Below are 52,493 nucleotides of genomic sequence, written 5' to 3' on the forward strand. Positions count from 1 at the left end.
ATCAAGGACAAGTTTTTCAACAAAATATGCTGAGAGCGGTCATTACCTCAGCCACACCAAACGGTGCATTGTCCGCATCGCCGACCTTCGTGACCGTTGCCGTTTGACGCGCCCCGACCCCGTTCGATAGGGGTAGATCGAGGCTGGCGGCAACCGGTGAAGGGGCCCTTGATGATCTTCCACATAACCGTTCTGCTCGCCTTCCAGCTGTTGGGCGAGGTCATCAGCCGCACCCTGCTGCCCGCCCTTCCGGGGCCGGTTCTGGGCTTGGTCCTGTTGCTGAGTGCCATGCTGGCCCTGCCCCGTCTGGCAGAGGCGATCCGCCCGACTGCGAATGGTTTGCTGAGCCATCTGTCGCTGCTCTTCGTGCCGGCGGGTGTGGGCGTCGTCGGTCATCTCGATCTGATCGCCGATCACGGCGTGGCGCTGATTGCGGCGCTGGTCCTGTCCACCGTTCTGGCCATTGCCGTTGGGGCCCTGGTCTTCGTCTGCGTGGCCCGCGTGCTGGGGCAAGCGGATGACTGACGTCTGGCAATTGTGGACCTACCTGTCCGAAGGCCCGCTGGTCTGGCTGACACTGACCCTGATGGCCTATTTGGCGGCAGATCGCCTGTCACTGATGGCCAACCGCGCACCGCTGGCAAACCCGGTGTTGCTGGCGGTGATCATGCTGGCCGTCACGCTTTGGGCAACGGCAACGCCCTACGAGACCTATTTCGAAGGCGCGCAGTTCGTGCACTTCCTGCTTGGCCCCGCCACCGTCGCGCTGGCGGTTCCCCTGCACGCCAATCTGGGCCGGGTGCGCAGGGCGCTGATCCCGATGATGGCGGCGCTGCTGGCGGGATCGGCCACGGCGATCACGGTTGCGCTCGGGGTGGGATACGCTCTGGGGCTGGAATTGGAGCCGCTCCTGTCCCTCGCCCCCAAATCCGCCACCGCGCCCGTCGCCATGGGCGTGTCGGAACGGATCGGCGGCGCCCCCGCGCTGACCGCTGTCATGGTTCTGCTGACCGGGGTCATCGGCGCCATCGTGGCAACGCCCCTGCTGAACCTCCTGCGCATCCGCGATTGGCGGGCGCGCGGCTTTGCCGTCGGGGTCGCCGCCCATGGCATCGGCACCGCCCGCGCCTTTCAGGTGAATGAGACCGCAGGCGCCTTTTCCGGCATCGGCATGGGGCTGAACGCGATCCTGACGGCGGTGCTCGCCCCCCTTGCCGCCAGCCTCTTTTGACCGATTGGCCACAATAATCGGTTTGAATCCGCTTGCGAATCAGTCCGCTGGTTGAGACAGCCCCCCTCGAATGCTATCTTGGCCATATCCCGGCGCCGGGGATCTTCGGCGTATTTTGAAGGAGGACCACGTCCTGACTGGACCTGTTCAAGCAGCCACCACCGGGGCTGCACCGGTGGCGCAGATGACGCGCCCGACCAAAGACCTGACGAGCGACACCCTGCTTGCCGAGGTTCTTGCATCCCTTGACGACGACAAAGCGGAAGAGATCGTCCAGATCGACCTGCGCGGAAAGACCCAGATGGCCGATCATATGGTCATCGCCTCCGGTCGCTCCTCGCGCCAGGTGGCGGCAATCTCCGAGAAACTTGTCGCGCGGCTGAAAGAAACCTTCGGGCTGACCGCCCGGATGGAAGGCAAGGACACCGGCGATTGGGTGCTGATCGACACGGGCGATGTGATCGTCCATGTCTTCCGCCCCGAAGTGCGGGAGTTCTACCAGCTTGAAAAGATGTGGCTGCCCGCCGGCAGCGTCTGATCTTTCATGCGGGTGACCTTATGCGTTGTGGGCCGGCTTCGGGCCGGGCCAGAGGCTGATCTCGTCTCCGACTACCTCACACGGTTCGACCGCACGGGCCGGGCGCTTGGCCTTGGCCCTGCGCGCGTGGTGGAGGTCGAGGACAGGAAGGGCGGCGGCAAACCGGCAGAGGCCGAGCTGCTGCGCAAGGCGATCCCCATGGGCGCGGTTGTCTGCGCATTGGATGAACGCGGGCGGGTGATGTCCTCGCCCGATTTCGCGGCGGCACTGGCCCGGCGCCGAGACCAGGGCGCGCAGGAGATGGCCTTCCTGATCGGAGGTGCCGACGGGCTGGACCCCGCGCTTGTGGATCAGGCCGACATGGTGCTGAGCTTCGGCCAGATGGTCTGGCCCCACATGCTCGCCCGCGTGATGCTCACCGAACAACTCTACCGCGCCGCGTCGATCCTGGCGGGCAGTCCCTATCATCGGGTGTAAGCCGGTCCGGGACCAAGCGGCGCATCAACGGGCCGGATGCCATCGCAGGGGACCTGCACGCCTCGATCGCCTGTGGGGCGACCACCGCCGCCGACTACGTCATCGCCGTCGACCAGAGCACTATATTGCATTACCAGTCAATCCGAACCCGCTCATGCGGGCTGATCAGAATCAACCAACAGCGGCAAGCATTGCAGTAGTGGACCGGATCATTGCCTGAGATAATTGATGAAGTCATAAAATACTCTACCGACGAATTCGCTGCGTTCGACCTTAAGGACAGGCCGTTTCTTTCCGAGCAGGGCAACACTGTAACGCGTGGCTTCATCGCTGATTTCAGAATTGTTCCCCCGGGATGGGACCTCAACCTCAGAGATGTCGACTACCTCGACAAGAAAACCCGCAGATGGGTGAGAAGAAGGCAGCACGACATCTATTCGAGCAGTGATGAGTACTTTTGTCAGGTTTTTTCCGACACAACGAGAAGCTCAGAGACGCATCTTGAAATCGGCGGGTATGGGTTCACGGTGTTTGTTGGACCCAAGATGGATGCGCCTTGGAGGTCCATTCAGTGGGCAGATGTCCTCGGCACCGACTGCTTCCATGGTGGCGTTCTCGGCGAGAAAGAACTTCCCGGTCGGTAGACGCTGAGCTTCGGCGCTATGGTCTGGCCCCATATGGTCGCCCGTGTAGCGCTATCCGTGCAACTCTACCGCGCCGCGTCGATCCTGGCGGGCAGTCCCTATCATCGGGTGTAAGCCGCTCGTTCGGCAGCGCTTGATATCAGCCACACCCACAAAAAATTCTGGTCGAAACATCAGGCCCATCCAAATCGCATTGCCCAAGGGGCGGCCCGGGCGATGACGCGTGCCACATGGTCTGATCGCAGTGAAACCGGGGCGCATGACTCACACGCCCCGGCTCTTGTCACCAGACGCCCGATCTCAGCGCAGGAGGATTTCCACGCGCCGGTTCTCCGCCGCATTGGGCGATGACGGGTTGATCAGGCGGGTTTCGCCGTAGCCCACGGGCGTCAGCAAGGCGCGGTTGATGCCGTGGACATTGACCAGTTCCTCGATCACCGCCTGGGCCCGCCGGTTCGACAGGTCCAGATTGTAGCTCGCGGCCCCGGAGGCATCGGTATGGCCCTGCACCTCGAAGGGACGTCCGGCGAGACCCGCGTCGAAGATCGCCTGGGCGAGACGTGCCACAAGGGCGCGGGCCTGCGGCGTGAGCGTTGCCGAGTCGAACTCGAAGTTGATCGGCAGGTTGGTCATGCCAGCGGTTTCCAACTGCCCCTGGATCACCTCGGCCGTCGCGTCGATATCGACCTGCTGCACCAGTTCCGCGGGGATGGCCCGCCAGTACTGGCCGCTCACATCCTGACACATGTCCATGAAGGCCGCCCCGTTCAGGGTTGCGCCGTTGACCTGGTTGCCCTCAAGGCACTCGCCCGCGTTTTCACGGAACATCGTGGTCAGGCGGAAATAGCCGTCGCCCGCCGGAATGGCCCGCCAGTACTGGCCGCTCACATCCTGACAGGAGTCCATGAAGGCGGCACCGCTCATGGCTGCCCCATTGATCTGGTTGCCTTCCAGGCATTCATTGAACCCCTCGCGGAAGGCGGTGGTCAGACGGTAGTAGCCACCATCTGCGGGCACGGCGCGCCACAGCTGGCCGGTGACGTTCTGGCACCGATCCATGAAGGCCGGACCGCTCGCGGCCTGGTTTCCTTCAAGACATTCGGAGAAGCCTTCCCGGAACATCGTGGTCAGGCGGAAATACCCTTCGGGCAAGGCCATGAAGGGCGGCGCCACATTGACCGGCTCCCAGGTTTCCAGTTCCAGCACGCCAAGGCAGGTTGCGCCGTCATAGGTACCGACCCAGACGTCCAGACGGCCATTAAGAGCGTCAGAGGAAGCGAGGTTCAGAAGCGGCTGCAGGTTCCCGCGGCTGTCATCGTCGAAGTACCACTGGGTCGTGGGGGTGTTGACCAGCAATGTCGTATCGCACTGGCTTTCAACCTCGATCTCCAACCGCTGATAGCCTTCCATGCCGGAGAGGTAGAACGAATAGTGCGGCACCGCGTAGGCATAGCCCAGGCCCCCGGACGGGCACGTGGCCAGGGGCGTCGGCCCGCCCGCATTCACGTTGTAACGCTGCGGCGTGTAGAGCTGCTGGCCGGTCAGCGAGACCTCCTGGCCGGTATAGGCATAGCTCGGGCAATTCGCCTGCGGTTGGGGTTGCGGCTGTGGCTGCGGAGCGGGGGCTTGCGCCAGCCAGGTCTCCATGTTTAGCGTCGCGTTGCAATAGGACCCGTCATAGGTGCCGACCCAGACATCCACCCGACCGTTGAGATTGGCCGCACCGCGGATCTCGATCCGCGGGTCGAGGTTGCCGTTTGAATCGTCATCGAACAGCCAGCTTGCATTGGCGGTGTTGATCAGCAGCACCGCATCGCACTGGCTGACGACATCGGCCACCAGATAGTACTGATCCATCCCCGAGAGGTAGAATGAGAAATCCGGCGCGGTCGTGACGTAGCCGGAATTGCTGAAGCCGCAGTTCTGCAGCGGGTTCTGACCGCCGGCGACGACGGAATAGCTCTGTGGGCTGTAGAGTTGCTGACCGGTCAGCGTATGGCTCGCCCCGGTCTGGTTGAACGTCGGACAGGCCGTGGCTGCCGCCGACATCGCAAATAGGCCGAACAAGGCCGTGGCTAAGAATTTCAAGGTAATTCCTCCAAACATTCTTATTGTGCGGCTTGCCGCTTGGCCAAGACTTGCCGGTAAAGGCTTCCAGATCAAGCATTCTTGAGGTTCGAAGATGCAATCTGTTGCCCAAGAAGCCAAAACCGGAACGAGACGGCCGTTCCTGCAGACTTTTGTTCGACAAGGAGTCAATTGACGTCCCGCCGGGAGCAGGGCGCGCAGGACATAGAGATTCTGGGCGGAGACGGGCTGGATCCCGCGCTTGTGGATCAGGCCGACATGGTGCTGAGCTTCGGCCAGATGGTCTGGCCCCACATGCTCGCCCGCGCAATGCTCACCGAACAACTCTACCGCGCCGCGTCGATCCTGGCGGGCAGTCCCTATCATAGGGTGTGAGGCGCTTCGGAGGTAGTGATCCTCCGAAGCTCGTGTCACTCACGCTGCGATTTCACCATTCAACAGCTTCCTGATCCGCTCCGGCACTTGGCGCGATGACATTGCCCTTGGGTAAGGCAATTCTTCCATCTCAGGCATCTCGCCGTATAGGGATTCGAACTCCCCATAATTGTCGAAAACCCGACGCGAGACATTGTCGATAAACGTCTCTGCTTGTGCTCCGTTCGCAAGGATGATCTCGTGTTCCTCGGTCTCGATATGATAGACGATATAACTCTCGCCCATCTCGGACATCGGAACGCGGGTGATCGTCGTTCCGTTCACCAGTGCCCCGGCATGGCAAAGTACCCCGTCGATCAACACGGCGTGATCGGCGGTGACCTTAAGATCTGTATGCGGCACGCCGTTCCCGAGCGCCCCCTCCCGCACACACACCGGCATCAGACGTTCCGCCGGATCAAACATTGGCAAAACGGTCTGCAGCAAAACGAACTTCACTGCGACCGTGCGGCCATCGGACGTCACGATGTCATCCCCGATCGCAAGCATTTCCACCGCACGCTCGCCGGTGGGTGTCGCAATCGCAGTACCCGCAAGGAAACAAAGATGAGCCGGTGCTTCAGAATTGAATTCGCTCGTCGTAACGGTGGTGGCGACTGGCGCCGACAACGGAGTCACGCCATCACCAAATATGAAAAGATTGCCCGAAGAGATGAAGATCGGAAATGTATTGCCCTGCCAGGTCAGCGTGTAACCCGTGAACGTCTGTGACATGCTTCCGGCATCCCCCAAGGTACCGAAATAGTCGACATCATGGTCCATCAGACCGTCGTCATCGACATCGATAATCCCGCCACTTCCAGGATTTTGATCGAAGAGCACGTTGATGTTAAAGCTTAGCGAACTGCCTGCATCGCCAAAGGCACCATTGTTGACGGTCACATCCGATGGGTCGAGATAATATCGGTCCAAGTTTTGGTAGAAAGTTGGCATCTATCGAAGTCCTTTCGCGACGTCGGGCGCAAGCCAGATGGGCCCTGACCGCAATATGACCTACAACACACAGTCAGCAGCCATGCCGGATTTTCTATCGAGTACGGTAACTTAAACGGGATTGGGTCGATATTTCTCGTGTGAAATACCGTCCGCCATCAGTGTACCTCCCCCTGCGGGAAATCAAGTACTATGCTGATGCCTAAGGCCGTTTGCGTTACAAAAATGTCGACGCGGCGGACACAGCAAGCGGCGGACCCACGTTGCATTTTGGGCGTAAGCAAGAAAGCTGTGCACGCCCTCCCCCCTTTCACCCTCAACTCGTCGAGTTCATTTCTCTTCCGAGAATTTACTTTTCGGCCCACGTATCCACATTCAGGCTTGCGCCCTTCGCGATCTCCTCTGTGCGGAACGCCCTGATTCAACCTGAGGCCGCGCTCATGGGATACGAAAAAACCGCGCCGGAAGAACGGGCGCGGTTTATCTAGGATGCTGCCTTAAAAGGCCGCAAGACGGATCACCTATTCGCGTACCAGCTTTTCATAGCCTTCCGCGATCTCGCGGGCGATGGCGCCGACCTCGAAATTGTAGTCGCCGATCTGGCCGACGGGCGTGACCTCTGCTGCCGTACCGGTCAGCCAGCATTGCTGGAAGCCCTCCAGTTCCTCGGGCATGATGTGGCGTTCATGCACCTTGATCTGGCGATCCTTCAGCATGCCCACCACGGTCTGGCGGGTCAGGCCATTGAGGAAGCAATCGGGCAGCGGGGTGTGCACTTCGCCATCCTTGACGAAGAAGATGTTGGCCCCGGTCGCCTCGGCGATATAGCCGCGATAGTCGAACATCATGGCGTCGGAACAGCCCTTTGCCTCTGCCGCGTGCTTGGACAGGGTGCAGATCATGTAAAGACCGGCGGCCTTGGCATGGCTTGGGATCGTCTCGGGCGAGGGGCGCTTCCACTTGGAAATGTCGAGCTTGGCGCCCTTCATCTTCGCGTCGCCGTAATAGGCCCCCCATTCCCAGGCGGCGATGGCCAGCCGGACCGGGTTCTTGGCGGACGCGACGCCCATATCCTCACCCGCACCACGCCACGCAACAGCACGCACATAGGCATCGGTCAGGCCATTGGCGGTCAGCACTTCCTGTTTGGCGGCCTCGATTTCATCGACCGTGAAGGGGATCTGGAAATCCAGCTGACCGGCCGAGAAGTGCAGACGTTCCGAATGCAGGCGGCTTTTGAAGATCTTGCCGTTATAGGCGCGCTCGCCCTCGAACACGGACGAGGCGTAGTGCATCGCATGGGTCAGAATATGCACATTCGCATCCCGCCAGGGGATGAGTTTGCCATCCATCCAGATGGTTCCGTCGCGATCGTCGTAAGCAGCGCCCATTGTGTTCACCTTCGGCAGGGGTCTTGGCATTTTCGATTTGTTGCGCAAAATACGTCCGAACCGGACATAATATTACGCAAAACCGGTCATTCGGTAACAATTGATTCTTGGAAAGTCAACAAGGCTGACATAAAGTCGGGTGAAAGGCGACAGGACCCCGGGGGGAACGCATTTCATGGCCGAACGCGGTGCGGCACAATCTTCTGCAAGCAGCGGGGAAAGCCTGCTTTTCCTGACCGACGAACAGCTTCGGCGCGGGATCGAGGCGATGTTCTTCGCCTATCGCGGATTTACCGCCGACCCGGATCGCATTCTTGAAAACTACGCTTACGGGCGCGCCCATCACCGGGCGATCCACTTCATCAACCGCAGCCCCGGCACCACGGTGAACAACCTTCTGGCCATTCTGGGCGTGACCAAGCAATCGCTGAACCGGGTCTTGCGCACGCTGGTCGAGGACGGCCTTGTCGAAAGCCGCGTCGGCACCCGCGACAAACGCGAACGTCACCTGTACCTGACCGATCAGGGCATTGCTCTGGAACGCGAATTGTCCGAAGCGCAACGCACCCGGATGCGGGCTGCCTATCGTGCAGCCGGACCCGATGCGGTGGCGGGTTTCCGCACAGTGCTGGAACAGATGATGGACCCGGAACTTCGCCATCATTACTTTTCCAACACCGAGGGAGGCGCATGACAGATCCGGCAGCCCATCTTCTGATCGTCGACGATGATGAGCGCATTCGCGGTCTTCTCCAGAAATTCCTGATTCGCAACGGCTTCATCGTCAGTGCCGCCCGCGATGCGGCCCATGCGCGCCGGCTGCTGGAGGGGTTGGAATTCGACCTGATCGTTCTGGATGTGATGATGCCCGGTGAAGACGGGATCAGCCTGACCAAGGCGCTGCGCGAAAAGCTGACAACCCCGATCATGCTGCTGACGGCAAGGGGCGAGGCCAGCGACCGGATCACCGGACTGGAAGCCGGGGCCGATGATTACCTGCCGAAACCGTTCGAGCCGCGCGAATTGCTGCTGCGGATCAACGCCATCCTGCGGCGTGTTCCAAGCGTGTCCGAGACGCAATCGGCCCCCAAGATGCTGCATCTGGGGCCGATCCGGTACGACCTTGAACGGGGTGAGATGTGGCATGGACAAACCCCCATCCGCCTGACCGCAACGGAATCGGCGCTGATGCGGATCTTTTCTGCCTGTCCCAACGAACCTGTCAGCCGCACACAGCTGGTCGAGGATCTGGGCCGCGACAAGGGCGTGGGCAGCACCACCAGCCAGGAACGCGCGGTCGACGTGCAGATCACCCGCCTGCGCCGCAAGATAGAGACCGACCCGAAGCAGCCCCGATACCTGCAGACCGTGCGCGGTGCGGGCTACATGCTGGCCCCCGACTGAGGACATCCCATGACCCTGCTTTTTACGAATGACGCGGGCCTGCGCCACCAGATGCCGCATGGCCACCCCGAACAGATCGCCCGGCTTGAACATGTGATCCGCGCGCTGTCCGCGCCCGAATTTGCCGCGCTGGACCGGCGAGAGGCCCCCATTGCATCGGAGGCCGACCTGCTGCTGGCCCATCCTGAAAGCCAAGTGACCGCGATCCGCGAAGCTGCACCGGAGGACGGGCTGATCGCGCTGGACCCCGATACCTCCATGTCCCCCGGCACGTGGGAGGCCGCGTTGCGCGGTGTGGGCGGCTGCCTTGCCGCCGTCGATGCGGTGCTGGCAGGCGAGGCGAAGAACGCCTTCGTCGCGACACGGCCCCCCGGCCACCACGCGGAAAAGACCCGTGCCATGGGCTTTTGCCTGTTCGGCAATGTCGCCATCGCCGCGAAACATGCGCTGGACCGGCACGGGTTGTCGCGCGTCGCCATCGTCGATTTCGATGTGCACCACGGCAACGGCACGCAGGATCTGCTGTGGGATGAGCCGCGCACGCTCTTCATCTCGTCCCATCAAATGCCGCTTTATCCCGGCAGCGGGGCCGCCCATGAACGGGGCGCGCACGGCAATATCATCAACGCGCCGCTGTCGCCCGGTACGGACGGGGCAACCATGCGCTCGGTTTATTCCTCGCGGCTGCTGCAACGGGTGCGGGAGTATGAGCCGGAATTGATCCTGATCTCGGCCGGGTTTGACGCCCATGAGGACGACCCCCTGGCGAACCTCAACTGGACGACGGAGGATTTCGCATGGCTCACGCGGGAACTGTGCAAGGTGGCCGAGGAGACCTGCGGCGGGCGTGTCGTGTCCTCGCTGGAAGGGGGCTACAACCTTGATGCACTGGCAGACTCCGTCGCCGCCCATGTGACCGAATTGATGGATGCATAAGGTGGGCACCGGGCTTGTCACCCATCCCGATTGCCTCGCGCATGTGACGCCCGCCCATGTCCACGAACAACCCGCTCGACTGGCGCTTGTGCTGCAGGCGCTGGAGAGCTTGCCGGTCTTTCGCTACGCCGCCCCGCTGGCCAGCGACGACACGCTTCTGACGCTGCACACGCCCGCCTATCTCGATCATATCCGCGCGTCTGTGCCGGATGAGGGGTTCACGATGCTGGACCCGGACACGGACGAGGAAACCTTCCTATGCCCCAGCTCTCTGCCTGCGCTTTTTCGCGCTGTGGGCGGTGTGCAGAAGGCGATCAACTTGGTTCTGTCGGGGGAACTGACCAACGCCTTTGCGGCGGTGCGTCCGCCCGGCCACCATGCGGAACAGGAACTGCCCATGGGCTTTTGTTTCTTCGGCAACGTGGCTTTGGGCGCGAAATATGCCTTGGATCACCACGGGCTTTCCCGCGTCGCCATCGTCGATTTCGACGTGCATCACGGCAATGGCACGCAGGCGCTGTTGTGGGATGAGCCGCGTGCGCTGGTGATCACCTCACAGCAGATGCCGCTCTGGCCCGATACCGGAGACGTGTCAGAGACCGGCGGGCATGACAACGTGGTGAACGTGCCCCTGGCTCCCGGCACCGGCGGCAAGGCGATGCGCGAGGCGTATGAAGAACGCGTTTTCCCAAGGCTTGACGCGTTCCGGCCGGAGCTGCTGCTGGTTTCTGCCGGGTTCGACTGCCACGCCGCCGATCCCCTATCCGATCTCGCCTGGGTCGAAGAGGATTACGAGTGGCTCACGCACCGGCTTTGCGATATTGCGGACCGGTATTGCGGCGGCCGCATGGTCTCGACTCTCGAAGGCGGCTATGATCTGGACGCCCTCGCGGCCTCGGCCGCCACCCATGTGCGCGTTTTGACGGAGAGAAGCGGATGAGCGACCAGAAAAAGATCGAGGAAATGAGCTTCGAGGAAGCGATCCGGGAATTGGAACGCGTTGTTGGCTTGCTTGACCGGGGCGATGTGGCGCTGGAGGAGTCCATCTCGCTCTATGAAACCGGGGCAAAGCTCAAAGCGCGCTGTGAGGCGAAGCTAAAAGAGGCCGAGGAAAAGGTCGCGCAGATCACGCTCGACGTCAGTGGGCAGCCCACGGGGGCGAAGCCGGTCGAAGGGCTCTGACCCTTGTTCGAACAGCAGTTGAAAGACGCGCAGGACGCGATTGCGCGCGCCCTAGCGGATCGTATGGCGGTGCTTGGGTCCGACCGCGTGGCCGAGGGCATGCGCTATACCACCACGGGCGGCAAACGGCTGCGCGGGTTCCTGGTGCTGGAAACGGCGCGACTGACCGGGGGCGATGCAGGGGCCGCGATGCAGGCAGCTTGCGCGGTGGAGTGCATCCACGCCTATAGCCTCGTGCATGACGACCTGCCCTGTATGGATGACGACGACCTGCGCCGGGGCTTGCCGACCGTCCACCGGAAATGGGACGAGGCGACGGCGGTTCTGGTGGGTGACGCGCTGCAAAGCTTCGCGTTCGAACTGCTGGCCGATCCCGCCACGGGAGACGCCGATCAACGGGCCGAACTGGTCCTGACACTGGCGCGCGCCTCTGGCCCGCAAGGCATGGTTCTGGGGCAGGCGCAGGACATTGCCGCCGAAACCGCTGATGCCCCCCTGACGCTCGACCAGATCACCGAATTGCAGGCCAACAAGACCGGCGCGCTGCTGGAATGGCCGGTGGTTGCGGGCGCCATCCTGGGCCGTGCCGATCCCGCCCCCCTGCGGCGCTATGCGCGCAGCCTTGGCCTTGCCTTTCAGATCGCCGACGACATCTTGGATGTAGAAGGCGATGCCGAAAAAGCCGGTAAGGCGCTGCGCAAGGATGCCGAGGCGGGCAAGGCGACCTTCGTGTCGCTCTTGGGGCTGGAGGGCGCGAAGGCCCGTGCCGCATCGCTGATTGATGAGGCCATCGGTGCGGTGGAGCCCTATGGTATAGAGGCCCAGACCTTGCGGGAGCTGGCCCGTTTCGTTATCGCCCGCGACCAGTAACCCATTTCGGAGAGCCCCATGAGCCACCGCCCCGACACGCCCCATCTGGACCGGATCAAGACTCCGGCCGATCTGCGCGGGCTGCCGGTGGCCGAACTGCGTCATGTGGCCGACGATCTGCGCACCGAGACCATCGCTGCGGTCAGCAAGACCGGTGGACATCTGGGGGCGGGGCTTGGCGTGGTGGAACTGACCGTGGCGCTGCATGCGGTCTTCGATACGCCACGCGACAAGGTGATCTGGGATGTCAGCCACCAGTGCTACCCTCACAAAATCCTGACCGGTCGGCGCGAGGCGATGCCCACTCTGCGCAAGAAGGGGGGCCTGTCGGGCTTCACCAAACGCAGCGAGTCACCCTATGACCCGTTCGGCGCGGCGCATAGCTCGACCTCGATCTCGGCGGCGCTCGGCTTTGCCGTGGCCCGTGATCTCGGCGGCGTGATCGAGACCGGGCTTGGCGATGCGATTGCCGTGATCGGGGATGGCGCATTGACCGGCGGCATGGCGTTCGAGGCGCTGAACAACGCGGGCCATCTGGGCAAGCGGCTGATCGTGATCCTGAATGACAACGAGATGAGCATCGCGCCGCCAACCGGCGCGCTGTCCTCCTACCTGTCGCGGCTCTATGCGGGCGCCCCGTTCCAGGAGCTGAAGTCCGCCGCCAAGGGCGCGGTGTCGCTGCTGCCCGAGCCTTTCCAGGAAGGCGCGCGGCGGGCGAAAGAGCTGTTGAAAGCGGCCACCGTGGGCGGGACGCTGTTCGAGGAACTGGGCTTTTCCTATGTCGGTCCCATCGACGGGCATGACATGGACCAGCTGGTGTCCGTGCTGCGCACGGTGAAGGCGCGGGCGGATGGGCCGATCCTGATCCATGCGATCACCAGGAAGGGCAAGGGTTTCCGCCACGCGGAGAGCACGCCGGACAGGGGCCACGCCCGCGCGCCCTTTGACATGGTGACCGGAGAGCAGCGCAAGGCCCCGTCGAACGCACCGAGTTACACCAAGGTCTTCGCGCAAAGCCTGATCCGCGAGGCGGAGGAAGACGACAAGATCGTTGCCGTGACCGCCGCGATGCCGGACGGGACGGGGCTCGATCTGTTCGGGGAGCGGTTCCCGAAACGGACCTTCGACGTGGGCATCGCCGAACAGCATGCAGTCACCTTCTGCGCGGGCATGGCAGCGGGTGGCATGAAACCCTTCTGCACGATCTATTCGACTTTCCTGCAAAGAGGCTATGACCAGGTGGTCCATGACGTGGCGATCCAGCGCCTGCCCGTCAGATTTGCCATTGATCGCGCGGGGTTAGTGGGTGCCGATGGGGCGACGCATGCAGGGTCATTCGATGTGGCGTATCTGTCGAACCTGCCCGGTTTCGTGGTGATGGCGGCAGCGGATGAGGCGGAGCTGGTGCATATGGTGGCGACCGCCGTGGCGCATGACGCAGGGCCGATTGCCTTCCGCTATCCGCGCGGGGAAGGCGTGGGCGTCGACATGCCGGAACGGGGTGTACCGCTGGAGATCGGCAAGGGCCGCATGATCCAGGAAGGAAGCCGCGTGGCGATCCTGTCGTTCGGCACCCGGCTGAGCGAGGTGCAAAAAGCCGCCGAGGCGCTGGCGGCACGGGGGATTACCCCCACGATTGCCGATGCGCGTTTCGCCAAGCCATTGGATTCAGAGCTTATTCTGCGGCTTGCCGCCGATCATGAGGCGCTGATCACCATCGAGGAAGGCGCGGTTGGTGGCTTTGGCAGTCATGTGGCGCAATTGCTGGCCGAAGAGGGCGTTTTCGACCGGGGACTGAAATACCGGTCCATGGTTCTGCCCGATACATTCATCGACCAGGCGAGCCCGGACGATATGTATGCAGTGGCGGCCATGAACGCGGAGCATATCGAGGCGAAGGTGCTGGAAGTGCTCGGTGTGGCGCGGTTGAGCCGGCAGGCGTGAGGGCCTGAAAAAGGGGGGTGCCACCCGTACACCCCCTGTACACCCCCCGTACACCGGGCGTGCAGACGGAGTCCGGTTTCGCCGCGCTGGAGCGCGTCGACCGGGGAGCGGCCCTCGTCAGGCTCCTTCGGAGCCCTCCTCGGGTCGCGTTGCCACGGAAAATCGGATGGGGTGGTGCGTCCGTCTGATCAGGTGCCGACCGGAAGGTCAGGACGCCTCCGGCGGAGGTATTTTGGCCAAGATGAAGGGGCCGTATTGCGCGATGCGCGGGGGTGACGCAGAGTTCCGGCGAGCCGATTTTGGGGGGTGGCGTGCAAAGACGGGACGTATTGGCAGCGGTTGCGGCAGGGGTTGTCGGGACGTTTCTGCCGGTGGATCGGGGATTGGCCAGCGGAGCGCGGCTGACAGGCTATCTGCGGACGAACTGGAGCCGCGATCCGTTCTGCTTCGGGTCTTATTCCTACACACCGCGCGGGCTGTTTCGCGCCGCACATCGCAGGCTGGCGGAACCGGTGGCGGGACGGATCTTTTTTGCCGGGGAGGCCGCGAACCCGGATTACGGCAGCACTGTTCACGCGGCCTATGAATCGGCGGGCCATGCGGTCGAGGCCATCGAGGAGGAGGATCACGGGGATATTGCCGTGATCGGGGCGGGCGTCGCCGGGCTGCGCGCGGCGCAGATGCTGGCCAATCTGGACTATGACGTGACGGTCTACGAGGCGCGCGACCGGATCGGCGGGCGGCTATGGACGGACCGCAGCCTTGGGGTGCCGCTGGACCTTGGGGCGAGCTGGATTCACGGGGTGGAGGGCAATCCGCTGGTCGGTCTGGCGGAGGATGCTGGCGCGACATTGGTCGAGACCGGTGAGGAGATCGTCTTTCGGCTGCGGGATGGGGCGATGCTGGACGCGGAGGAGGTGCCGGACTGGCTGGAGGAGGTCATCTCGATCCAGCACAATGCCGGGGCACGGCGGGACCAGATCAACCTTGCCGCGTTTCGCGCCCCGACCGACTATGGCGGCGCAGAGGCGGTCATTGCCGAGGGATATGACCGGCTGTTGCCGGAACTGGCCGAGGACCACGCGCTGCTGACCGGCCATGTGCTGCAGCGGGTGGCGCTGGGCGGGGGCATCCGGCTGAGGTTTGCCGATGGCGCGGAGGCGCGGCATGATGCGGTTGTTGTCACCGTGCCCCTGGGTGTCTTGCAGGCTGGGCGGATTGTCTTTGACCCGCCCTTGCCGGACACCAAGCAAGAGGCCATCGCATCGCTTGGCATGGGGGTGCTGGACAAGCTCTACCTGCAATTCGACGCACCGTTCTGGGAGGGTGATCCGACCTGGATCGTGACCGCCGATACCGGGCTGCCGCGCGGGCAGTTCAACCAGTGGCTCAACCTGTTGCCGGTTCTGGGGGAGCCGATTCTGCTGGGGTTCAACGGGGCCGATGCGGCGCGGGAGCTTGCGAGCCTGGAGGATGAGACCGTGCTTGGCACGGCGCTGGCGGTTCTGGAGCGGGCCTATGGGCTATAAGGGCCATATGAGCCTTGGAATCCGGGGCTTGGCACGCTAACCGGGGGCAGGAAAACGGAGCGCCCCCATGTCCATGAACAGCTTTGGCCATCTTTTTCGTGTCACCACCTGGGGCGAGAGCCACGGGCCCGCGCTGGGCGCGACGGTGGATGGCTGCCCGCCGGGGGTGCCGGTTGAGGCGGAAGCGTTGCAGCACTGGCTGGACAAGCGCAAACCGGGACAGAACAAGTTCACCACGCAGCGGCGCGAACCCGATCAGGTGGAGATCCTGTCAGGCGTGTTCGAGGGCGTCAGCACCGGCACACCCATTCAGCTGATGATCCGCAACACCGATCAGCGGTCGAAGGATTATGGCGATATCAGTGAAAAGTTCCGGCCCGGACATGCGGATATCACCTATTGGCAGAAATACGGCATCCGCGATTATCGCGGTGGCGGGCGGTCTTCGGCACGCGAAACGGCGGCGCGGGTGGCGGCGGGCGGCGTAGCGCGCGAGGCGCTGAAGCAGCTGGTGCCAGGGCTGACGATCACCGGCTACATGGTGCAGATGGGGCCGCATGGGATCGACCGGGACCGCTTTGACTGGGACGAGATCGAGCAGAACCCGTTCTGGACACCGGACGCGCAGGCGGCGGCGGATTGGGCCGCGTATCTCGATGGGCTGCGCAAGACCGGCGACAGCGTCGGCGCGGTGATCGAGGTGACGGTGCGGGGGATGCCCGCGGGCCTTGGCGCGCCGATCTATGGCAAGCTGGACACCGATCTGGCGGCTGCGATGATGTCGATCAATGCCGTGAAAGGCGTGGAGATTGGCGAGGGTATGAACGCGGCCTGCCTGACCGGCAGCGACAATGCCGATGAGATTCGGATGGGGCCGGAGGGGCCGGTCTATGGCTCGAACCATGCAGGGGGCATTCTGGGCGGGATTTCCACCGGGCAGGATGTGGTGGTGCGGTTTTCGGTCAAGCCGACCTCGTCCATTCTGACGACGCGCAAGACCATCACCAAATCGGGCGAAGAGACTGAAATCATTACCAAAGGTCGCCATGATCCTTGTGTCGGCATCCGCGCCGTTCCGGTGGCCGAGGCGATGGCGGCTTGCGTCTTGCTGGATCACGTGTTGCTGCATCGTGGCCAGATTGGGGCAAACAGAGGGCAGATCGGCTAAATTTGCCCCTAATTTCTCCATTCTCCGCTGATAGCCCGTTGTTCGGGGCATGTCATTGGAGCTCAGCAAATGCTGAAAAAGTTCATTTTTTCGGAGTCCGGCGCTGTGACCACGGATTACGTGGTGCTGAGCGCGGGCGTCGTGGGGGTTGGCATTGCTGTGCTGAATTCCACGTCGACGGGAATCGAGAATCTGGCCAGTGACATCGACGCGGCCCTGCGCGGCAATATCGTCAATTCCAGCTTTGCACGGCAGAGCTATTTTGATGATTTCGAGAACGGTGCAGGGTTCTGGTTTGGCGGCGTTACCGATGCCTCTGAGGCGGCCTATGGCGGGCTTCTGGGCCCCTATGGTGGCAGTAGCGGGGCCGAGATCGTGACCCGGACCTATGACCTGATGTCGGGCTACGACAATGCGGTGATCGAGTTCGATCTGCATGCCATCGACAGCTGGGACAATGAAGAATTCATCATGTTCGTGGATGGCAACCCGATCAGTTCCCACAGCTTCAATTGGCAATCCGACGGGGTGACGGATAGCTGGACCACCTCGGATGGGAACTACAACATCTCGATCGAGCCTGCCGGTGACCGTGGGCATATCGGCTATAGTTCCGATTGGGTCGATCAGAGCTTTACCGTCCGCGTGGAAGTGACCGACCCCGGCCCGTCGATGAGTGTCGGCTTCGGGTCTACCCTGAACCAAGGCGTTGCTGACGAAAGCTGGGCCGTGGACAATGTCGCCGTGACATCGACCAACGACCCCTCTGACGTCTGAGACGGGTCAGCTGAGCCCCAGATCCATCAGTGACTGAATCGCGGACCGGCTGGTGCCTGCAACGATGCGGCCCAGTTCGGCGTCGCCCCGCAGCACGACCAGAGTGGACCGCCGCGGAATCTGCAGGCTTTGGGCCAGTTCGCCTCGCCCATAGGTATCCCAGTCCACGCGGATGAAGGACATTGCGGAGTCATAGGCCGGATTTTCGGAGCGGAGCGCCTCGACATGGCGTTCCTGGGTGCGGCAGGTCCCACACCAGGGCGCGAAGAAATCGACGAACAGCGTTTCACCGGCGGCAAGGCGCTGCTGCACCAGACCCGGCGTGTAGTCGATATTGGTGGCCCCGGCACGGCCCGCCAGCAACAGCGTGGCCCCGCCCATGATCATCAGGTCGCGTCGGTTCATCAGGTTTCTCCCTTACAGGGCTACCGAGAGATCCTGCAGCCAATAGGGCAGGACATCGAGCAGCCAGTTTTCAATGACGTGGTGCCAGCGCAGCAGGATCGCGGTGCCGACAAGGATGAAGATGCCGCCAAGCAGCGGGCGGGATCGTTCGGCGATGGCCTGCATCAGCGCCCGGCGGCGCTGGAAGAAAGACCGTGCGCCATAGCCGAGCGCGAGGATGATGGTGGATACGCCGAGGGCAAAGAACACCATGATCGCCGCCGCGCGGCCGATCTGTTCACCGGCACTGGCCAGCGCGATGGCGCCACCGAGGGTTGGGCCAACGCAAGGCGACCAGACCGCGCCAAGCAGCGCACCGCCAATGGCCTGCCCTTGCCAGCCGTCGCGGCCGTTCAGCGCCATCATCTGGCTATCCGCGCCCGATGACACGCCCGCCGTTGCAGTGGCGAAGGCGGCGGAAAAGCGGGGGATCAGCAGGACAAGGCCAAAGGCGATCATCAGTACAGCGCCCGCCTGTCCTATGGCTTGTTCATCAATGCCAACGGCCCTTCCGGCCAGTGCGACGGTCAGGCCGAGCGCCACGAAAGACAGGCTCATCCCCCCGGCCAGCGCCAGCGGGCCAAAGCGGCTGGCCTGCAAGGATCCCGCCAGCACGATGGGCAGCACCGGCAGAACGCAGGGGTTGATGAGGGTCAGAAGACCCGCGCCATAGGCAAAGACAAGTTCCAACATGCGCCTTTTCTGGCGCGGACGCGCTGTAATGTCATCTGACGCCTGCGTGAGCGGGCATCACAGTGGCGTCAGCGGGCGGCGCGGGCCAGTTGCACTGCAAGGATGCCCGCGGCGATGATGGTGACGCCGAGGATATCGACCCAACCCAGGCGTTCGCCAAGGATCGCCGCCGCGATGGCCACGCCGAAGAACGGGTTGAGGAAGTGGAAGGTCGCACCCCGCGTGGCCCCGATTCGCTGCACCAGCAGAAACCAGATCCACGTGGCCAGAAGACCGGGGGCAAAGACGGTGTAGGTGAAGGCCGCTGCTAATTGCCAAGACCATTGCACCTCCCAGGTCTCGAAGATCACCGCGAAGGGAAGCAGCACGGCAGAGCCCACCAGCATCTGTAAGCCCACGATCATCAGCACCCCGGCGCTGCCCGAAGAGGATGACGCGCCGCGCACGGTCAGCGTCGCCACCGCCAGCGCAGCGGCACCGATCAGGCAGAGCGTGACGCCAAGCGGATCGACGCCGCCGCCAAGGCGCTGCGTCATGATCAGGGCCACGCCACCGAACCCTGCCATCAGGCCGAGGACACCCATAACCGGCAGCTTTTCGCGGAAGATGACCCAGTTTGCAGCCGCTACGATGAGCGGCATGGAGGATGCGATGATCGCGGCCAGAGAGGCCTCGATCCACTGCATCGCCACGAAATTGAGGCCCAGATAGAGCGCATTCTGGCAGATGCCGAAGATGATGACCGACCGCCATTGGGCGCGGCTGAGGTTCCAGTTCTGACCGAACATCCGCGCAAGGATCACGCCGACGGCCCCGGAAATGGCAAAGCGCAGGGCAAGCGAGGCAATCGGTGGCGCGGCGGCAACGATGATACGGGCGGACGAAAAGGCCGAGGACCAGATCAGGGCGAAAGCCAGCCCCATGCCGATTGCGCGCAGATCCATGCCGTGTCTCCGTTTCTTGCCCTGTTAACCGCCATAGCCTGCGGCGCGGGAAAGGTCAGCCCCCATTCCGCAGCTGGTCGACATAGTCGCGCAACAGCGGCACCCGGTGCGGGCGGAAGGAGTCCTCGGTGTCTGTCAGGGTTTCGATCTGTTCGGGGTCGAACTTGCGAAACCCCTGCCGCAGGCAGCACCATGCAAGGACGAACTGGCGTTGTTCGAGGAAGATGACCGATAGCGGCCAGATACGGCGGCGCGTTCGGGCGCCCAACCGATCGCGGTAGGTGATGTCGACCGCGCGTTCCTGCCACGACGCCTGACGCAGCGGTTCCAGCAATTCCGATGCGCGGGCGGAGGGGCGGAACCGGTAGACCATGCTGACCGCGTGGGCGGCCTGCTGCGCGACCCGTTCCGGCAGGCGGGCGGTGATCTTGGCAAGCGCGCGGTCAGCGGCTTCGGCCAGCGCAGTGTCACCCGTCGCGCTGACCTCGGACAGGCCCAGAACCAGCGCCTCGACCTCGTGCCGATCGAACATCTGTGGGGGCACGGCGGGATCTTCGGTCAGCCGGTAGCCATAGCCCGCCTCACCGTCGATCAGCGCGCCTGCCGCGCGCAGGCTGTCGATGTCACGGTAGAGTGTGCGCTCAGAGACGCCTGTTTCCTCAGCCAGCCGCGCGGCGGTGACGGGCGGGGGCAGGCTGCGCAGCAGATGCAGCAGGCGAAAGAGGCGGTCGGTGCGGGGCATGACGCTCCTGACGGAAACTGACAGGATGGGGGGAGCATATACGGGTCATTCAACAACTCAAGACAAAGGACCTCTGCCTTGCTGACGCTTTACCACGCCCCTTTCAGCCGCTCGACGCGGATCGTTGCGCTGATCCATGACCTTGGCCTTCAGGATCGGGTTCAAATCGAACCGGTGACCGTTACTCGCCCGGATGGCAGCGGCGGGCGCGACCCGAAGAACCCGCATCCAGAGGGCAAGGTGCCGCTGCTGATGCATGACGGTGCGATGATCCGGGAATCGGTGGCCATCGCGCTGTATCTGGCGGAACTGGCGCCAGAGGCCGGGTTAGCCCGCCCCGTCGGCGCAGCGGATCGCGGCCCGTTCCTGAGCTGGCTGTCATGGTATAGCGGCGTTCTGGAACCGGTGATCGTGCTGTCCCTGTGCGAGCTGGAGCACCCGGTGCTGACCACCACGTTCCGCGATATGCCCGAGGCCACGAAACGGCTGGCCGGCGCGCTGAAGGGGAACAGCTATCTGATGGGCGAAGACTTCACAATTGCCGACCTGATCATCGCCTCGACCTTCAGCACCTTGCCGCAACTGATGCCGGAAATTCCCGATATCCAGGGATGGGTGGCGCGCTGCACAAATCGCCCGGCCATGCAGGCAGCACTGGCTTATGATGCGGAATTGATGGCGGCGAATGGCTGACACGAAAAAGGGCCGCCCCAGGGGCGGCCCAATTCTGTTGGAACGGTCCGGCAATCAGCCGTTGACACTGTCCTTCAGAGCCTTCGCGATGGTGACTTTTACCACCTTGTCGGCCTCTTTCTTGATCTGCTCACCCGTTGCAGGGTTACGCACCATACGCTCGGGGCGCTCACGGCAATACACTTTACCGATGCCCGGAAGAGTCACGGCGCCGCCAGCGGCGACTTCCTTGGACACAACGGCGGTCACCGCGTCGAGTGCTGCGGAAGCAGCTTTCTTGTCGCTGCCCATCTCTTCGGCGAGGGCTGCGACGAGCTGGGTCTTGGTCATGGGCTTCTGTGCCATGTTCTGTTCTCCTTAACTGCCCGAACCCTTAGGGCTCGTTGCGTGAAAGCTATCCGAATATTGTAGGCGCACACAATGACTAGTGTGCCATTTCCTCAAAAAACAGGCATTTTGGGGCAATTTCCCCGGCGTCACAGGAAGGCCGTCTCCTCGAAACTGCGCAATTTCCGGCTGTGGAGCCGTTCCAGCGGCATTTCCCGCAGCGTTTCCATGGCCCGGATCCCGATCAACAGATGCCGCGAGACCTGTGTTTTGTAGAAGGCGCTGGCCATTCCGGGCAGTTTCAACTCGCCATGTAGGGGTTTGTCCGAGACACATAGAAGCGTGCCATAGGGCACTCGGAAGCGGAATCCGTTGGCGGCGATGGTGGCGCTTTCCATGTCCAGCGCGATGGCGCGGGACTGGGACAGACGATGCACCGGGCCGGACTGGTCGCGCAACTCCCAGTTGCGGTTGTCGATGGTGGCAACGGTGCCGGTGCGCATGATCTTCTTCAGCTCGAACCCGGACACTTCGGCCACATCCGCAACCGCGCCTTCCAGCGCGATCTGAACCTCGGCCAGTGCCGGGATGGGAACCCACACAGGCAGATCGTCGTCCAACACGTGATCTTCGCGCAGATAGGCGTGGGCGAGGACGAAATCGCCAAGACTTTGGGAGTTCCGCAGCCCCGCGCAATGCCCCACCATCAGCCAGACATGCGGGCGCAGCACGGCAATATGGTCGGTCGCGGTCTTGGCGTTGGACGGACCCACCCCGATATTGACCAGCGTGATGCCGCCACCGCCCTTGCGTTTCAGGTGATAGGTCGGCATCTGCGGCAGCTTGGCGGGCGTGTTCAGCTGCTGATCGGGCGAGGTGATCACGTCATTTCCCGGCCCTACCAGCGCGCTGTAGCCACTATCTGCATCCGCCAGCATCTGTCGGCCATAGGCCACGAATTCCTCGACATAGAACTGGTAGTTGGTGAACAGAACATGGTTCTGGAAATGCTCCGGCCCCGTCGCGGTGTAATGCGACAGCCGCGCCAGCGAATAATCCACCCGCTGCGCGGTAAAGGGGGCCAGCGCGCCCGATCCGTCCTCGTTCTTGAAGCCGTAGCCGTTGACGATGTCGTCATTTGTGGTGCCCAGATCGGGCACATCGAAGACATCGCGCAGCGGAAAGGCCATGGCCCCGTCATGGGGGATCTGGATGTCGGCGTCGTTCAGGACCGCGAAATGCACCGGGATCGGCGTTTGAGAGACGCAGACACAAACCGGCACACCGTGATTGTCGATCAGCAGTTTGATCTGCTGGGTCAGGTAGTGTTCGAACAGATCGGGCCGCGTGACCGTGGTGGCATAGGTGCCGGGTTCAGCGACGTGCCCAAAGGACAGGCGGCTGTCGACATGACCGTAGCTGGTCGTCGTGATGCGGATTTCCGGGTAAAAAGCGCGGTAGCGGCGGTCGGGCATGCCCGCTTCGACCACCTCGGAAAACCGGGCCTGAAGGAAGCTTGTAGCGTCCGCATAGAGCTTTTGCAGATAGTCCACCGCCTCACTCGGATCCGTGAAATACCGCGGTTCGGCCTCTTGCGGGGTTTCAAGGGGGAGTTGCTGAGAAACGGGGGTCATTGGTCGCCCTCCACGAAAAGAGAGGTCAGCTCGAACGTGGTCACATCCACAAGCCCGAGATCGGAGATTCTGAGGCTGGGAATGACCACGAGCGCCAGAAGCGAATGCTGCATATAGGCGTTGTTGAGCGTACAGCCGCAGGTTTCCATTGCCTTGACGATGCCTTGCGCCTTGTCCGCCACGCGGCTGGCGAGATCGTCGCTCATCAACCCGGCAATCGGCAGTTCCACCAGCGCCAGTTCCTCGCCATCCTTGAAGACGGTGACGCCACCGCCGACCTCCGCCAGCCGCATCGCGGCCTTGGCCATGTTGTCCCGGTCGGTGCCCACCACGATCATGTGGTGGCTGTCATGGGCCACGGTGGAGGCCATGGCCATCGGGCCCTTGTAGCCGAAGCCGGACACGAAGGCGTTGACCACACCGCCAGTGGCCCGGTGGCGTTCGACAAGGGCGATCTGGCAGACATCGCCTTCGCCCTCGACCAGCCCGTTGACCACGGGCAATTCGGCGGTCAGCGCCTCGGTCGGGGCCTGGTTTTCGACGACGCCGATCACCTTCACATGGGCGGAATTGGCGCCCTTGGGGGCCTCGATCTCGAAATCCTGCGCGGTCAGATCCTTGCCCAGATGCACGGTGTTGCGCGCCTTGGCGGGCCAGTCGAGATGCGGGCAATCGGTTAGGATCACCCCGTTCTCGGCCAGTTTCACGCCGCGTCCATAGACGACCTCGATCGGCAGGTCGCGCAGGTCACTTGTCAGGATCATGTCGGCCCGGCGGCCCGGCGCGATGGAGCCCAGTTCACGCTCCAATCCGAAATGGGTGGCGGTGTTCACGGTGCACATTTGCAGCGCCACCAGCGGATCGCAGCCGCAGGCGATGGCGTGGCGCAGCACCCGGTTCATGTGCCCCTCATGGACCAGCGTTCCCGAATGGCAATCGTCGGTGCAAAGGATGAAATTGCGCGGGTCGAGCCCCTTTTCCGTGACCGCCGTGATCTGGCTTTCCACGTCATACCAGGCGGAGCCGAGCCGCAGCATCGACCGCATCCCTTGCCGCACCCGGTCAATCGCGTCGCTTTCGCGGGTGCCTTCGTGATCGTCCGCAGGCCCGCCCGCCGCATAGGCGTGGAAGGCGGGGCCACGGTCGGGGCTGGCGTAGTGGCCGCCCACGGTCTTGCCCGCCTGCATGGTGGCCGCCATCTCCGCCAGCATCTGCGGGTCGCCATTCACCACACCGGGGAAGTTCATCATCTCGCCCAGCCCGATGATGCCCGGCCATGTCATCGCCTCGGCCACATCATCGGGGCCGATTTCATAGCCCGTGGTTTCCAGCCCCGGCGCCGACGGCGCGCAGGAGGGCATCTGGGTGTAGATATTGACGGGCTGCAAAAGCGCTTCGTCATGCATCAGGCGCACGCCTTCCAGCCCCATGACATTGGCGATCTCATGGGGATCGGTGAACATGGTTGTGGTGCCGTGGGGGATGACCGCGCGGGCGAATTCCGCAGGCGTCAGCATGCCCGATTCGATATGCATGTGACCGTCGCAAAGGCCGGGGATCAGGTAGCGGCCTTCGCCATCGACCAGTTCGGTGCCCTCGCCGATGCAATGGCCGGCATCGGGGCCGACATAGGCGAAGCGGCCGTCAGCCACCGCCACCTGCCAGCCGTCCAGAACCTCCCGGCTTTGGACATTCACGAGTTTCAGATTGCGCAAAACCAGATCGGCTGGTTCCCGCCCGGCCGCAACGGCCACAAGCCGGGCCGCAGAGTCGGCCCATGATTTGAATGATGATTGTTTTTCCATGCTCCAATCTGGCACCGGTTTTTTCCGGCTTCAAGCCACATTTTCATGACAGGTTTTCAACCGGTTGCTTCCCGCTTACGGTGCGCAGGACCGAAGCGGAGGCCGAAGATGAGCGTTACGATCTACCACAACCCCAGGTGCAGCAAGTCGCGCCAGACGTTAGAGCTGATTCGCGCCAGAGGGGTGGAGCCTGCGGTGGTCGAATACCTCAAGACCGGCTGGACCGAGGCGCTGTTGACCGACCTGTTCAACAAGGCCGGCATCGGCCCGCGCGCGGCGTTGCGCGTGAAACAGGACCCGGCGCCGGAGCTTGGGCTGGCCAAGGCCGATGACGCCACGATCCTGGCCGCAATGATCGCCCATCCGGTGCTGGTGGAGCGGCCCATCGTGGTGGCGGGCGATCAGGCGGCAATCTGCCGTCCGCCGGAACGGGTGCATGAGGTGCTGGACAGGGGCTGATCCCGCCCTGCTTTTGAAAGGATCGTCGCGCGCAGGGAGAGCGCGGACGCCTCCGGCGGGAGTACTTGAACCAAGAAGAAGGCAGGAGGCGCAATTTGGCCCGGACACCACGCAAAGCGAAACGGCGACCGCTGCTGCGGTTCGTGCTGCGCTGGCTGTTTCGGGGCACCGCCCTGGTCGTGGTTCTGGGCACTGCCTGGATCGCGCTTTATGCCGTCGTGGCACCGCCGACAACGCCCTATATGCTGAGCGAGGGGCGCAGGCTTGGCGACGGGGTGGAACAGGTGTGGCGACCGATGGAGGACATCTCTCCGCATCTGGCGCGGGCCGTGGTGGCCGCCGAGGACGCGAATTTCTGCCTTCATGCGGGTTTCGACATGGACGCCATTCGCGCCGCGATTGCGGAAGGCATGTCGCGTGGCGGGTCCACGATCAGCCAGCAGGTCGTGAAGAACGCGTTTCTCTGGCAGGGCCGGTCCTGGGCGCGGAAGGCGCTGGAGGGGGTGATGACCCCGGTAATGGAACTGATCTGGACAAAGCGCCGGGTGCTGGAGGTTTACCTCAACATCGTCGAGTTCGACGAGGGCATCTTCGGGGCCGAGGCCGCCGCGCAGCACTATTTCGGCATCTCTGCCGCCGATCTGAACCCGACGCAGGCCGCGCGGCTGGCCGCCGTTCTGCCGAACCCGCGCGAACGGTCGGCGTCTTCCCCCACAGCGGCGCTGCGCGAACGGGCCGCGCGGATCGCCGATGGGGCGGCAACGATACGCGCGGATGGGCGAGACGCCTGTTTTGCGCGTTGAAATTGGCCTCGTCCCAAGGCAAAGAGAGGGGATAAACCAAAAAAGAGCAGATCATGACCCGCCTCTACCACTTCGCCCTCTCCCCCTTCTGCCGCAAGGTCCGGCTGGTTCTGGCCGAGAAGAAGATCGACGTGGAGCTGATCGACGAACGCTACTGGGAACCCTCGGGCGAATTCTTGCGCCGCAACCCGGCGGCCAAGGTGCCGATCCTGAAGATGGACGGGATGCTGCTGACCGAAAGCCAGGCGATCTGCGAGTATATCGAAGAAACTCATCCGGAACCCGCGCTGATGCCGCGCGATGCCAAGGCGCGGGCCGAGGTGCGGCGGCTGTGCTTCTGGTTCGATGACAAGTTCCACCACGAGGTGACGGCAAACCTTGTCTATGAACGGGTGAACAAGAAGGTGATGCGCGGGGGCTATCCCGATGGCAAGGCCGTGAAGACCGGCGCGCAGAAGATCAAGTTTCACCTCGACTACATGACATGGCTGCTGGATCATCGCCGCTGGCTGGCGGGCGACAGTCTGACACTGGCCGATTTTACCGCCGCGGCGCATCTGTCCTGCCTCGATTATATCTCGGACGTGGATTGGAACCGGTCGGCGGTGGTCAAGGACTGGTACGCCAAGATCAAGTCGCGCCCGGCCTTCCGGTCGATCCTGGCCGACCAGATCCCCGGCTTCATCCAGCCACCCCACTACGCGAACCTGGACTTTTGACCGGGCTGAAACCGGCGCTGGAGGCGAAGGCCCTGGAAGAGGGCTTCGCCAAGATGCGTGTGTGTCGTCCGGATGCGATCCCGGAGGCTGCCGGGCGGTTGGCTGCGTTCGTGGATGCCGGGCGGCACGGCCAGATGGGCTGGATGGCCGAGCGGATGACCTGGCGCGGAAACCCCGCCGCTTTGTGGCCCGAGGCGCGGTCGGTCATCATGCTGGCGGAACCTTATACGCCCGAGGTCGACCCGCTGGAGGCGCTGGAGCAGCGCGATTGCGCGACGATCAGCGTCTATGCGCAGAACCGTGACTATCACGACCTGGTCAAGAAACGGCTGAAACGGGTGGGTCGCTGGCTGCTGGATCAGGTGCCGGGTGAGGCGATGAAGGTGTTCGTCGATACCGCGCCGGTAATGGAAAAACCGCTTGGGCAGGCGTCGGGGCTTGGCTGGCAAGGCAAGCATACGAACTTGCTGGCGCGTGACCTGGGGAACTGGTTTTTCCTTGGCTCGATCTTCACCACGGTGGAGCTGGAACCGGATACGCCCGAGCGTGACCATTGCGGCAACTGCACCGCCTGTCTGGATATCTGCCCGACCAATGCTTTCCCGGCCCCGTTCCAACTGGATGCACGGCGCTGCATTTCCTACCTGACCATTGAACATCACGGCCCGGTGGAGCCGGAGTTGCGCGAAAAGATGGGCAACCGGATCTATGGCTGTGACGATTGTCTTGCGGCCTGTCCGTGGAACAAGTTCGCCGTCGCCGCGACCGAGATGCGCTATGCCGGGCGACCAGACCTGCAAAGCCCGAAGCTGGCCGATCTTGCGGGACTTGATGACACCGCGTTTCGCGCCATGTTCAGCGGGTCGCCGATCAAGCGGATCGGGCGGGGGCGGTTTGTGCGCAATGTGCTTTATGCGATTGGGAACAGTGGCGACGCGGAGCTGAGGGCGTCGGCGCAGGCCCTGACAGAAGATGAAGACCCGACGGTTGCCGATGCGGCCCGGTGGGCGGTGGAGAGGTTGCAATGAAACTGGTGATCTTCGGCATGGGCTATTCGGCGGCCACGCTGGTGCGGGAAATGCGGCCCTATCCGGCGGGCAGCGTCATTGGCACCACGCGATCCCCGCAGAAGGCCGAGATTCTGGGCAAGACCTCGATCTATCCGCGCGTTTTCCCCGGCACTGACATGCGCCCCGATCTGGAAAAGGCGACCCATGTGCTGATCACGGCGGGACCGGAGGACGGGGCCGACCCGGTTCTGAAGCACCTACGCCCGGTGTTCGAGGAGCTGGCAGGCAGCTTCAAATGGGTCGGCTACCTGTCCACGACCGGCGTTTACGGCGACCATCAGGGCGGATGGGTGGATGAAACCGCGCCGCTGACCCCCGCCACGAAACGCGGTCGGGCGCGGGTGCAGACCGAGATGGAATGGAACGAGCTATACCGGCTGAAGGGCCTTCCGCTGCATATCTTTCGCCTGCCGGGCATCTACGGGCCGGGGCGTGGGCCGTTCGCCAAGGTCAGGAACGGCACGGCGCGGCGGATCATCAAGGAGGGGCAGGTGTTCAGCCGCATCCATGTGGAGGATATCGCGCAGGCGCTGATGGCCTCGATGAAGCGCCCGCGTCCCGGTGCGATCTACAACCTCTGCGATGACGACCCTGCCCCGCCGCAGGACGTGCTGACCTATGCGGCGGAATTGCTTGGCGTCGATCTGCCCCCCGCCGTGCCGTTTGAGGAAGCCGAACTGACGCCCATGGCCCGCAGCTTCTACGCGGAATCGAAGCGCGTCGATAACAGCCTGATGAAGCGGGAGCTTGGGGTGAAGCTGCACTATCCGACCTATCGGGCGGGGCTCGATGCGCTCTTTGCCGCCGAGCAGGCGAAAGGCTGATTCCGGGGGCGTGCGGCTTCTGCTAGGGTGCCGCAAATCAGGTTTGAGGCGAGACCCATGCGCAGTCTTTTGGCGATTCTCTTGCTGGCGGTTCTCGCCGTCACCGGGTGCAGCCGGTTCCCCACATATGACGGGCCGGAGGTGACGCGGATCATCGTCAACAAAAGCGCCCGACAGCTGATCCTGATGCATCATGACGAGGTGCTGCGCGCATATGAGATGGAGCTTGGATTTGCGCCCGAGGGTGACAAGCAGGTGGAGGGCGACGGGCGCACACCCGAAGGCAGCTATGTCATCGACCGGCGCAATCCGAACAGCGAGTTCTACCTGTCGATCGGCATTTCCTACCCGAACGAAGAGGATATCGCCGAGGCGGAGGCCCTTGGGGAAAGTCCCGGCGGCGATATCTTCATCCACGGCACGCCGAACCCGTTTCGGCGCGGCGATGACTGGACCGCTGGCTGCATCGCCATTTCAAACCGCGAGATGCGTGAGGTTTATTCGATGGTGCGGTTGGGCACGCCCATCGACATCTATCCGTAAGGCAGCGTCAGGTGCTGCGATTCGCGGGCAGGCCCTGGCCGGTGGTGCCGCCATCGCCAGTGACCACGGTCCACCAGATCTTGCCCGCCTCTTCCTGATAGAAGGCAAAGCCCAGATGACGCGCATCGGGGTCGGTGATCACGTCGCGCGTATCAGCCTGCTGCATCCAGGCGGCGACGGTTTCCAGCTCTGATTCGTAGGTTTCCGAGATGTTTTCGCCCAGAAGCCGGCCCTGATAGCCCGCCCGCTGTGCCCGGTCGATGGGCGAGGACCCGTCCGACCCGAAATGCCAGGGGCGATTCTGCAGGCTCATATCCCGCGAATGGGTGGCGGCAGCGGCGTTCAGCTCGGCGTTCAGCGCCAGATCAGGGGCACCTGCCGCGCGGCGCAGGGCGTTCACGCTGTCCAGCACCCGGAACTGAATTTCGGCCTCGTCCCGCGGGTTGATTCGATACACCGTTGGCAACGGGCGCCCATCCGCCCCAAGCCGGGGGGTGGTCGTGCCCATGCAGGCCGAAAGCGAGCCGAGGGCCGTCGTCATCAGAAAAGTGCGTCGGAGCATGGGTAGATTTCGCGCCTGATACTCGTGGTGTTTCCTAGATCAATAGCGCCCTGGCCCCGTCCGATCAAACACAACAGGCGCAATTCTGCGCATTGTGATCCGCCCATCAATGGACGCAGCGGGCCAGAGCCGCTATTTTGCGCGCCAGAGGCAGTTCCCTACGGAGGTCGGACAATGAGCGACCCGAAAAACCCAGATCTGAACCGTCGCCTGTTTCTTGGCGCGGCGGCCGCGACTCTGGCAACCCCGGCGCTGGCGCAGGACAGCACCTATGAAGGCAGCACCGAGCTGGAGCGCGATGTCAGCCAGACCGTCCGGCACAACATTTCCAGCTTTCGCACGCTGGAATGGCAAGACTATTTCGACAACCTTAACAACGGGGCGATTTTGGTCGATATCACCTCGCGCGCGCTGCATTACTGGAACGAGGCCGAGACGGTCTATCGCCTGTATCCCACGTCTGTTCCCGCAACCGAGGATCTGACACGGCGCGGCCGTACCCGAGTGGTGCGCAAGGTGGAAGGCCCAGACTGGCGCCCGACGCCCGCCATGCGCGAACGCAATCCGGAATGGCCGGAATACGTGGCGCCGGGGCCCGACAACCCGCTTGGCACCCATGCGCTCTATCTCAGCTGGACCTATTATCGCATCCACGGCACCCATGATACGCGCAAGATCGGGCGGCGCAGTTCGAACGGATGCATTGGGCTGTACAACGAACATATCGCCGATCTGTTCGAACTGGCCCGTGTTGGCACGCAAGTGTTGCTAATTTGACCACAAATCGGCGATCTTGGGGTTCGGGACTATTTCCCGGCATTGCAATCCCAAGGCATTGCTGCTTAAACCTAGTTACGAGGTACAGTCTTGGGTGCCCCGCTATGCGTAATACCGCGCGAAAAATTTTGGGGCGTATCTTGGAGGATACTATGAAAAAACTCGCACTCGCAGCCGCTCTGTCCGTTGCCGCCACCTCCGCTTTTGCTGGCGGCTACGTTGAGCCCGTTCTGGAACCCGTCGTGATCGTGGAAGACACCTCGTCCTCCGCTGGTGGCGTCCTGGTTCCCCTGCTGGCCATCATCCTGATCGCAGCTGCAATCGCTGACTAATTCGGTCATCGACTTCAGAATAGAGAAAGGCGGCCTTCACGGGCCGCCTTTTTCATGTTCAGACATCGGCAAAGCCAAGCATTATTCAGACAATCCAGCCTCTGCCGCAATCTGGGCCCGGCTTTTCCGGGCGCGTTCGGTGGCGGATTTCAACTGACCGCAGGCGGCCATGATATCCTCGCCCCGCGGGGTGCGAATGGGGCTGGCATAGCCCGCCTTGTAGATGATGTCGGCAAACTTCTCGATCCGGTCCCAGTCCGACCGCTCATAGGGCGCGCCGGGCCATTCGTTGAAGGGGATCAGGTTGATCTTGGCCGGGATGCCCTTGATCAGCTTCACCAGCCTGCGGGCATCCTCATCCGTGTCGTTCACATCCTTAAGCATCACATATTCAAAGGTGATTCGCTCTGAGTTCGACAGTTTCGGATAAGCGCGCAACGCGTCGAGCAGATCCGCAATCGGCCAGCGCTTGTTGATCGGCACCAGCTTGTCGCGGGTCTGATCTTCGGTCGCATGGAAGGAAATGGCCAACATGCAGCCGATCTCTTCTGCCGTGCGGGCGATTTCTGGCACCACGCCCGAGGTCGACAAGGTGATCCGGCGGCGTGACAGGGAAATACCTTCGGGATCCATCGCGATCTTCATCGCATCGCGGACATTGTCGAAATTATACAGCGGCTCACCCATGCCCATCAGCACGATGTTGGACAGAAGGCGCGGGCCATTTTCGCCCGTGCCCTCACCCGGTTCCGGCCATTCGCCAAGATCGTCGCGCGCCACCATCACCTGACCGACGATTTCCCCCGCCGTCAGGTTACGCACGAGCTTTTGCGTGCCGGTATGACAGAAGGAACAGGTCAGCGTGCAGCCCACCTGGGACGAGATGCACAACGTCCCACGGTCGGTTTCGGGGATATAGACCACCTCCACCTCGTGGCCACCGGCGATCCGCACCAGATATTTGCGGGTGCCATCGGCGCTGACATGGCGGCTGACCACCTCTGGCACCTCGATCACGAACTGTTCGGCCAGTTGCGCGCGATAGCCTTTGGCGAGATTCGTCATCTCGTCAAAGCTGCGCGCGCCCCAGTGATAGACCCACTGCCAGATCTGGTTGACGCGCATCTTGGCCTGCTTTTCCGGCGTCCCCGCCGCGATCAGCGCCGCGCGCAACTGATCCCGCGTCAGACCCACGATATTGGTGGGGCCGTCGGGCAGTTTGCGGGGAATGGTCAGGACATCCTGCGTGATGGGGGCGCTGGCGGACATGTCAAAGCTCCGAGAAGGGAATGCGGACACATATAAGCATCCGTCCCTCAAGGCAAACCTTGTCTTGGCAGAAAATCAGCCGCCGCAGCGGGTTTCCGCATCCTCGACCGCGGCGGTGAAGCCAAGCAGAGAGAAGGTATCGACCGTCTGCGTGCCCCGCGCTGACCTGGCGGTCAGCACCGCTTCGGATCCGCGCTTCATCGCTGTGATGATGCGCTGGTCTTCCTGTTCGGACGCGGCCCAGGCCATTTCACCATCGGTGAACAGTTCGAAGGTCGAGTTGCCGATTTCCATCGTCACGGTGGAATCATCCGCGAAAGGATAACCGCCGGTAAAGGAAACCTCGCCCATCCGGCTTTCGGACGGCCAGTAGCTGACGAACAGCAGAATCTCCGACCGGCGCACGGCGACGACGCGCCCGTCGCGGGTGTTCACGGTTTCACGCGGCGCGGACACGACCCAGCATTGTGTCGGGTCATCTTCGACGAACACGCTCCAATCCGTTTCCGCATTCACGCGGTTCTCGGACTCCTCGGTGTCCTGGGCGAACGACGGCGTCGAAAACGCCAGCGCGATCACCAATCCAGCAACCCAGTTCTTCATCTTGATCCAGCCTCCAGCCGTCTCTGCCTCTGGTTTGGGGTTCGGCCTGTTTATCAGGTCTTGCGCTCAAACCCCGCCCACTTCTAACTGCGAGCGGAGATTAACCCGAAAATCCTTTAGGGGAAAAGCCCCGGTAGCGGAAAATTGCCGGAACCCCTGATCAGGAGGAGGAAAACAGCATGGCTCAGGCGGAAACACTGGTCGAGGTCTGGAGGGGGCCGTTCTGCGAAAGCGTTCATCGCGGTCATGCGGTGGTGTGGGACGCCGATGGCGGCATCGTCGCCAGCTGGGGCGACCCCGACGCGGTGATCCTGCCCCGGTCATCCTGCAAGATGATCCAGGCGCTACCCCTGATCGAAAGCGGTGCGGCTGAGGCGTTCGGATTGTCAGAGGCGCAACTGGCCCTGTCCTGCGCGTCCCATAACGGGGCGGCGATCCACACGGATATGGTGCGTGCGTGGTTGGGCGGGCTGGGGATCGACCCCGAAGAAGCCCTGCGCTGTGGGCCACAGATGCCGGGTGACCCTGACGCACGGACCGCGCTGATCAAGACCGACAGCTCGCCCTGCCAGATCCACAACAATTGTTCCGGCAAGCATTCAGGATTTCTGACCCTGGCAAAGCATCTGGGGGCCGGGCCGGACTATGTGGACCCCGACCACCCGGTACAGGTGGCAGTGAAATCCGCGTTCGAGGAGGTGACCGGGGAAACCAGCCCCGGCTATGGCATTGACGGCTGTTCCGCGCCCAACTTTGCCTGCACCGTCACCGGGCTGGCCCGTGCCATGGGCCATTTCGCCGCCGCAACCGGTGCGGGCAATGCGCGCGACCGCGCCATGCACCGCCTGACCCGCGCCATGGCGGCCCATCCGGTTCTGGTGGCGGGCGAGGGAAAATCCTGCACTGCGCTGATGCGTGCAATGTCAGGCCGCGCATCGGTCAAGACCGGGGCCGAGGCGGTGTTCATCGCCATCGTGCCGGAACGGCGCATGGGCGTCGCCCTGAAGATCGAAGACGGGGCAACGCGAGGATCGGAGGCGGTCATCACCCGCATTCTGTGCGGCCTGGGTGTGCTGGACGCACGCCACCCTGCAGCCCTCGCCTATGCCCACGGCCCGATCCGCAACCGGCGCGATATCGTGACCGGCGAGTACCGGTTGTCAGGCGCGCTTTCCGACTGGAAACCATAGTCGAAAACCCCGGCCTACGGTCGGCCAGACCACCCCCTTGGCGCTTTCATCTTGGCAAAAATACCTCCGCCGGAGGCGTCCTGCCCTCTCTGCCTTGCCCTTCATCAAGGCCAGTGAACCGCGCTTTCCACGCTTTCGTGGCAACGCGGCCCGACGAGGCCTCCGGCGCAAGCCGGGGATTGAGGAGGGCCGCTCACGGGTCGACGCCGGCAGGCGGCGAAACCGGTTGATGCCTACTCCTGCATCAGGGGCGATACTCCCTCCGGTGACAAAGCATTCAACTTGCCGATGATCTCGGCCTTTTTCAGCGGTTTTGTCAGGTAGTGATCCACCCCCGCCGCCACGATCTCCGCTTCATGATCCTCCATCGCATGGGCAGTCATCGCAACAATCGGCAATCGCGGCAGACCTTTCGCCGCCTCATCCGCCCGGATCCGGCGGGTCAGTTCCAACCCGTCCATTTCAGGCATGGAGATATCGGTGAACAGCAGGTCGGGCCGTTCTGCCTGGTAGGCTTCCCATGCCTCGCAACCATTATTCGCAAGCTCCAGCTCTAGATCGAGCGCCTTGATCATCTTGCGAAAGATCATCTGGTTGGTCTTGTTATCCTCTGCCGCCAGCAGGCGCAGCTTTCGCGGAGCGTCCTCGGACGGGGCATCCTGCGGAGGTAGTCCTTGCGATATCAGCGCCACCTTTTCCATCAACGCTTGCCGGAAATCTCGCAAGGGGGCTTCCAGCGTGATTTCGGGAATCGGGGCCTCAGGGTTGGCCCGTCGATCAGAGAGGCATCGCAGGACGGGGCAGGCAAGTGCTTCCAGTGGCTCCTCCCCGACCTCTTCGGTCAGAATCACGAGGTCGGGCCTCCTCCCGATCGCTGCCACCTCGTCCACCGCCCGCACCTCCGCCTTGAGCTTCAGGAACTGGCGTTCCACCAGCCGCCGCGCGCCAGTATCCGGGCCGACCAGCACAACCTTTGACAGCTCTGCGGGCAATGGCTGCACCGGGCAGGGCACTTCGCCTTCCGCCACTGGCAGGGTCAGTCGGAACGCGAAGGTGGCACCCTGCCCAAGCTCCGAATCGATCCAGATATCGCCGCCCATCATCCGCACCAGCCGGTGCGTAATCGCCAGACCAAGCCCGGTGCCTTCGTATTTCCGGTTTGCCTGATCCTCGACCTGGTTGAACTCGCCAAAGACATGGGCCTGTTTGTCGGCCGCGATGCCGATGCCGGTATCTTCCACCGCGATCACCAGCGTGACCTGACCGTTTTCCACCGGTTCGCCCATGACGCGCACAAGGACATGGCCCCTGTCGGTAAACTTGACGGCATTCCCGATCAGGTTGGTCAGCACTTGTCGCACCCGGCCCCGGTCGCCCATAAGCGATTGAGGCAGGAAGATATCGTAATCCAACAGCAATTGCAGATCTCGCCCCTGAATGGACGGGCGCAACAGGCGGAAGATTTCGCGGATCAGATCCTCCAGATCGAAGGCCTCGGCATGCAGCACCAGCTTGTCAGCCTCAATCTTGGAAAGATCGAGCACGTCATTGATGATCTCCAGCAGCGCCTCGCCGGAATTGCGGATCGTGTCGGCGCATTGGCGCTGATCCTCGTCCAGATCGGTTTCCCGCAGCAGGTCCGCCATGGCCACGACCCCATTCATCGGCGTCCTGATCTCGTGGCTCATATTGGCAAGAAAGGCCGACTTGGCCCGGTTCGCGGCCTCGGCCTGATCGCGGGCATCGCGCAGGTCCCGTTCCCGCCGGATCGTTTCGGTGATGTTCAGCATCAGGCTGACCATGTCGCCATCTGGCGCGCGCTTGTCGACCAGCTTGACGAAGCCGCCATTCCACAGCTTGACCGTGCGCGGCGGGATCGGGTCCTGTTCCCACCGGGCGGTCATGTCATCGACCCAATCGTCGGGATGCACGCCTTCCAGATCGACCAGCCCTTCGTCCACGGCGATCCGCAGGATGGAATCGTAGCTGGCCCCCGGCCCGACCTCGACCATGCCTTCAAAGATGTTGAGAAAGGCGCTGTTGGCCGCGACCAGTCGGCCGGACCGGTCATAGATCGCAAAGCCATCCTCAATGATATCGAGAGAATCCCACAGCCGCCGCTCAGCGCGTTCCGCCTTTTCTGTTGCCACTTCCAGATCGGCGCGGGCGCGGGTGGTTTCGCCGACCAGTTCGGCGTTCTCCTCCCGCTGCTCAATCACCTGGTCCGACAGACGGTCCGCCTGTTGGGCCAGCTTGCGATTGGCGGCGAACAGTTCTTCCTGCTTCTGGACCAGCAGCCGTTCAGCCGCCAGCCGCGCCCGGCGTTCGCGCGCCAAACGATCGTCGAAGCCGGTGCCGTCCATGCCCTGTCTCACGCGAATCCATTCTCCGACCGGCAGAATGACGCCGGTTTCCTTACCATCGGCTTAAGACCGGCGTCGTGGCATGGACTCCAAGGGGCCGGTCATGGCAGCATATGAGAAAGTCTTTTTTTGATACGATTTCTGATACGGAGGTTCCCATGCGCGCGTTGATCGTGGCTGGTTTGATGTCCTTGCTGCCCCTTATGGCCACCGCCCAGGACGGGCCCGTGGCCGAGCGGTTCTATGCAATAACCCAGGACACGGATTTTCCCGGTGCAGACCTGACGCCGATCTATGACACATCGCTGATCGGGTGCATCCGGGCTTGCCTGGCAGATTCGGATTGTGCCGCCTTCACCTTCAACGAACGCAACGGCAGCTGTTTTCCCAAGACCGCCGTTCTTGCGATGGAGTCCTATGACGGGGCCATGTCCGCCACGGTGCGCGACACCGATCCGGCGGTTCTGGCGCGGCTGGAGGACCGGCTGGAACAACTGGATTTCCTGAGTGAGAATGATCTGTCCAGTGCACGTATCGAGGCCGAAGGGCTGCCTCGCCGCCACTATGCCGGCACCTGGACGGCAGAGCGTATTCTCGCCGCAGCCGAAGCACGGCTGGAAGAAGGAGAGTTCCAGCAGGCCATGCGGCTCTATGGTTCTGCCATCACCGTGACAGACGACCCTGCCCATTGGATGGAATATGCGCGGCTGGCTCTGGAGATCGAAGTGTCCAGCCGGACCGAACAGCGCAACCTGAATCGCACCGCCCTGACAGCGGCCACCAATGCCATCTTGCGGGCCGCACCCGGACAACAACTGTCTGACGCCGCCGCCCTGCTGGCCCGTGCATTGGAAGAAAACAGCCGGGGCCGCAGCATGATCTTCGCCCTTCGACTTGCGATTGCCGAGGCCCCGTCTGCGGCATTGGAAGCAGAGCTTGAACGCGCCATTGGGCTCTATGGCTTCCGCGTGACCACGACCCGTGTGGAAAACGACGCCGCCGAACCGCGCATCTGCGCCATCTTCTCGGAAGATATCGCAGGCGGTGTCACCCATGCGGATTTCCTGCAAACCACGGTCAGCGGCCTGTCGGTCGAGGCCGAGAACCGGCAGTTCTGCATCTCGGGCGTCCAGCACGGGCAGCGCTATGAATTCACCCTGCGCGCAGGCTTGCCTGCCGCCTCGGGCGAAACCCTGCACAGCCCCGCCACCTTGCGTCTTTATGTGCGCGACCGCTCGCCCGCCTTGCGCTTTCCCGGCCGCGCCTATGTTCTGCCACGCCTCGCGGGCGGCGCGCTGCCGATCGTGACGGTGAACACCGACGAGGTGGCATTGCGGCTTTATTCCGTGACCGACCGCAATATCGTGCGTAGCCTGCAGGACGACTATTTCGGGCGCCCCCTGAACCAGTGGGAAGTGAACCGTTTCTCGACTGAACTGGCCGAAACCGTGTGGGAAGGCATCGGAGAGGTCTCTAACCGGCTGAATCAGGACGTGACGACCAGCTTGCCCATGGGCGAGGTTCTGGCCACGCTTGCCCCCGGCCTCTATGCGCTTGAGGCCCGGATCGACGGCCCGGAGGGGCGCGATTTGCCCCCGGCGACGCAGTGGTTTTTCGTCTCTGACCTTGGGCTTTCTGCGGTCTCCGGCACCGATGGGGTCAATGTGATCGTGCGATCTCTGGCCGATACCTCCGGCATCGAGGGGGCCACCGTGCGTCTTGTGTCCGAATCGAACCGGGTGCTGGCCGAGCTGGAAAGCGACCGTCAGGGCCGGGTGCATTTCCCCGCCGATCTGACCGCAGGCCGGGCCGGGGCATCGCCCGCCATGATCACCGTGGAACAGGAGGGAGATTTCGCCTTCCTGTCGCTGCGCGAGGCGGAGTTCGACCTCTCTGACCGTGGCGTTGAGGGCCGCCCGGCTGCGCCGCCGATTGACCTGTTCCTGACCACCGAACGCGGGGCATACCGGGCGGGGGAAACCATCCACGCCACCGCCCTGGCCCGCGACGGGCAATCCCGCGCGCTGCCCGGCCTGCCGCTGACGGCCATTCTGACCCGCGCCGATGGCGTCGAATACAGCCGCATGGTGCTGGAGGAAACCGGCGCGGGCGGCTTCGTCTGGCAGATGCCCCTGGGCGCGAATGTGCCGCGCGGCACCTGGCGTCTGGCGGTCCATGCCGACCCCGACGCGCAGCCCCTGGCCAGCCGGACCCTGTTGGTCGAGGACTTCCTGCCGGAACGCATCGACGTGGAGCTGTCCCTGCCAGAGGGCTCGCAACCCCTCGACCGGCCCGCCGTGCTGGACCTTCAGGCCGACTACCTCTTTGGGGCTCCCGCAGGCGATTTGCCGATTGAGGGAGAGTGGGTTCTGCGCCCGGTCGCAACGCTGGAGGCCTTCCCCGGTTACCGCTTTGGCCGATATGACGACCGCCCCGACCAGATGCGCTACAGCCTGCCGGGTGATCAAAGAACCGATGCCACCGGGGCGGCCCGAATCGAACTGTCCCTGCCAGAGATCGACGGTCTGCCGCATCCCTGGACGATGAGCGTCACCGCCCGCGTCACCGAGGGCTCCGGCCGCCCGGTGGAACGGCAGATCACACGGCCCCTCGACCCCTCAGGCACGCTCATTGGCATTCGTCCGCTCTTCGACGGCACCCTGCCCGAAGGCACGGACGCCCAGTTTCACCTGATCGCCGTCGGAGCCGAGGCGCAGCCGGTGCGCTGGACCCTGAACCGGGTCGAACGCCGCTATCAGTGGTACACCCAGAACGGGCGCTGGAACTGGGAACCGGTAACGACCCGCACCCGCATTGCCAATGGCGAGGCCGTGCTTGGCGCTGACCCTGTGGCAATTTCCGCTCCCGCCGATTGGGGGCGCTATGAACTGCGCGTGGAAAGCACCGAAGGCCGCTACACGGCCAGTTCCGTCAGCTTCCGCGCCGGGTGGTATGGCGGCGGCGATGACGTGGGCACGCCCGACCTGCTGGAGGTCTCGCTTGATGCCGAAAGCTATGACGTGGGCGACGAGGCGCGGTTGCGCGTGGTGCCCCGGTCCGGGGGCCTCGTGCTGATCCGGGTGATGTCGAACCGGCTGATCCATCAGGAGTTGGTCACTATCGGAGATGACCCCGACACGTTCCCGCTGGCGGTGACAGAGGAATGGGGCAACGGCGCTTACGTAACCGCAACGCTCCTGCGCCCGTTGGAAGGGCTTCCGGCGCAAATACCGCCAAGGTCTCTTGGGCTTGTGCATGCCACCGTCAACCCAGGGCCCCGCGCGCTCGACGTGGTGATGGAGGCCCCGATCACCTCTGCCCCCCGTGGCCCGCTGGAGGTTGCGCTGCGCGTCGGCAATGCTGAACCGGGTGACACCGTCTATGCCAGCATCGCCGCTGTCGATCTGGGTATCCTGAACCTGACCGGCTTCCAGTCGCCCGACCCGATGGGGCATTTCTTCGGTCAGCGGCGTCTTGGCGTCGGCATCCGCGATCTCTATGGGCGGCTGATCTCCGGCGGGGGTGACCCCGGCGCGATCCGGCAAGGGGGCGACTCCAGCGCCGGTGCCCGCATGCAGGCCCCACCCCCGACCGAGGCGCTGGTGGCCTTCCATTCCGGCCCAGTTACAGTGGGTGCGGACGGGCTGGCGCGTGTCAGTTTCGACATTCCCAGCTTCAACGGCACCGTGCGTGTGATGGCCATGGCCTGGAACGAGACTGGCATCGGGCAGGCCGAAGCCGATGTGCTGGTGCGAGACCCGGTGGTTGTCACCGCCTCAATGCCGCGCTTCATGGCGCCGGGCGACAGCGCGCGGCTGCTGCTGGAAGTGACCCATGCGGAAGGCCCCACCGGGCTGATGCCGATTGAAATCGAAACCTCTGCAGGGCTGAACATCGGCTCCATCCTCTCTGCCGTGACGCTGGAGGAAGGAGAGACCGAACGCCTGCGCGTGCCGCTCTTCGCGTTGGAGGAGCTTGGTGAACAGCAGGTAGACGTCACCCTGATCACGCCGGACGGACAGCGGCTCTCACGGACGTTGCGGCTGGTCGTTCAGTCCAACGATCCAGTCACCGCCGTGACCTCTCGGTTTACGCTCGCCCCCGGCGACAGCCTCGACTTTGACGCAACCGTGCTGGCGGGCCTGCGCCCCGGTACTGGCCGGGCAACGCTCTCCGCTGGTCCCCTTGCCCGGTTCGACGCGCCGGGGCTGTTGCAGATGCTCGACCGCTACCCCTATGGCTGCACCGAACAGGTGACAAGCCAAGCGATGCCGCTGCTCTATATGGCCGATGTGGCCGAGGCGCTGGACCTTGCCCACGCGGATGACCTGTCGATCCGCATCCAGCAGGCCATCGACGCGGTGCTGGTCAATCAGGCCGCCAATGGCGGCTTTGGCCTCTGGGGGGCTTCTTCGGGCGATCCGTGGCTTGATGCCTATGTCACCGACTTCCTGTCGCGCGCGCGGGCCGAGGGCTATGCGGTGCCCGATCTTGCCTTCCAATCCGCGCTCGATGCCCTGCGCAATCATGTCGCCACCGCCGCTGATTTTGAACTGGGCGGCGAGTCCATCGCCTATTCGCTGATGGTGCTGGCGCGCGAAGGTGCGGCGGCGATTGGTGACCTGCGCTACTATGCGGATGTGAAGGCCGATGCCTTCGCCACCCCGCTGGCGCTTGGCCAGTTGGGCGCGGCGCTGGCGATGTATGGGGATCAGCCACGGGCCGATGCGATGTTCCGGCAGGGCTATGAGCTGCTGATCACGCAAAGCATCGTCTCGGAACGCACGGGCTGGCGATCCGATTTCGGCACAAGACGCCGCGACGCCACCGCCCTGCTGACGCTGGCCGCCGGGGCCGGGTCGCAGGCCATTCCGCTTGATGCGCTGGCCGCTGCGCTGCCTGCCCCCAGTGCCAATGTCTCCACCCAAGAAGCGGTGTGGAGCCTGCTGGCCGCAGATGCGCTGATCGACATGGACGGGCTGTCATCGCTGACGTTGAACGGGACGGACGTCACCGGCCCCCTCATCGAAGTGCTGGAAGCAGGCGATCCGACCACCCGCACCCTCACCAATACCGGCGACCGGGAGGAAACCCTGACGCTGACCCGCTACGGACAGGCAGTGGGCGCGACAGAAGAGGGTGGGAATGGCTATCGCATCACGCGCAGCTATATGACGCTCGATGGCGTTCCTGCCGATCCGTCCGAGGTCACCGTCGGTACAAGGCTGGTCGTGGTGCTGCATGTTCTCGGGTTCACCGACCGCACCGCGCGGCTGATGGTGAACGACCCGCTGCCTGCTGGCTTCGAGATCGACAATCCCAACCTGCTGCGCGCGGGCGATATCGGCACGCTCAGCGATCTGGATGTGACCGACTTCACCGATCATACGGAGTTCCGGCAGGAGAGGTTCCTTGCCGCCGTCACACACCGGCGCGGTGACCTGATGCGGTTGGCCTATATCGTGCGCGCGGTCACGCCCGGCAACTTCCATCACCCGGCGGCCTCGGTCGAGGATATGTATCGCCCCGCCTTCCGGGCGCAGACGGCCTCGGGCCATGTGGTGATCACCGAGTGATCAGGGCGAGGCTTTTCCTCTGGCTGGCGGCGCTGCTGCTGGCGGCGGGGCTGGCGCGGGACCGGTTTGATGCGTGGATCGACGCGACCGTGATCCCGCCTTTGGTGCCCGTCACCTCGGTCGAGGTGTTGGACCGCGACGGCGTTCTGCTGCGCGCCTACACGGTCGAGGATGGGCGTTGGCGGCTGCCCGTGTCACTGGCCGAGGTGGACCCGGAGTTCATCGAACTGCTGCTGAATTTCGAGGACCGCCGGTTCTATGATCATGCGGGCGTCGATTGGCGGGCCATGGCGCGGGCCGGGTGGCAGGCGATCACCAATGGCCGGATTGTCTCGGGGGCGTCCACCATCACCATGCAGGTTGCCCGCCTGCTGGAGGATAGCGGCACAGGTTCCTGGCGCGGGAAGCTTCGGCAGATGCGGCTGGCGCTGGCGTTGGAACGGCAACTGACCAAGCAGGAGATCCTGACGCTCTACCTGCATCTCGCGCCCTATGGCGGCAATATCGAGGGCATCCGCGCCGCGACCTTCACTTGGTTCGGGCAGGAACCCAGACAGTTGACCACCGCCGAGGCCGCGCTGCTGGTTGCCATTCCCCAGGCCCCCAACAGCCGCCGCCCCGACCGCAACCCGGAAAACGCCCATATCGCCCGCGACCGCGTGCTGGCGCGGGCGCAGACCTTTGGTGTTCTGTCTGAGGAAGAGGTGACTTCGGCCATGGCCGAACCCCTGCCCACCGAACGCCACGATTTCCCGCTACTGGCCCCGCATCTGTCGGACCGGATGCTGGCCGAAGACCCCACGGGTCAGCACCGGTTGACCATAGACGCCATGCTGCAAGCGCAGATGGAGGCGCTGGCACGAGAGGCGGTGCGCGGGCAAGGCGCCCGGCTGAATGCCGCGATCATGGTGATGGATCACCACACGGGCGAGGTTCTGGCCTCGGTCGGGTCGGCGGAGTATTCCGACAATCCGTTGCAGGGCTTTGTCGATATGACGCAAGCCCTGCGCTCTCCCGGCTCTACCCTTAAACCGCTGGTCTACGGTCTGGCCTTCGAGGCCGGGTTGATCCACCCCGAAAGCCTGATCGAGGACCGTCCGACCCGGTTCGGCAGCTACGCCCCGCAGAACTTCGACCGCGTGTTCCGGGGGGAGCTGTCTGTCCGTCGCGCGTTGCAAGCCTCGCTCAACATCCCCGTGGTGTCCCTGCTGGAAGAGCTTGGCCCGGCCGAACTGATGAACCGGATGCGTCGCGCCGGGATGAACCCGGAGCTACCCGCCGGGCAGCCGGGGCTAGCCGTGGCGCTTGGCGGGGTTGGCGTAACGATGGAAGACCTGATGCGCATGTATGGTGCGCTGGCCTCGGGCGGGGAATACGTGCCGCTGCATTACCGGCAGGGCGACCGCGCGGGCGACCCGGTTCAGGTCCTGTCCCCCGTGGCCAGTTGGTATGTGAGTGACATCCTGTCCGACATGATCCCGCCTGCCAACGCGCCCCGCAACGGGCTCGCCTACAAGACCGGCACCAGCTATGGCCACCGCGATGCGTGGAGCTTTGGCTATGACGGGCGGCATGTGGTGGGGGTGTGGCTGGGCCGGGCCGATGGGGCCTCGGTTCCTGGCGCCTTCGGGGCCGATGTGGCCGCGCCGCTGCTCTTCGAGGCCTTTGCCCGCGTCTCCCCGCGCCTGACACCGCTGCCAGCCCCACCCCCCGGTGCGCTGACGGTGAGCCATTCCGACCTGCCCGAGCCGCTGCAACGCTTTGCCAGCCGCGCTGCCCCCACGACCGACCCCGACGCCCCCGAGATCGCCTTCCCCCCCGATGGTGCCGTGCTTGCCAGCCAGCCGGGTCTGCCCTTGGTGGCGCGGGTGGACAGGGGCATGCCACCCTTCACCTGGCTCTGGAATGGCGCACCGGTAAGCACTGCCAACCGAGATCGTCAGATGACGCTTGACCTTGCCGGGCCGGGTTTTGGGGAACTGACGGTTATTGATGCTATGGGCCGGGCTGCCCGTATCAGCGTCGAAGTCGCGGCCCCCTGATTGGCCAAACAGCCGAGGCCGGGGATTCGCCTGCCGCAGGCGTTCGCAGGCGTCGCACAGCATTCCCTAGAAGAACCAACGTACTGAACAGCCGATAAGTTTCACGAAATCACACAGCCGTCACCAACAGTGACGCTATGGGCTATCCCGCAGGTGGAGATGTGCACATGCGCACCAATCTCACGCAATTATCCCGGTTTCGTTGGGTGAAACACCAAACCCAAGGCCCTAAGTTGAGTGTCATCGGAGGCACAACGCCTTCAACCGCAAACCCACTGCAAAAGACACTCGAAAGGAAAGACCCATGAAAACCATCGCACTCACCACCGCCCTTGTGACCGCCCTTGCCGCCCCCGCTGCATTCGCATCCGACAACCTTGCCGCATCGCTTGGCGTTCAGCCCGGTGCCTACACCACCGCGGAGCTGATCCAGCTGCGTCAGGCCATGTCCGACAATGACCAGATGACCGTGGCCTTCATCCTGAACGGTGGCAGCGCCCCGGTTGACGCGTCTGTCGCCTTTGACGCCCGCGTTCGCCAGGCTCAGGAAGATGACGAGCACGCCATCGCCGCCTATCTGAACGACGGCGGCACCGAGGTGATCTCGACCCAGAGCTTTGGCTACAACGAGGTCGCGGCCCGCATCTTCGCTCAGTTGGCTGAAGAATCGCGCTTCGAAGATTGATGCCCATCACTCACGGGCGGAAACCGGCGGGGTACGCCTCTCCCAGCCTCGCCGGTTCCAGAAAAAACCCCCGATGCCAGACCGGCACCGGGGGTTTTTCATGTTCATGTCGCGCAGATCAGATGCGTTCGATGGCGATGGCAATGCCCTGACCGCCACCGATGCACATGGTGATCAGCGCCTTGCTGCCGCCGGTGCGTTCCAGCTCATGCAGGGCCTTCACGGTGATGATCGCGCCGGTGGCGCCCACCGGGTGGCCCAGCGCAATCGCGCCGCCATTGGGGTTCACCTTGGCAGGGTCGAGCCCGAGGCCCTTGTTCACCGCAAGCGCCTGCGCCGCAAAGGCTTCGTTCGATTCGATCACGTCGAAATCGGTGACCGACAGGCCGGTGCGCGCCAGCAGGTTCTGGACCGCAGGCACCGGGCCGATGCCCATCACCTCTGGCCGCACACCTGCATGGGCATAGCCGATGATCCGCGCACGCGGCTTCAGGCCAGCAGCCTCAGCCGCATCGGCGCGGGCCAGCACCAGCGCACCAGCACCGTCATTGATGCCCGACGCATTGCCCGCCGTCACGCGGCCATCCTTCTTGAACACCGTCCGCAGCCCGGCCAGCGCTTCCATGGTGGAAGCCTTGGGGTGTTCGTCGGTGTCGAAGGGCACCATGTCGCGCTTCACCTTCACCTCGACCGGGGCGATCTGTTCCTTGAAATAGCCTGCCTCGATCGCGGCCAGGGCCCGCTTCTGGCTTTCGACCGCAAAGGCATCCATCTGCTCTCGCGTGATGTCATGCTCCTCGGCCACGTTTTCCGCCGTCACGCCCATATGGCCGGTGCCGAAGGGGCAGTTCAGCGCGCCAACCATCATGTCGGTGCCGCTCATGTCGCCCATCTTCTGGCCCCAACGAATGGCGGGAACGATATAGGGTCCGCGGCTCATGCTTTCCGCACCACCGGCAAGACCGAACTCCGCATCGCCCAGCATCAGGTTCTGCGCCACCGAGACGATGGCCTGAAGCCCGGACCCGCACAGGCGGTTTACGTTCATTGCGGGCGTGGTGTCGGGAATGCCGGCCTGCATGGCGGCGACGCGGGACAGGTACATGTCGCGCGGTTCGGTGTTGATGACATGGCCAAAGGCCACGTGGCCAATCTGCTTGCCATCCACACCTGCGCGTTCCAGCGCGGCCTTTGCGGCAACGATGCCAAGCTCGATCGGGGGTGTCGCGGCCAACGATCCACCGAAGGTGCCGATGGCCGTCCGGGCACCGGACAGGATCACGATATCGGTCATAATTAGTTCTCCAAAGACTGCAACCCGCCGCTCGGCGGGTCTTGTGCCAAATTCCCCTGAGCGCTGTTTACCCGCGTTGCGCAGGTTCCGCCATGAGCCGTTTCAGCGCGCTTTGAAATCCTTCCGCATCAGAGGCAAGGGATCGCAAAACCTCGTCCTGATAGCCCTGCGCGATTGGCGTCAGCGCGTCGATCATCGCGCGCCCCGCATCCGTCAATGTCAACACCACGAGCCGTCGGTCCGTAGACGAGCTTTTCTTGGTGATATAGCCCATTTCCTCCAACCGGGACACGGCGCGGCTGACCTTGGATTTGTCCAGCTCGGCTCGCGCGGCGATTTCTCTCACGGATACGGCGGTTTGCTGGCTCAGATGCGCAACGACCCGCCACTCGGATCGCGATAGTCCGAACATATCCCGATAGTGGCGGGCGAACTGGCGGCTGACCCTCTCGGCCACCACGGCCAGCTGATAGGGCAGGAAATCGTCGAGGATAAAGGGCGTCTTTGTGCTCATGATCCGAGGATGGGGCGAAAGAGCCTTGTTCTGCAAGCCTGAACGAGAAAGCCCCGACACAAGGCCGGGGCTTTCCGTATTGAGGGATGACCGATCAGGCGGCGTCGAACTGCATCGGCGCGACCTGCTGGAACATGCCGGTTGCCCGCAGCTTCTCCAGCACCTCCGCCGGGGGTTGCGCGTCGAGATAGAGCAGCGCGATGGCGTCCTTGCCCGCACCCGACCGGCCAAGAGTAAAGTTCGCGATGTTCACGCCGTTTTCACCCATGGTCTGGCCGAGCGTCCCGATGATGCCCGGCACGTCCTCATTGGTGGTGTAGAGCATGTGCTGCCCGATCTCGGCGTCGATATTGATGCCCTTGATCTGGATGAAGCGCGGTTTGCCGTCGGAAAAGACCGTGCCCGCAATGGACCGGGTGCGGTGTGGCGTCACCACTTCCAGCCGGATATAGCCCTCGAACGCGCCGGATTTGTCCTGCGTGGTCGTGGAAATCTCTATGCCGCGTTCCCGCGCGATAACGGGGGCCGAGACCATGTTCACATCCGGGTTCACTGCCTTCATGATCCCCGCGATGACGCCGCAATTCAGCGCCTCAAGGTTCATCGTACCGGCGATGCCGTTATAGGTGATGCGGATCTCGTCGATGGCTTCTTCGGTCAGCTGTCCCACGAAGCTGCCCAGATGCTGCGCCAGTTTCAGCCACGGCCCCATGACCTTGGCTTCCTCGGCGGTCACCGACGGCATGTTCAGCGCGTTCTGAACGGCCCCGGTCAGCAGGTAATCGGCCATCTGTTCGGCCACCTGCAGCGCCACGTTTTCCTGCGCCTCGGTCGTTGCCGCGCCAAGATGCGGCGTGCAGACCACGTTCGGCAGGTTGAACAGCGGGTTTTCCGTGGCCGGTTCCTCGGCAAACACGTCAAACGCCGCGCCCGCCACATGACCGGATTTCAGCAGGTCAGCCAGAGCGTTCTCATCGACCAGCCCACCGCGCGCGCAGTTGATGATCCGCACACCCTTCTTGGTCTTGGCGAGGTTCTCGGCAGACAGGATGTTGCGGGTCTGGTCGGTCAGCGGCACATGCAGCGTGATGAAATCGGCGCGTTTCAGCAGCTCTTCCAGCTCCACCTTTTCCACACCCATCTTGTCGGCCTTCTCCTCCGACAGGAACGGGTCATAGGCGATGACCTTCATCTTCAGGCCACGGGCCCGGTCGCAGACGATACCGCCGATATTGCCCGCGCCGATGACGCCCAGCGTCTTGCCGGTCAGCTCGACGCCCATGAATTTCGACTTCTCCCACTTGCCCGCATGGGTCGAGGCGCTGGCCTCGGGGATCTGGCGCGCCACGGCGAACATCATCGCAATCGCATGTTCAGCGGTGGTGATCATGTTGCCGAAGGGGGTGTTCATGACGATCACGCCCTTCTTGGACGCGGCGGGCTTGTCGATATTGTCGGTGCCGATCCCGGCGCGGCCGATCACCTTGAGGTTGGTCGCGGCGGCAAGGATCTTCTCCGTCACTTTGGTGGCAGAGCGGATGGCAAGGCCGTCATACTCACCGATCTTGGCAAGCAGCGCGTCCTTGTCCTTGCCGAGTTTCGGCTCAAAATCCACCTCGATACCGCGATCGCGGAAGATCTGCACGGCGGTTTCGCTGAGGCTGTCGGATACGAGAACTTTAGGGGCCATTTTGGCTGTGTCCTTTTAGGTGTCCTGCCTGTCATCCCCGCGACAGCGGGGACCTCGCAGGTCAGGGAAATCTGGGAAAGGCCCCCGCTTACGCGGGGGTGACAATCTTGATCAGGCGGCTTGTGCCTGCGCGGCGATCTCGGCCTCAAACGCCCATTCCAGCCACGGCAGCATCGCCTCGATATCCGAGGTCTCGACCGTCGCCCCGCACCAGATGCGAAGACCGGCCGGCGCGTCGCGATAGGCGCCGATATCGAGTGCGATATCCTCGGCCTCCAGCCGCTTGGCCACGGCTTTGGCGAAGGCTGCACCGTCTGCGATCCGGTCATCGGTGAATTTCAGGCAGACGCTGGTGTTGGACCGGGTGGCGTCATCTTCGGCAAGGTTCGCGATCCAGTCATGCCGGTCGCAAAACTCCCAGATCGCCTGCGCATTGGCGGTGGACCGGGCAATCAGCCCCTCCAGCCCGCCAACCTCGCGTGCCCAATCCAGCGCAAAGAGGTAATCCTCCACGCACAGCATCGAGGGCGTGTTGATCGTCGCGCCGGTGAAGATCCCGTCAATCAGCTTGCCGCCCTTGGTCAGACGGAAGATCTTGGGCAGCGGCCAGGCGGGGGTATAGTTTTCCAGCCGTTCCACCGCGCGGGGGGACAGGATCAGCATCCCGTGCGCGGCCTCACCGCCCATGACCTTCTGCCAGCTGAAGGTGGTCACATCCAGCTTGTCCCAGGGCAGGTCCATCGCGAACGCGGCGCTGGTCGCGTCGCAGATGGTCAGCCCTTCGCGGTCTGCCGGGATCACATCGCCATTGGCCACGCGCACGCCGGAGGTGGTGCCATTCCACGTGAAGACGACATCGGTGTCATAGTCCAGCGCCGCCATATCGACGATCTGGCCGTACTCGGCGGTCTTTACATCCGCGTCGATCTTCAGCTGCTTGACCACATCCGTGACCCAGCCGGAGCCGAAGCTTTCCCAGGCGACCATGGTGGCCTTGCGCGCGCCCAGAAGCGACCACAGCGCCATTTCAACCGCGCCCGTGTCTGACGCGGGCACGATGCCGATCTTGTAATCTGCGGGGATGCCAAGGATCTCGCGCGTGCCTTCGATCGCGGCCTTCAGCTTGTCCTTGCCAATGGCGGCACGGTGACTGCGGCCCAGGGGCGCGTCGGTCAAGGCATCGAGAGTCCAGGTGGGGGGTTTGGCACAGGGGCCAGAGGAAAAACGCGGGTTGGCCGGCCGCGTTGCCGGGGTGTTCGTTACCATCGCTGGTATCCTTCCAGATAAGCGCCCCTCGTTGGGGAGGGGTGTCCCACCGCCGGGCCTACGACCAGTCGCCGAAACGCACAAGTCGGAAAATACGGCAAAGAGGTCGTTTCAGGAAAATTCTGTGCCCGCTGCGTTCACGATCGGAAACTCCGGGAAACAACCTTGGCGTTTGTAATTTTGCATACAATCAACCTTTTCGTGTTACGATTGCAGATCGGACCCAAGCCAATAGGGGATCGACAAACAGGAGGACGCCCAATGACTCGACTGACCCGCACGACTTTCATCGCGGCTGTTTTGTTGTCTTCACCAGCCATCGCTGACCAGCAGGATCTGGTCGCGCGCGGCGCGTATCTCGTCACCGGCCCGGCAGGCTGCGGCAACTGCCACTCGCCCATGGGGCCGACCGGTGTCATCGCGGGGCAGGAGCTTGGCGGCCGACTGGTCGAAGCCAATGACATGTTCACCGCAATTGCCCCCAACATCACCCCAGCCTCGCATATCGCGGACTAGACCGATGCCGAGCTGGCCCGCGCGATCCGCGAGGGTATCCGCCCCGACGGGTCCGTCATCGGCCCGCCCATGCCCTTCACCTTCTATCGTGGCCTCAGCGACACCGACCTTGCCGCCATCGTCGCCTATCTGCGCACCGTGCCGGCGGTTGATCATGACCCCGGCCAATCCGCCTACAACATCCCCCTGCCACCCGCCTATGGCCCACCGGTGGACAGCGTCGCCGACATCCCCGCAGGCGTGACGGTGGAATATGGCGAATACCTCGCCGGTCCCGTCGCCCATTGCATGGAATGCCACACGCCGATGGGGCCCATGGGGCCGATGGTGGACACCGACGTCGGTCGGGGTGGGTTCGAATTTCACGGGCCCTGGGGCATTTCCGTCGCCTCCAACATCACCAGCCATGAGGACGGGCTGGCCGGTTACAGCGACGCAGAGATCGCCGCGATGATCACGCAAGGGGTTCGGCCCGACGGGTCGCCCATGTTCCCACCGATGCCCTACGGGTTCCTCGCAAACATGACCAACGAAGATCTCGCCGCCATCATCCTCTACCTTCGCAACCTGCCGCCGCTTCCTGACGCAGGCTGAGCCCCTTCAAATCCTCGTCCCCCCGTGGTTTATGCGGTCCAACTGCAGGCCACGGGGGGCACACCCATGTTCATCGCCACGCTTCTGACCAATCCCGCAACCCCGAGGCTGGAGGGCGCGCTAGTCGAGTCGCTCCGCAATGCCTGGGGCGGCGGCGATGCGCTCTGGCTGTCGCCGGATGTGGCCGCTGAGTTCCTGATGGAGAGCATCCCCGCCAACCGGTGGGATGTGTGGGACAGCCTGCAAGCCGAAGGCGTCGACCTTGTCGTTCAGCCCGCAGAGGGCCGCCGCAAGAAGATGCTTCTGGCTGACATGGACAGCACCATGATCCAGCAGGAGTGCATCGACGAGCTGGCGGATGAGGCGGGCGTGGGCGAGCGCGTGAAAGACATCACCGCGCGCGCCATGAACGGCGAACTCGATTTCGAAGGCGCGCTCATTGAACGCGTCGGCTTGCTGAAAGGCCTACCGGAAGAGGTCATCTCCCGCGTGCTGGACACCCGCATCACCCATATGCCCGGTGGCAAGGCGCTGCTGGCGACAATGAAGGCCCACGGTGCCTATGCCGCGCTGGTCTCGGGCGGGTTCACCGCCTTCACCGCCAAGGTGGCCGCCGACCTCGGCTTTGACGAAAACCGCGCCAACACGCTGCTGGCCGAGAACGGTCACCTGACCGGTAAAGTGGGCCGCCCGATCCTCGGCCGCGAGGCCAAGGTCGAGGCACTGCATCAGATCACCGCCCGGCTCGGCATTACCCCCGCCGACGTGATCGCCGTGGGCGACGGCGCGAATGACCTCGGGATGTTAGGTCTGGCGGGCACCGGCGTGGCGCTGCATGCGAAGCCGTCGGTGCAGGCCGAATGCAAGATTCGCGTGAACCACGGCGACCTGACGGCGCTACTCTATCTGCAGGGCTATGCCGACAGCGACTTCGCGTGATTGACGGGACTTGAGGCGAAATTCAATAGATCTCTCGCAATGTCCGAGCCGTGGATCGAGCTTCTTTAGGTGCTGGAAGACGGCAGGGCGCATCTATTCCATCATTCCAGCGAACAGACTGTAACCGGTTGGTTAACAATAGTTAATAGACTCGACTTTAAGACAGTATTCACTACATTCCCGTGAAAGCCTCAACCTGTCCAGAGGCAATAGAACGGCCAGCATTTGGAGTATTTCAATGTCGACAGTCACTCTTCAGGGTTTCGCCATCAATTCCACGACCTATGTCGGTTCGGCATCCCTGACACTCACGATTTCCGAAGGGGCCACACTGTCCTATTCCGAAGTCCCGGAGGGTGTCACGAACCTGTTCGGCATCACGGAGGTGGATGTCGTGAGCTCCTACGGGGCCTACACGAGCCAGTTTTCTCTCAATGGCGGCGTTCCTATTCCCGTGGCTGACGAAGACGAGACGTATATCTATCAGCTCAATCTCAGCACCGGCCCGGTAACTGTCCTGTCTTACTTCGATAGCAGCACGAATATTGATTACGTTTTCCCCATTTCCGGCACCGGTTCACTGCCGACCAACCCGGCGGAGTTCAACGCCCTCCGCGCGTCAATAGATCCAACCACACCGGCCCAGGCAGCGGCAGCCCCATATGCGCCCGGCCAGGCGATCGACCCGACAGCCATTTCCGGGGCATCGGTGTCACAAAATGATTCCTTCGTCGGCACCTCGGATGGCGAAGCCTTCGATGGCGGCAGCGGCGCGGACGATCTTGACGGAAACGGCGGCAATGACACGCTCAATGGCGGGTCCGGCAACGACACGCTCAATGGCGGCGCGGGCGAAGATACCTTCGGTTACTCGGGTGGCGCGGATGTGATCGAGGATTTCTCGGCTGATTTCCTGCAAATCGACCCGTCTGTCCTGGCTGGCAGCTTTGCCTCGGTCCTGTCCTCGGCAACGGTTGTCAGCGGCAACCTGGTACTGGATTTCGGCGGTGGCAACACGCTGACCCTGAACGGCA

At 63.3% G+C, this 52,493-nt stretch carries 50 protein-coding genes and 2 pseudogenes; 34 read left to right on the plus strand and 18 right to left on the minus strand.

Annotated elements, in window-relative coordinates:
• Positions 1-171: 171 nt before the first annotated feature.
• The 6 genes and pseudogenes from EP237_RS19030 to EP237_RS19055 all read left to right on the plus strand — a co-directional run.
• Positions 172-525, plus strand: a complete 354-nt coding sequence (locus EP237_RS19030) for a CidA/LrgA family protein (RefSeq protein ID WP_127562476.1) — start codon at positions 172-174, stop codon at positions 523-525.
• Entirely contained in the window at positions 518-1,231 is a 714-nt protein-coding gene (locus EP237_RS19035; protein ID WP_127562477.1) for an LrgB family protein, read from the plus strand. Before EP237_RS19030 ends, EP237_RS19035 begins: the two co-directional genes overlap by 8 nt.
• Before the next feature lie 70 nt (positions 1,232-1,301).
• Entirely contained in the window at positions 1,302-1,769 is a 468-nt protein-coding gene (gene rsfS, locus EP237_RS19040; protein ID WP_127562478.1) for a ribosome silencing factor, read from the plus strand.
• Positions 1,770-1,775: 6 nt separating this feature from the next.
• Positions 1,776-2,246: a 23S rRNA (pseudouridine(1915)-N(3))-methyltransferase RlmH gene (gene rlmH, locus EP237_RS19045; RefSeq protein ID WP_127562479.1), complete on the plus strand. Its 471-nt coding sequence runs from the start codon at positions 1,776-1,778 to the stop codon at positions 2,244-2,246.
• Between the two features lie 212 nt (positions 2,247-2,458).
• On the plus strand, positions 2,459-2,890 hold the full coding sequence (locus tag EP237_RS19050) for a hypothetical protein (protein WP_127562480.1): 432 nt from the start codon (positions 2,459-2,461) through the stop codon (positions 2,888-2,890).
• 3 nt (positions 2,891-2,893) lie between these two features.
• Positions 2,894-3,004, plus strand: a pseudogene (locus EP237_RS19055) (23S rRNA (pseudouridine(1915)-N(3))-methyltransferase RlmH); the annotation flags it as partial.
• Positions 3,005-3,190: 186 nt separating this feature from the next.
• On the opposite strand, the gene EP237_RS23335 reads toward EP237_RS19055, so the two are convergent.
• Positions 3,191-4,957, minus strand: coding sequence for an OmpA family protein (locus EP237_RS23335; protein ID WP_206052326.1), 1,767 nt, complete (start codon positions 4,955-4,957; stop codon positions 3,191-3,193).
• Between the two features lie 201 nt (positions 4,958-5,158).
• Here EP237_RS23335 and EP237_RS19075 point away from each other — a divergent pair.
• A pseudogene (locus EP237_RS19075) lies at positions 5,159-5,353 on the plus strand (23S rRNA (pseudouridine(1915)-N(3))-methyltransferase RlmH); the annotation flags it as partial.
• A 39-nt stretch (positions 5,354-5,392) separates the two neighbouring features.
• Here the strand turns inward: EP237_RS19075 and EP237_RS19080 are convergent.
• Positions 5,393-6,346: a Hint domain-containing protein gene (locus EP237_RS19080; RefSeq protein WP_127562482.1), complete on the minus strand. Its 954-nt coding sequence runs from the start codon at positions 6,344-6,346 to the stop codon at positions 5,393-5,395.
• Between the two features lie 521 nt (positions 6,347-6,867).
• A complete protein-coding gene (locus EP237_RS19085) occupies positions 6,868-7,737 on the minus strand; it encodes a branched-chain amino acid aminotransferase (protein WP_127562517.1) in 870 nt (289 codons plus the stop codon).
• Between the two features lie 175 nt (positions 7,738-7,912).
• Here EP237_RS19085 and EP237_RS19090 point away from each other — a divergent pair, with 175 nt between their 5' ends.
• From EP237_RS19090 to EP237_RS23585, 10 genes are all read left to right on the plus strand, one after another.
• A complete protein-coding gene (locus EP237_RS19090; protein ID WP_127562483.1) occupies positions 7,913-8,431 on the plus strand; it encodes a MarR family winged helix-turn-helix transcriptional regulator in 519 nt (172 codons plus the stop codon).
• On the plus strand, positions 8,428-9,141 hold the full coding sequence (locus EP237_RS19095) for a response regulator (RefSeq protein ID WP_127562484.1): 714 nt from the start codon (positions 8,428-8,430) through the stop codon (positions 9,139-9,141). Before EP237_RS19090 ends, EP237_RS19095 begins: the two co-directional genes overlap by 4 nt.
• Positions 9,142-9,150: 9 nt before the next feature.
• Entirely contained in the window at positions 9,151-10,077 is a 927-nt protein-coding gene (locus EP237_RS19100; RefSeq protein ID WP_127562485.1) for a histone deacetylase family protein, read from the plus strand.
• Between the two features lies 1 nt (position 10,078).
• Positions 10,079-11,017: a histone deacetylase family protein gene (locus EP237_RS19105; RefSeq protein ID WP_127562486.1), complete on the plus strand. Its 939-nt coding sequence runs from the start codon at positions 10,079-10,081 to the stop codon at positions 11,015-11,017.
• Positions 11,014-11,259: an exodeoxyribonuclease VII small subunit gene (locus tag EP237_RS19110; protein WP_127562487.1), complete on the plus strand. Its 246-nt coding sequence runs from the start codon at positions 11,014-11,016 to the stop codon at positions 11,257-11,259. The genes EP237_RS19105 and EP237_RS19110 overlap by 4 nt, the downstream gene beginning before the upstream one ends.
• Before the next feature lie 3 nt (positions 11,260-11,262).
• A complete protein-coding gene (locus tag EP237_RS19115) occupies positions 11,263-12,129 on the plus strand; it encodes a polyprenyl synthetase family protein (protein ID WP_420812537.1) in 867 nt (288 codons plus the stop codon).
• Between the two features lie 18 nt (positions 12,130-12,147).
• A complete protein-coding gene (gene dxs / locus EP237_RS19120; protein ID WP_127562488.1) occupies positions 12,148-14,073 on the plus strand; it encodes a 1-deoxy-D-xylulose-5-phosphate synthase in 1,926 nt (641 codons plus the stop codon).
• Positions 14,074-14,384: 311 nt separating this feature from the next.
• Entirely contained in the window at positions 14,385-15,602 is a 1,218-nt protein-coding gene (locus EP237_RS23735) for a flavin monoamine oxidase family protein (RefSeq protein ID WP_127562489.1), read from the plus strand.
• 67 nt (positions 15,603-15,669) lie between these two features.
• Positions 15,670-16,770 carry a chorismate synthase gene (gene aroC, locus EP237_RS19130; protein WP_127562490.1) on the plus strand — a complete coding sequence of 367 codons (1,101 nt, stop codon included), beginning with the start codon at positions 15,670-15,672 and terminating at the stop codon, positions 16,768-16,770.
• Between the two features lie 69 nt (positions 16,771-16,839).
• Positions 16,840-17,547, plus strand: coding sequence for a hypothetical protein (locus EP237_RS23585; protein WP_127562491.1), 708 nt, complete (start codon positions 16,840-16,842; stop codon positions 17,545-17,547).
• Positions 17,548-17,553: 6 nt separating this feature from the next.
• On the opposite strand, the gene EP237_RS19140 is transcribed toward EP237_RS23585, so the two are convergent.
• The 4 genes from EP237_RS19140 to EP237_RS19155 form a co-directional block, all read right to left on the minus strand.
• Positions 17,554-17,952 (minus strand): thioredoxin family protein, encoded by a 399-nt coding sequence (locus tag EP237_RS19140; RefSeq protein ID WP_127562492.1) that lies wholly within the window; start codon positions 17,950-17,952, stop codon positions 17,554-17,556.
• Positions 17,953-17,964: 12 nt separating this feature from the next.
• The gene (locus EP237_RS19145; RefSeq protein WP_338068193.1) at positions 17,965-18,684 is read right to left on the minus strand and encodes a cytochrome c biogenesis CcdA family protein; all 720 of its coding nucleotides are present in this window, start codon (positions 18,682-18,684) and stop codon (positions 17,965-17,967) included.
• A 68-nt stretch (positions 18,685-18,752) separates the two neighbouring features.
• A complete protein-coding gene (locus tag EP237_RS19150; protein ID WP_127562493.1) occupies positions 18,753-19,628 on the minus strand; it encodes a DMT family transporter in 876 nt (291 codons plus the stop codon).
• A 55-nt stretch (positions 19,629-19,683) separates the two neighbouring features.
• Positions 19,684-20,370: a helix-turn-helix transcriptional regulator gene (locus EP237_RS19155; RefSeq protein WP_127562494.1), complete on the minus strand. Its 687-nt coding sequence runs from the start codon at positions 20,368-20,370 to the stop codon at positions 19,684-19,686.
• 78 nt (positions 20,371-20,448) lie between these two features.
• On the opposite strand from EP237_RS19155, the gene EP237_RS19160 reads away from it, so the two are divergent.
• Positions 20,449-21,063, plus strand: coding sequence for a glutathione S-transferase family protein (locus EP237_RS19160; RefSeq protein ID WP_127562495.1), 615 nt, complete (start codon positions 20,449-20,451; stop codon positions 21,061-21,063).
• A 54-nt stretch (positions 21,064-21,117) separates the two neighbouring features.
• Here EP237_RS19160 and EP237_RS19165 read toward each other — a convergent pair whose 3' ends face one another.
• The 3 genes from EP237_RS19165 to ade form a co-directional block, all read right to left on the minus strand.
• The gene (locus tag EP237_RS19165; protein WP_071691181.1) at positions 21,118-21,408 is read right to left on the minus strand and encodes an HU family DNA-binding protein; all 291 of its coding nucleotides are present in this window, start codon (positions 21,406-21,408) and stop codon (positions 21,118-21,120) included.
• 131 nt (positions 21,409-21,539) lie between these two features.
• Entirely contained in the window at positions 21,540-23,024 is a 1,485-nt protein-coding gene (locus EP237_RS19170; RefSeq protein ID WP_127562496.1) for an AMP nucleosidase, read from the minus strand.
• Positions 23,021-24,829: an adenine deaminase gene (gene ade, locus EP237_RS19175; RefSeq protein WP_127562497.1), complete on the minus strand. Its 1,809-nt coding sequence runs from the start codon at positions 24,827-24,829 to the stop codon at positions 23,021-23,023. The genes EP237_RS19170 and ade overlap by 4 nt, the downstream gene beginning before the upstream one ends.
• Before the next feature lie 108 nt (positions 24,830-24,937).
• Between ade and arsC the strand changes: the two genes are divergently transcribed.
• The 6 genes from arsC to EP237_RS19205 all read left to right on the plus strand — a co-directional run bounded on the left by arsC (position 24,938) and on the right by EP237_RS19205 (position 29,247).
• On the plus strand, positions 24,938-25,288 hold the full coding sequence (gene arsC, locus EP237_RS19180) for an arsenate reductase (glutaredoxin) (RefSeq protein ID WP_127562498.1): 351 nt from the start codon (positions 24,938-24,940) through the stop codon (positions 25,286-25,288).
• Positions 25,289-25,383: 95 nt separating this feature from the next.
• Positions 25,384-26,091 (plus strand): monofunctional biosynthetic peptidoglycan transglycosylase, encoded by a 708-nt coding sequence (mtgA, locus tag EP237_RS19185; RefSeq protein WP_240661697.1) that lies wholly within the window; start codon positions 25,384-25,386, stop codon positions 26,089-26,091.
• A gap of 53 nt (positions 26,092-26,144) precedes the next feature.
• Positions 26,145-26,810, plus strand: a complete 666-nt coding sequence (gene fzlA, locus EP237_RS19190; RefSeq protein ID WP_127562500.1) for an FtsZ-binding protein FzlA — start codon at positions 26,145-26,147, stop codon at positions 26,808-26,810.
• Between the two features lie 5 nt (positions 26,811-26,815).
• Positions 26,816-27,838 (plus strand): tRNA epoxyqueuosine(34) reductase QueG, encoded by a 1,023-nt coding sequence (gene queG, locus EP237_RS19195; RefSeq protein ID WP_420812538.1) that lies wholly within the window; start codon positions 26,816-26,818, stop codon positions 27,836-27,838.
• Entirely contained in the window at positions 27,835-28,704 is an 870-nt protein-coding gene (locus EP237_RS19200; RefSeq protein WP_127562502.1) for an SDR family oxidoreductase, read from the plus strand. The genes queG and EP237_RS19200 overlap by 4 nt, the downstream gene beginning before the upstream one ends.
• 57 nt (positions 28,705-28,761) lie before the next feature.
• The gene (locus EP237_RS19205; RefSeq protein WP_127562503.1) at positions 28,762-29,247 is read left to right on the plus strand and encodes a L,D-transpeptidase family protein; all 486 of its coding nucleotides are present in this window, start codon (positions 28,762-28,764) and stop codon (positions 29,245-29,247) included.
• Positions 29,248-29,254: 7 nt separating this feature from the next.
• Here EP237_RS19205 and dalA read toward each other — a convergent pair whose 3' ends face one another.
• Positions 29,255-29,809 carry a divisome-associated lipoprotein DalA gene (gene dalA, locus EP237_RS19210; RefSeq protein WP_127562504.1) on the minus strand — a complete coding sequence of 185 codons (555 nt, stop codon included), beginning with the start codon at positions 29,807-29,809 and terminating at the stop codon, positions 29,255-29,257.
• A 174-nt stretch (positions 29,810-29,983) separates the two neighbouring features.
• Here dalA and EP237_RS19215 point away from each other — a divergent pair, with 174 nt between their 5' ends.
• On the plus strand, positions 29,984-30,586 hold the full coding sequence (locus EP237_RS19215) for a L,D-transpeptidase (protein ID WP_127562505.1): 603 nt from the start codon (positions 29,984-29,986) through the stop codon (positions 30,584-30,586).
• A gap of 152 nt (positions 30,587-30,738) precedes the next feature.
• Positions 30,739-30,918, plus strand: coding sequence for a hypothetical protein (locus EP237_RS19220; RefSeq protein ID WP_071691191.1), 180 nt, complete (start codon positions 30,739-30,741; stop codon positions 30,916-30,918).
• An 81-nt stretch (positions 30,919-30,999) separates the two neighbouring features.
• On the opposite strand, the gene rlmN is transcribed toward EP237_RS19220, so the two are convergent.
• On the minus strand, positions 31,000-32,187 hold the full coding sequence (gene rlmN, locus EP237_RS19225; RefSeq protein WP_127562506.1) for a dual-specificity RNA methyltransferase RlmN: 1,188 nt from the start codon (positions 32,185-32,187) through the stop codon (positions 31,000-31,002).
• A 75-nt stretch (positions 32,188-32,262) separates the two neighbouring features.
• Positions 32,263-32,790: an invasion associated locus B family protein gene (locus EP237_RS19230; RefSeq protein WP_127562507.1), complete on the minus strand. Its 528-nt coding sequence runs from the start codon at positions 32,788-32,790 to the stop codon at positions 32,263-32,265.
• 179 nt (positions 32,791-32,969) lie between these two features.
• On the opposite strand from EP237_RS19230, the gene EP237_RS19235 reads away from it, so the two are divergent.
• The gene (locus EP237_RS19235) at positions 32,970-33,980 is read left to right on the plus strand and encodes an asparaginase (protein ID WP_127562508.1); all 1,011 of its coding nucleotides are present in this window, start codon (positions 32,970-32,972) and stop codon (positions 33,978-33,980) included.
• A gap of 233 nt (positions 33,981-34,213) precedes the next feature.
• Here the strand turns inward: EP237_RS19235 and EP237_RS19240 are convergent, their stop codons facing one another.
• On the minus strand, positions 34,214-36,343 hold the full coding sequence (locus EP237_RS19240; protein ID WP_127562520.1) for an ATP-binding protein: 2,130 nt from the start codon (positions 36,341-36,343) through the stop codon (positions 34,214-34,216).
• 158 nt (positions 36,344-36,501) lie between these two features.
• Here EP237_RS19240 and EP237_RS19245 point away from each other — a divergent pair, with 158 nt between their 5' ends.
• From EP237_RS19245 to EP237_RS19255, 3 genes are all read left to right on the plus strand, one after another.
• Positions 36,502-41,919, plus strand: coding sequence for an alpha-2-macroglobulin family protein (locus tag EP237_RS19245; protein WP_127562509.1), 5,418 nt, complete (start codon positions 36,502-36,504; stop codon positions 41,917-41,919).
• The gene (gene pbpC / locus EP237_RS19250; RefSeq protein ID WP_240661699.1) at positions 41,916-43,961 is read left to right on the plus strand and encodes a penicillin-binding protein 1C; all 2,046 of its coding nucleotides are present in this window, start codon (positions 41,916-41,918) and stop codon (positions 43,959-43,961) included. Before EP237_RS19245 ends, pbpC begins: the two co-directional genes overlap by 4 nt.
• Positions 43,962-44,265: 304 nt before the next feature.
• Positions 44,266-44,646 (plus strand): hypothetical protein, encoded by a 381-nt coding sequence (locus EP237_RS19255; RefSeq protein ID WP_127562510.1) that lies wholly within the window; start codon positions 44,266-44,268, stop codon positions 44,644-44,646.
• Between the two features lie 118 nt (positions 44,647-44,764).
• On the opposite strand, the gene EP237_RS19260 is transcribed toward EP237_RS19255, so the two are convergent.
• From EP237_RS19260 to EP237_RS19275, 4 genes are all read right to left on the minus strand, one after another.
• Positions 44,765-45,940, minus strand: a complete 1,176-nt coding sequence (locus EP237_RS19260) for an acetyl-CoA C-acyltransferase family protein (protein ID WP_127562511.1) — start codon at positions 45,938-45,940, stop codon at positions 44,765-44,767.
• A 67-nt stretch (positions 45,941-46,007) separates the two neighbouring features.
• Entirely contained in the window at positions 46,008-46,454 is a 447-nt protein-coding gene (locus EP237_RS19265) for a MarR family winged helix-turn-helix transcriptional regulator (protein WP_127562512.1), read from the minus strand.
• Positions 46,455-46,548: 94 nt separating this feature from the next.
• Positions 46,549-48,144, minus strand: coding sequence for a phosphoglycerate dehydrogenase (serA, locus tag EP237_RS19270; protein ID WP_127562513.1), 1,596 nt, complete (start codon positions 48,142-48,144; stop codon positions 46,549-46,551).
• 111 nt (positions 48,145-48,255) lie between these two features.
• Positions 48,256-49,410 (minus strand): phosphoserine transaminase, encoded by a 1,155-nt coding sequence (locus EP237_RS19275; RefSeq protein WP_127562514.1) that lies wholly within the window; start codon positions 49,408-49,410, stop codon positions 48,256-48,258.
• Positions 49,411-49,671: 261 nt separating this feature from the next.
• On the opposite strand from EP237_RS19275, the gene EP237_RS23590 reads away from it, so the two are divergent.
• From EP237_RS23590 to EP237_RS19290, 4 genes are all read left to right on the plus strand, one after another.
• Positions 49,672-49,926, plus strand: coding sequence for a hypothetical protein (locus EP237_RS23590; RefSeq protein WP_240661700.1), 255 nt, complete (start codon positions 49,672-49,674; stop codon positions 49,924-49,926).
• 69 nt (positions 49,927-49,995) lie between these two features.
• Positions 49,996-50,520: a c-type cytochrome gene (locus tag EP237_RS19280; RefSeq protein WP_240661701.1), complete on the plus strand. Its 525-nt coding sequence runs from the start codon at positions 49,996-49,998 to the stop codon at positions 50,518-50,520.
• A gap of 66 nt (positions 50,521-50,586) precedes the next feature.
• Positions 50,587-51,459 carry a phosphoserine phosphatase SerB gene (gene serB / locus EP237_RS19285; protein ID WP_127562515.1) on the plus strand — a complete coding sequence of 291 codons (873 nt, stop codon included), beginning with the start codon at positions 50,587-50,589 and terminating at the stop codon, positions 51,457-51,459.
• A 238-nt stretch (positions 51,460-51,697) separates the two neighbouring features.
• A partial coding sequence (locus EP237_RS19290) for a calcium-binding protein (RefSeq protein WP_476703637.1) occupies positions 51,698-52,493 on the plus strand: 796 nt, incomplete at its 3' end.

Origin of the sequence: Nioella ostreopsis (assembly GCF_004000255.1) — a bacterium.
Classification (GTDB): domain Bacteria; phylum Pseudomonadota; class Alphaproteobacteria; order Rhodobacterales; family Rhodobacteraceae; genus Nioella; species Nioella ostreopsis.

Coding starts and splice junctions, on each gene's coding strand:
- EP237_RS19080 (WP_127562482.1), bottom strand. CDS start 6,346: ATGCCAACTTTCTACCAAAACTTGGACCGATATTATCTCGACCCATCG.
- EP237_RS19095 (WP_127562484.1), top strand. CDS start 8,428: ATGACAGATCCGGCAGCCCATCTTCTGATCGTCGACGATGATGAGCGC.
- EP237_RS19035 (WP_127562477.1), top strand. CDS start 518: ATGACTGACGTCTGGCAATTGTGGACCTACCTGTCCGAAGGCCCGCTG.
- arsC (WP_127562498.1), top strand. CDS start 24,938: ATGAGCGTTACGATCTACCACAACCCCAGGTGCAGCAAGTCGCGCCAG.
- EP237_RS19145 (WP_338068193.1), bottom strand. CDS start 18,684: ATGTTGGAACTTGTCTTTGCCTATGGCGCGGGTCTTCTGACCCTCATC.
- EP237_RS19100 (WP_127562485.1), top strand. CDS start 9,151: ATGACCCTGCTTTTTACGAATGACGCGGGCCTGCGCCACCAGATGCCG.
- EP237_RS19205 (WP_127562503.1), top strand. CDS start 28,762: ATGCGCAGTCTTTTGGCGATTCTCTTGCTGGCGGTTCTCGCCGTCACC.
- EP237_RS19155 (WP_127562494.1), bottom strand. CDS start 20,370: ATGCCCCGCACCGACCGCCTCTTTCGCCTGCTGCATCTGCTGCGCAGC.
- EP237_RS19150 (WP_127562493.1), bottom strand. CDS start 19,628: ATGGATCTGCGCGCAATCGGCATGGGGCTGGCTTTCGCCCTGATCTGG.
- EP237_RS19235 (WP_127562508.1), top strand. CDS start 32,970: ATGGCTCAGGCGGAAACACTGGTCGAGGTCTGGAGGGGGCCGTTCTGC.
- EP237_RS19200 (WP_127562502.1), top strand. CDS start 27,835: ATGAAACTGGTGATCTTCGGCATGGGCTATTCGGCGGCCACGCTGGTG.
- EP237_RS19255 (WP_127562510.1), top strand. CDS start 44,266: ATGAAAACCATCGCACTCACCACCGCCCTTGTGACCGCCCTTGCCGCC.
- EP237_RS19245 (WP_127562509.1), top strand. CDS start 36,502: ATGCGCGCGTTGATCGTGGCTGGTTTGATGTCCTTGCTGCCCCTTATG.
- EP237_RS19265 (WP_127562512.1), bottom strand. CDS start 46,454: ATGAGCACAAAGACGCCCTTTATCCTCGACGATTTCCTGCCCTATCAG.
- EP237_RS23590 (WP_240661700.1), top strand. CDS start 49,672: ATGACTCGACTGACCCGCACGACTTTCATCGCGGCTGTTTTGTTGTCT.
- EP237_RS19110 (WP_127562487.1), top strand. CDS start 11,014: ATGAGCGACCAGAAAAAGATCGAGGAAATGAGCTTCGAGGAAGCGATC.
- aroC (WP_127562490.1), top strand. CDS start 15,670: ATGTCCATGAACAGCTTTGGCCATCTTTTTCGTGTCACCACCTGGGGC.
- EP237_RS19220 (WP_071691191.1), top strand. CDS start 30,739: ATGAAAAAACTCGCACTCGCAGCCGCTCTGTCCGTTGCCGCCACCTCC.
- serA (WP_127562513.1), bottom strand. CDS start 48,144: ATGGCCCCTAAAGTTCTCGTATCCGACAGCCTCAGCGAAACCGCCGTG.
- rsfS (WP_127562478.1), top strand. CDS start 1,302: ATGCTATCTTGGCCATATCCCGGCGCCGGGGATCTTCGGCGTATTTTG.
- ade (WP_127562497.1), bottom strand. CDS start 24,829: ATGGAAAAACAATCATCATTCAAATCATGGGCCGACTCTGCGGCCCGG.
- EP237_RS19030 (WP_127562476.1), top strand. CDS start 172: ATGATCTTCCACATAACCGTTCTGCTCGCCTTCCAGCTGTTGGGCGAG.
- EP237_RS19230 (WP_127562507.1), bottom strand. CDS start 32,790: ATGAAGAACTGGGTTGCTGGATTGGTGATCGCGCTGGCGTTTTCGACG.
- EP237_RS19280 (WP_240661701.1), top strand. CDS start 49,996: ATGCCCTTCACCTTCTATCGTGGCCTCAGCGACACCGACCTTGCCGCC.
- serB (WP_127562515.1), top strand. CDS start 50,587: ATGTTCATCGCCACGCTTCTGACCAATCCCGCAACCCCGAGGCTGGAG.
- fzlA (WP_127562500.1), top strand. CDS start 26,145: ATGACCCGCCTCTACCACTTCGCCCTCTCCCCCTTCTGCCGCAAGGTC.
- EP237_RS19170 (WP_127562496.1), bottom strand. CDS start 23,024: ATGACCCCCGTTTCTCAGCAACTCCCCCTTGAAACCCCGCAAGAGGCC.
- EP237_RS19165 (WP_071691181.1), bottom strand. CDS start 21,408: ATGGCACAGAAGCCCATGACCAAGACCCAGCTCGTCGCAGCCCTCGCC.
- EP237_RS19240 (WP_127562520.1), bottom strand. CDS start 36,343: ATGGACGGCACCGGCTTCGACGATCGTTTGGCGCGCGAACGCCGGGCG.
- EP237_RS23585 (WP_127562491.1), top strand. CDS start 16,840: ATGCTGAAAAAGTTCATTTTTTCGGAGTCCGGCGCTGTGACCACGGAT.
- dalA (WP_127562504.1), bottom strand. CDS start 29,809: ATGCTCCGACGCACTTTTCTGATGACGACGGCCCTCGGCTCGCTTTCG.
- dxs (WP_127562488.1), top strand. CDS start 12,148: ATGAGCCACCGCCCCGACACGCCCCATCTGGACCGGATCAAGACTCCG.
- EP237_RS19215 (WP_127562505.1), top strand. CDS start 29,984: ATGAGCGACCCGAAAAACCCAGATCTGAACCGTCGCCTGTTTCTTGGC.
- rlmN (WP_127562506.1), bottom strand. CDS start 32,187: ATGTCCGCCAGCGCCCCCATCACGCAGGATGTCCTGACCATTCCCCGC.
- EP237_RS19260 (WP_127562511.1), bottom strand. CDS start 45,940: ATGACCGATATCGTGATCCTGTCCGGTGCCCGGACGGCCATCGGCACC.
- EP237_RS19275 (WP_127562514.1), bottom strand. CDS start 49,410: ATGGTAACGAACACCCCGGCAACGCGGCCGGCCAACCCGCGTTTTTCC.
- EP237_RS19140 (WP_127562492.1), bottom strand. CDS start 17,952: ATGAACCGACGCGACCTGATGATCATGGGCGGGGCCACGCTGTTGCTG.
- EP237_RS19090 (WP_127562483.1), top strand. CDS start 7,913: ATGGCCGAACGCGGTGCGGCACAATCTTCTGCAAGCAGCGGGGAAAGC.
- rlmH (WP_127562479.1), top strand. CDS start 1,776: ATGCGGGTGACCTTATGCGTTGTGGGCCGGCTTCGGGCCGGGCCAGAG.
- EP237_RS19085 (WP_127562517.1), bottom strand. CDS start 7,737: ATGGGCGCTGCTTACGACGATCGCGACGGAACCATCTGGATGGATGGC.